This is a genomic window from Flectobacillus rivi (assembly GCF_030056655.1).
Taxonomy (GTDB): domain Bacteria; phylum Bacteroidota; class Bacteroidia; order Cytophagales; family Spirosomataceae; genus Flectobacillus; species Flectobacillus rivi.
The window spans coordinates 288,357-346,027 of the sequence record NZ_JASHIE010000009.1; the positions used below are offsets into that span (position 1 = coordinate 288,357).

Genomic DNA, 57,671 nt, shown 5'->3' on the forward strand with positions numbered 1-57,671 from the left:
TTTGGAAATAGAATCATGGGAAAATGTCTGATGGTATTGGTTTAACAATTATACTAAACCTAAATTTCGCTTGGTCATTTCGAATGCTGTAGGATATTCAGTAAGTGGAGCAGGTTCATGATTAAATTCTATAGCTTTTATTCTTGAGGTTATTTCCTTTCGTCTCCAATCTTTAACGTAGTTTATACCAAGAATATCAATCATGTCATTGATACTTTGTATATGTTCTTCTGTTAAATCTGTATTCTGTGTATTGGCAAAAAAGACATGTTTTTCGTGGTCATAGGAAAGTAAAGCAAAAGGGTCATATTCTGGTAAATCAGGCTTTAATATTGAATCTATTTTTCTCCTATTCTTGTTACGATTTATTTTTCCATCAACCATAAATAAATTATCCCAAAGCCAACCTTTATCTGATTTCAAACTTTCATCAAAGTGCTCTAACTCTCCAAAATGAGATGGTAAATCTGCTGAATAGCGTCCTTCTTGATTCCAACAATGATTTTCTAAGCCTGTTAGTACAAGGGTTCTTTCTGTGTATGCACATAATCCATTTTGACAATGATATAGATTCATGATTATGTCATGATAGAACATTCCTTTTGATGAATTATATGCAGGATGTGGACACTGATGAGCTTCCAGATTTTCTTCCCATTTTTTATAGGCAGTAGATAGTATGACTGATTTGTCTATTCTTTTCATCTTATTTCAATTCCCAATTTAATAGTGTAGCTAGTTTTTGATATTTCTCAAAGGTTTCCTTTTTCTTTTCAGGGGTCAATGAGTTATGCTTTAACTTACTTTCCAAGGTTGCTAACTCTATCAATTGTCTATCTCTCAGTGGATTACTTTCTTGTTCTAAGTCAAAAACCTTTTGTAAAATACCTGTCCACGTCAAATACTGAGGATTAATAGTGTAGTTATCGACATGTTTCTCTCCTTCATAATATTTCTCTTGATATACCTTACCTCTCTCGTTAAATTTTAATTCTACAATTTCCCAAGGCTCAAATGAGGAAGCGATAAGGGGTGAGTGTGTAGCAAAAAAGAATTGACTATCTTTTGCCATACTCGTATAAAAATCAACAATTTCTTTTTGAATATCAGGATATAACGATCTTTCAGGCTCATCAAAAAGAATAATCGCTTTTTCAGGTTTTAAGCCATAAAGAGGTAAAGCAGTAAGTATCACTTGTTTTGTACCTGTACTGAGGGCATCAAAAGGTATATCCTCGCCTTGTCGAGTTTGAATTTTGATAGTTTCTATATCTTCTTTTCTTTCAAAATCAAGCTCGGTTTTTACTTTTAGGTTAAAACGATTTAAGATTTTATCGAGAAAGTTTTCTGCCAGATCAACAATTGGATTTGGAGAGTTTTTACGCCAGTTTACATATTCTTGTCTTATTTTAAGAATGTCATCATTTGATAATTCTGAATTTTGCAGCGCTTTGGATGTTTCGAGACTATTTTTTATTTCTAGTTCACGGTCTTTTATAATGGCATCGTTGATTAGTGACCAATTCTCTTTAAAATCTACCTCTCCGAAATTAATGAAGTTAGCATCTTTGTTGAAAGAAGTTTTTTCATCAAGAACTTGTTTTTGTAATGGTACATAATCAGGAAAGTAATATATTTTGGATAAGTAAGATTTATTAGTGTTAATATTTGATAGAAGATTATTTGCTTTACTGAGATATAGCATGTATGTTTTCTCACCTATGAAGGAGATAAGTGGTTGCTGATGACCTAGTTTAATTGTTGCAACAATACCATTATCAAATTTAATCTGTAACTCTGTACTTATTTTAGTATAGGAAAATTCATTTCCCTTTTGAGATGTCGATATTATTGAGTCAAGGGTTTTTCCTATCAACTCTATCAAACTCGTCTTCCCAGTACCACTTTGACCAATAAAGCACACTTTATTCAAAGCTTGACCTGCTTTTGGGTGTCCTTCAGGATAGGTGAGATCTAATTTGAAATCTTCAAATTGATTATAGTTTTTGATATGTAGTTCTGTTAGCTTCATGGTAATGGATATTTTCCTCGCAAAATAACTAAAAAAAGGCCAGTCCCTTGAACTGATCTACTAAATTAATGCTATAATGTGCCTAAATGGCAAATGCCTAGTTCAAGACTTAGTCTTGGACTTATTTTTAAACAGTTTTGAAACTGGACTAATAGCTAGTAAAAGGAATTAGATATTTTAATCACTCAATCGCCAACCACTCAATCACTCAATATTACTTGCCACAATCTTTTCTACGTGTATCTGCTAGTGCGATGATTTTCCAACCTTCTGGGGTTTTGAAAAGCTGGAAGGCATCGACGCCACAATGACTGAATTTTCCATTGGCATAAAACTCATAAGGCGTCCAAGCAGTCGCCATCTGTCCATCGATTCTGATTTCATAGCTCAATAATCTTTCTTCAATTGCCAAACTGGCAGGGAGTGAGCCAATTTGTTTGACAAAATCGGTAATTCCGTTTTCGGTTGTAAGCTCTATTTGCTGGGTTTTACGACTCATTCCTATCGACTGCATTCGGATAGATGGGTGAAAAACCGCCTTAATCATAGTGGTATCATGCTTTTGCATACCTGCAAATAGCTGGTCGATTACTGCTTTCACAGCAGTTTCATCAGCAGACTGAGCAGATAGTGATGCCGTAATACCAAGGATGATGGAGAAGGTTAATATAATTTTTTTCATATCAAAAAAGAGTTTAAATGCGTATGTTGATTTTAAAGTGTATTTTCAAATAAAGATATTCATTTTCAATCATTTTATCATAACTGTAGATATACAATACCAATGTCAGAATTTTAAATAAATGATACAAATACGGAATAATAAAAAAGGTTGTGTCGACATTTTTACAAATATCAACACAACCTTTAAAATCGTTTATTTCTGTAGCATACAAGATATATCCTTCTGATTATCTTCTAATAACAGATATACGTATAACTAATTCCTAGAATTCAGCAGTTTTTGGCGTACGAGGGAAAGGAATTACGTCACGAATATTAGTCATACCTGTAACAAACATCACCAAACGTTCGAAACCAATACCGAAACCAGCGTGAGGAGCTGTACCAAACTGACGAGTCTCCAAATACCACCAAATAGATTCGATAGGGATACCTACTTCTTGACAACGTTGTGCCAATTTTTCATAGTTATCTTCACGTTGTGAACCACCAATGATTTCACCAATACCTGGGAATAATACGTCCATAGCACGTACAGTTTGTCCTGGAACATCATCCGAAACCTCATCTAGTTTCATATAGAAAGCCTTGATGTCTTTCGGATAGTTGGTTAAGATAACTGGTTTTTTGAAGTGTTTTTCTACCAAATAACGCTCATGCTCAGATTGCAAGTCGATACCCCACGCTACAGGATATTGGAATTTACCTTCTTTATGGCGTTTTGAGCTCAATAAAATTTGAATTGCTTCGGTATATGTCAACTTGACATATTCGTTGTCAATCACAAATTTCAATTTTTCGATAAGCGCTAATTCAGAACGTTCTTCTTGTTTCTTGTTTTTCTCTTCTTCTTTCAAGCGACCTTCCAAGAATACCAAGTCATCATAACAGTTTTCAAGAGCATATCTGATAACATATTTGGTGAAATCTTCTGCCAATGCCATGTTGTCTTCCAATTCATAGAATGCAACCTCTGGCTCAATCATCCAGAACTCCGCTAAGTGGCGAGCAGTATTTGAGTTTTCGGCACGGAAAGTAGGCCCAAAAGTATATATCTTTGACAAAGCCATCGCACCCAATTCACCTTCAAGCTGACCAGATACAGTAAGGTTTGTTTCACGACCAAAGAAGTCCTCTTTGTAATTCACAGAACCGTCTTCGTTCAATGGCGGATTCTTAGGGTCGAGCGTAGTAACACGAAACATTTCACCAGCACCTTCAGCATCCGAACCAGTAATGATTGGAGTATGAAGATAGAAGAAACCATTGTCGTTGAAGTATTTATGAATCGCATAAGCCAAAGTGTGACGAACACGAAGAATTGCTGAGAATGTATTTGTACGAGGACGCAAGTGACCAATTTCTCTCAAAAACTCCAATGAGTGTTTTTTAGGTTGTAATGGGTATTTCTCAGGGTCAGCAGTACCATATACAAGCGCAGATTTTACTTGTAATTCTACTTTTTGACCTGAACCTTGTGACTCGATTAAAGTTCCTGTAATGGCTACACATGCACCAGTTGTAATGAGTTTTTGAGTTTCCTCATTCAAAACACCTGCCTCAGCTACAGCTTGGATATTGTGAATAACCGAACCGTCATTTATATTAATGAAAGTTACGTTTTTTGATTCACGCTTGGTTCTTACCCAGCCTTTTACTGTAATTTCTGAGCCTACAGCTGCTTCTGCTAAGATTTGTTTGATTTGCATTGTCTAGTTTTACAAAATGTATTTGAATAAATCTTCTTTATACTTCAATACGTAAGTATTTTAGTAAATAGGATTGCCATTTTGGTTACCTACTATTCAAAATTACTTACAATTCTGTCAATTACCGAATGATGAATTGCTTTTCATAAGTTTTTTATAAGTAGAAAAATTTTAAAAAATGTAAGTATTTGTTTTATAGGTGTTTGTGTAAAATGATTATTTGTATTTGGGATTTATCAAACATCTTAATTATTTTTATCAGATAAATTGGCAAGATTGTTGATAGAGGGTGAAAAGAAAGACCGTCTTCAAACCTCATACCAAACTTGATGGATGTTTCTACAGTAATCCTTACATGTCATAAAATATGCAAAAACTATCCTTAAACCAGTCGCTTCAACAGCGACTATCACCGCAACAAATTCAGTTTATAAAGCTCTTGCAAATTCCAACGTTTGAGCTGGCGGCTAGAATTGAAGAGGAGCTTGAAATAAATCCTGCTTTGGAAGAAGGCATGGAGATGGACAATGACGTCCAAGAGCAAAAGGAGGAATTTGACGAAGAATTCGACGACTTTAATGAAGATGAATTCGCTGATTATGAGGACAGAGATTTAGATATAGACTCTTACCTCCATGATGATTATAGTGGCTACAAAATGCAGGGTGACGGAAATGGAGGGGAGGAAGAAGAAAAAGAAATGCCAATCATGATGGTGGAGAGTTTGACAGACCATCTCAACACTCAACTCGGTTTTCTTCGTTTAGACGAAACAAAAGAAACAATTGGAAAACAAATCATCGGTTCTATTGAAGCCGATGGCTATATTCGACGTCCTTTGCAGGCCATCGTAAACGACCTTGCTTTTACTCAAGGCGTTTATACCAGCATTGAAGAAGTCGAGGAGGTTCTGCGTGCCATTCAGACTTTTGACCCTGCGGGTATTGCTGCCAGAGACTTGAAAGAGTGTTTGCTACTGCAACTTGACCGTAAGCCCCAAAGCGAGCCGCGAATTCAAGATGCGATACGTATAGTAGATGAGTACTTCGAAGAGTTTTCGAAAAAACACTACGAAAAAATCCAGAAACGACTCAATATCAGTGATGAGGCAATGAAGGAAGCAATTTCCTTAATTACCAAACTGAATCCAAAACCTGGCGCTTCTGATGATGATTCAAGTGTGACACAATTTTTAATGCCCGATTTTATTCTGACGAATAATAATGGCAAATTGGAGATTTTCTTGAATTCCAAAAATGCACCAGAATTACGAGTGAGTACTTCATTCCATGAAATGCTCGAAACCTACGATAAAAGCGACAAAAATAATAAATCAATAAAAGAAACAGTTACGTTTATCAAGCAAAAGCTAGATTCGGCCAAATGGTTTATCGACGCAATTAAACAACGTCAACAAACGCTTCTGAAAACTATGCAAGCGATTGTGGATTATCAGAAAGAGTTTTTCCTGTCTGGGGATGAATCAAAACTCAAGCCAATGATTTTGAAAGATATTGCCAACGAAATTGAGATGGATATATCGACGGTTTCGAGGGTGGCAAGTAGCAAATCCGTACAAACAGAATTTGGCTTATATCTGCTCAAGTATTTCTTCTCAGAAGGTATATCGACCGAATCTGGCGAAGATGCTTCAAGTCGTGAAGTGAAAAATATCTTGAAAGAATTGATTGAAAATGAACCTAAGAAAAGTCCACTTTCGGATGATAAACTAGAAAAATACTTAAACGAAAAAGGGTATAATATTGCTAGAAGAACGGTAGCAAAATATCGCGAACAGTTAAATATCCCAGTAGCCCGCCTTCGTAAACAACTTTAATTGCGAGTCTATCATAAGTGAATGATGAATAGTTTTAAATTTGCTGTTGCAAGAAAATTATTCATCATTCACTTTTATTTTACTCGACTTTGAACGCTCGTCTCGCATATATTCTCTCTGTAGTACTACATCCCCTAGTTATGCCAACCTTGCTGTTTGGGATTATTTTTTACCAAGCGCCTGCTGCTATCGCCAACTTGGAGCTCTTTAACAGTGCAGCCAAAGTCGGAATGCTAAGTCTAAAGTTAGGACTGTTGATTTTGATATTTCTTCAGACTTTTCTTGTTCCTGCTCTTTCTATTTATTTCGTCTACCGTTTAGGCTATATCAAAACCCTTGATATGCAAACACTTCGCGACCGACGATTGCCTTATCTCCTCACTGTGATTATTTATACTATTATTACGGCATTTTATACAAAATCCATTCAACAATTTCCTGAAGTGGCCGTGCTTATGAGTAGCATTACATTTTCTATCGCAGTAGTATCTTTTGTTAGTTTGTACTGGAAAATATCTGCTCATGCTGTTGGTATATCAGGAACAATAGGTGCAATCTTGGGAATTGCGATTCATTTTCCTGAAGCACATTTGCTTGGAACTCTTGTTGCCTTGGTACTTTTAGCAGGTTTCTTACTTTCGGCTCGACTACAACTGGCGGCACATACACTTTCTCAAATTATTGCAGGAGTAGCGGTTGGCTTGGCGATTAGCTTATCTGCCACTTTACTATTACTGTAAATAGATATTGTGGCGAGGTTTATCCAAAACGAATATTAAAGCTAAAATTAAATAGTATGCTTGCATAACAAATTATTTTTTTAGAACTTCAAACATTGATTGTAAAACCTTTTTAACAGAAAATCTATGTTTGAATTACTAAAATATGAAGTGAAAAATGCCATTGCATTTATTACGCTCAATCGACCAGAGGTATATCATGCTTTAAATCCTGCATTGATTCAGGAGATAACCAAAGCCGTAAATATAGCTTCAGATGATACAGAGGTTCGTGTGATAGTGTTGACTTCAGAAGGGGAAAAGGCTTTTTGCTCTGGTGCAGACTTAAAAGAAGGGTTAGGTAATATAAAACTACCAAGCGAATCACTGCGTAAAAACTACAATCCAATGGTTTTAGCCATGCGAAATTCACCCAAACCTATCATTGGAGGGTTAAACGGAATTGCCGCAGGCGCAGGATGTTCACTTGCTTTGGCTTGTGATATTCTGATTGCATCGGAAAATGCAGCTATGTCTGAAATTTTTGTTAGTATTGGGTTGATTATCGATGCAGGGTCCTCCTATTTCTTACCAAGAATTGTGGGATCACAACGTGCCTTTGAATTGTGCTCCACAGGCAGACGCTTAAGCGCTCAAGAGTGTTTGGAGTTAGGACTAGTTTCGAAAGTAGTACCAGCCAATGAATTTAGGGCAACTTTAGCGCTTGTCGCACAACAATATGCCAAAGCACCAACCAAAGCAATTGGGTTAATCAAAAAAGTGCTAAATCAATCTTCACATTCTTCCTTAGAGCAGATGCTAGAACTGGAAGCAGTTCATCAAGACGAGGCAGCTCAAAGCCATGATTTTGTAGAAGGAGTCACAGCATTTTTACAGAAAAGACCTGCCAATTTTCAGGGTAAATAAATATAATTAGCAAAACGGTATAGATATAAATTAGAAAAGTCAAGAGTATCACTCTTGACTTTTTCTGTAACCCGAACCCATAAAAAAATAATCTAATAAAAGATTACTTAGTTAGTATTTTGAATGCTTTCGCAATAGAATATCGTATGTTAATTGTTGATTAAAATCTTGGTCAAGTGATGCCTTAAATGCTTATTGGACGCAACGAAGATGAGCCGAGCTTATAACTCAGGAACAAGTATGAAGAAATTAGTTTTAAATTAAGTAAGGTTATAATTTATACTAATTATATCATATCGTCATCACATCTAGCGGTATGTTTTGAGGACATCTATAACAATAGCAATTTGCATTAGAATTGTTAAAATAACAATATTTTTTTCAAATATTTTTCATAGAAAATCTGCATTTTTTAAAAAGTATATATTTTTATCGTTGAAAAATCATGATTTTTGAGAAAATAAAGTGATTTGTTTTTGTTTGATTCCGAATATTCATTCACTTTATGTGGGCCTCTAAAATTTATTTTATGGTATATTTAAGGTATAATTACCCTTGAAATAACCTGTTGAAAATAGATATTTTCAATCTATAGTTTCATGCTTCAAAATGCGCTGAAGATGACTCGAAAAGATACTTTTCAGATTTGCTATTTATAGATACCCCTCTTGTATGGCACATAAACGTTGTTAGGTAATAAATGAAGAAAGAGTTCGTTGCTCTCATGAACTTTTTTTGAAATATCTCTTTTATTCAATAAAGCTGTACTCTTTTACAAGGAATTAAAGAATATACCCCGATATTTTGACATTTATTGAGTAATTTGCGGAGTAAATAGCAATAACAACCAAGTTCTTTAATGTACGATTGATTTTGTGTAAAATAAAGGCTTGCATGGTGTTGGAAAACTCTCAAAATGACTAGATGAATGTGGTATCTCGGATTATTGTTCTGTAATCCTATTCCACATAGCTCATACACTGTAATGAATAGAAACCTTACTGATGGTCTGAATTTTATCTCAAAACTTACATGGAAGCGTTTCCTAAATGCTACTCAAGTATTGGCGAGCTACTATTTCTCTAAATTTACAGGTAAAGTTTATCATTGGGGGCTTCCTATTAGTATTTCATTTGAGCCAACTACTTCTTGCAACCTACGATGCTCCGAGTGCCCAAGTGGGCTTCGTTCTTTTACCAGACCAACAGGAATGCTTTCTGATGAAATGTTTCGTCAGACTATTGATGAGCTTTCGGATACGCTTTCGTATCTGATTTTTTATTTTCAAGGCGAACCTTATCTTCATCCACAATTCTTGGAATTGGTTCAGTACGCTGCTCGTAAGAAGATTTATACAGCTACTTCGACCAATGCTCACTACTTAAGCGATGTTCAAGCCAAAAAAACCGTAGAGTCAGGACTAGATAGACTGATTATTTCGATAGATGGAACAACGCAAGAGGTGTATGAACAGTACCGCGTGGGTGGTAAACTACATAAGGTAATTGAAGGCACAAAGCATATTGTCAAATGGAAAAAAGCGCTTAAGTCTTCCACACCACATATCGTATTTCAGTTTTTGGTGGTACGTCCTAATGAGCACCAAATCGAGGAAGTAAAGCAATTAGCGAAAGAGTTAGAGGTAGATGAAGTTGCTTTAAAAACAGCTCAAATTTATGATTATGAGCAAGGTTCGGACTTGATACCGACGATAGAAAAATATGCTCGCTATCAACAGCAAGCAGACGGTAGTTATCAAATCAAGAATCATTTGCTCAATCACTGTTGGAAAATGTGGCATTCGTGCGTGATTACTTGGGATGGACTGGTAGTGCCATGTTGTTTTGATAAAGATGCTGAGCACAGACTGGGTGATTTGACTCAAACATCATTTAAGACCCTTTGGAAAGCCGAATCTTATCAAAGATTTAGACAAGTTGTTTTGAAATCAAGAAGTGAGATTGAAATGTGTAAAAACTGTACTGAAGGTACCCAAGTTTGGGCATAAAGCCTTGATACAAACAAGCTTTTGAGACAAAAATGTTAATAGAAGAAATATTAAGAAAATATGATTTTGCTCCAGTTGTGCCTTTCGATTTGTCGAAAGACACACTACTGAAAATCGACCTTACCGCTGAAAATACTGACTTAGAAAAAATAGACCTAACTAATACTGCTGTTTTTACCGAATATGTATTTGCCAAAATCCAAGAAGCACACGCTGTTTGTGCGATAGGTGGATACTTTGAAAATAGGTATATTTATCGCAGAAGTGAGCATTTCCAACAGACAGAAGAGGCACGCTCTATTCATTTGGGAGTGGATATTTGGGCTGCGGCTGGTACGGCAGTATTTGCGCCATTGGCTGGTAAGGTACATAGTTTTGCCAATAACGATAACTTTGGCGATTATGGCCCAACCATCATTTTAGAACATGAACTTGAAGGACATATTTTCTATACTTTATATGGACATTTGAGTGTAGGTTCTTTAGATGGACTAGCAATTAATCAAGTAATCAATAAAGGACAGCGTATAGCAGAATTCGGCAATTTTCCTGAAAATGGTAACTGGCCTCCGCATTTACATTTTCAGGTGATGACGGATATGTTGGGTAAACGAGGAGATTTTCCTGGGGTATGTGAACCGTCCAAAATTGATATTTATCGAGCTATTTGTCCTAATGCTCATATCTTACTGAAAACCGACACTTTATATTAGTACTTTAATCGCAAAAACCTTAAAACTGTATGCACATTGGCTTTTTAAATATTGATTTTATAGATGTAGTTGACGTAATGCTGGTAGCTTTCTTGCTCTATCAGATATACCGACTCATTCAGGGTAGTATTGCGAATAAGATATTTTTTGGCTTTATCATCGTATATGTTGTCTATTTGTTGGCAACAGCCTTTGGAATGGAATTGCTTTCAGCCATTTTGGGACAATTTATGAATGTAGGGGTATTGGCGCTTTTGATTATTTTTCAACAAGAAATTCGCCGTTTTTTATTGATGTTAGGGCGTTCGACTTCTGTTCAGGAAAATGCTATTTTGAAAAGATTTTATACGCCTAAAATTTCCAAAGATAAGGTATCCAATCTTCAAGCTATCGTGGAAGCAACTCGTACGATGGCGGCTACACATACAGGTGCGCTGATTGTTATTGAAAAAGAAGATGATTTGAAAAAATTCATCGAATCAGGCGATGAAATAGACTCTCAGGTATCCAAAAGATTATTGTTGACCATTTTTCATAAAAACTCACCATTACACGATGGTGCCGTTATTATCAAAAATAGTCGTTTGGCTGCGGCTCGCTGTATGCTTCCTATCTCAGAAAGTGGTACGATTTCGCCAACGTTGGGTTTCAGACACCGTGCTGCATTTGGGATGAGCGAACAAACCGATGCGGCAGTGATTGTGGTTTCTGAGGAAAAAGGAGAGGTTTCATTTGTATCTCATGGTGGAATTTTTAGAAATATGTCTACCAAAGATTTAGAAGCAAAATTGAGTGAGTACTTATTGAATTAGCTAGTTACTAGTTAATCGTATATCCGTTATTTGAAGGCGCTCACAACTCATAATTCGGCATTAATAATGATACATAAAAACAAAAAGGCTGTTTCAAATTTGAAACAGCCTTTTTGTTTTTATGATGAGTAAAAAACCTTCATTGGTTAATAGTAGGAGAACATCTATTGTTGAAGTAGATAATCTTTGATAATAATTATACTAATAACCAATAACTTTTACTTACAAGATAAATCTAGTTGACAAGAAGTTAGATTCTTGATTTTCAACAATTTGGTTTACCAATGCTTTGTTCTCCGCAGTTTGTTTTGTTGCTACAACCGTACGAATCGAGAACGAACGAAGGGCTGCTGTTACAGACAAAGTACCTTCAGCAGAGTCTTTACGACCTGTGAATGGGAATGTATCTGGTCCACGTTGACATTGAGCATTGATATTCACACGAGAAACTTGGTTTACTGCTGCATCAATCAATTCAGAAATCTGGTTTACATCCGTTCCGAAAATAGATACTTGCTGACCGTGTGACGAATTGGTAATATATTCGATTGGTTCTTCAATATTGTTGAAAGGAACCACTGGAACTACAGGGCCAAATTGTTCTTCATGCCAGATTTTCATTTGGCTAGTTACTGGTGAAAGTAAAGCAGGGAATACGAATGATTTGAAGCTTTCGCCACCGTTTTCGTTAATCACTTTAGCACCATGCAATTTAGCATCTTCGATAAGTTCTTTCAAATAAGCTGGCTTATTTGGCTCAGGAAGTGGCGTAATGTTTACACCTTTTTCCCACATCAAACCTAATTTCAATTTGCCAATTTCTTCAGCCATACGTTGGTTAAATTTCTCAATCAATGTGTCGTGAACGAACATGATTTTGAGTGCAGTACAACGCTGACCATTGAATGACAATGAGCCTAGCATACATTCTTTAACGGCTAATTCGAGGTCTGAACTTTCTGTAACGATAGCTGCATTTTTAGCATCCAAACCTAAGATTGCTCTCAAACGGTTTACTTTAGGGTGCATTTTTTTCAACTTATCTGCTACTTTCGATGAACCAATTAACGTCAATACATCGATTTTACCTGACTCCATCAAGCTAGGAATAACCGAGTTTCCACGACCATAAACAGTGTTGATTACACCAGCAGGGAATGAATCACGGAATGCCTCTAACAATGGGTAGTGCAATAAAGTACCGTGTTTCGGAGGCTTAAATAACAACGTATTTCCCATAATCAAAGCAGGAATCAACGTTGTGAAAGTTTCATTCAATGGATAGTTGAATGGCCCCATACACAATACAACTCCTAGTGGCGAGCGACGTACCTGACCAATAATGCCTTCTTCAATCAAGAAAGTAGAAGAGTTACGGTCGATATCCTTAAGCGCATCAATTGTATCGTAGATATATTGAACGGTACGGTCAAATTCTTTTTGAGAATCACCTAAAGACTTACCGATTTCCCACATCAACAATTTAACAACCTCGTCACGTTTCTGGATCATTTTTTGAGTGAAACGCTCAACACATTCGATACGTTGTTTTACACTCATCGATGGCCATTCGCCACGACCGTTGTTGTAAGCTTTCACAGCTGCATACAACACTTCAATGGCATCTGGGGCATCAGTGATAGGGTAAGAACCAATACGTTTTTGTTCTAAACCTTTCTCAGTTTTTACATAAACAGGAGACCATACATCTTGGGTTTTACCAGTCCATTGACGCATCTCGCCATTTACCAAGTATTCACGTTGCTCAATCGGCTCAGTGATATTATATTCTGCTGGAATATCAACCTCCGCAGGAAACAAATTTTCGAGTTGGGATGTGTTCATAATACGCTAAAAAATAATTGGCTTGAGATTAATTTTTGTTTCAGTTAACAGTTTTACTATAGTGTTTGAATATGCTACGAATTGTACAATTTTCGCTGATTGATTTCTTGCCAAAGTTCAATAAAAAGCTAATTTCATCCGTCAAGCTTCGTTGATTTATTGAAATTTTACAATGTTGGATTAGTTTTATTCAAAAAAAATCTTTTCAGCTTTGATAAATGGCCTTATTATTATAAGCTATTTTATCTACTCTGAGTTCCTGTTTTGTTGACTTTGTATATTGTTTTTTGGTAGATATAAAGCAAAAAAAATACCTTCAACACTTACTATCACAAAGTCGTGTTGAAGGTATTTTTACTCTATTGAAAGATATATTCGTGTGACTAAATGCTCAAAATTAGTATGTCACTACTGGAGCTAAAGTTTTTGCGTGCTCGATAAATCCTTCTACTTGAGACAAGCTTGGAACGCGTCCACTTAAGCCTTTTGCTTCATTTGTTTCTAACATTTTAGCATGCAAGTTAGCTGCATTACGAGTTGCTAATTCTTTTACAGTATCTACACCAGCAGCCTCCAAAAGATCTGATGTTTCTTCTGCTACTCCTTTGATTCTGAACAAATCAGCCATGTTTACCCAACGAAGGATGCGTTTTTCATCGATTCCTGTTTCATTTGCTAATGAAGAGCGACCTTTTTTAGTAGCGCCAACTTCAAGAAGTTGTTCAACAGTTTTGATGTTTACGGCACCTAATTTTTCAGCATAAACTGGACCAATTCCTTCGATGTCTAAGATGTTATAAGCCATTTTTTTCTAAAAGTTAAATAATTGATTATTAGATTGTTGTTTAGATTTTACTCCAATCCTCAATCGATTAAAGAAAGAGAGTTATTGAGTAAAGATTATTTTAAATTTATGACAAAAACTTCGTGCAAGCATAAATGATGGCACAAATACAGGTCTTTTACACAAACTTAATAGACAAGAAAAGCTAGATAGGATTTTGATGCTAAGCTACAATCAAGCTATTGATTTTGAAAGTAAATTTTCGAGGAGTCAGAAATTCAACTATTCAAAGTTATAGCAAGATGATATAAATGAAAAAGGGGGCAAAAAAACAACTACCAAGGTTATATCTTGTTGTGAGTAAATTTAGAAATATATCTATAAAAAAAACAAGGATTATTAAGCTTTTTTCTATTTTGATAGCTTAAAATCCTTGTTTTGTGAAATATGAATCAAAATGACTCAATGATCTATTTGAGGAAAATCAATAAAATTATTTAAGTATTTAGAAAAACCATTACCCGAACAAATAACACTCTCATTTTTGAAGGCAAAATAGAAAATTATGTTACCATTACTTTCAGCCCCTACATGGCTATTTTCAAAATAATCGAGTAAATAGTCTTGTCTAATAACCAAAGGCTTCGACCAATTATGATTGTGCCTAACCAAAAAGATATAGTGAACTAATACATTTGAAATATTTCTTAAATTTTTAAGAGGAACACTAAACTGGGCACTGAATCCATCTTTACGAATTTTTGAGGTAGATGTTTTTACTTGTACTCTTCTTAATGTCCCACTATCATCCTGAACCACGAAAATATCATCGCCAATATCAACCTCTGGGATGGCGACATTCCACCCTAACATTAAAAACTCTGACATGATAAATAGGTGTCCGGCTTTGCCGAGATATTGATTAAATTTTTTCGTCACGAGGTGTTACTTTGTGTAAAACATTTCCTGTCTTGTTATCTACAAATTCAATTTCATCCAGCATTTTGAGGTCACTATTTTTATCAACTCCTAAAAGTGCAGGGTAAATGTAGTTTTCTAAGGTACCAAAATATATTTCAAAATCACTTTTGGTATCGTATCCTACAAAAATATTATTAGCAGGATGTGCATTGGGAAATAGCTTTTTGATAAAATCCCTTATCGAAGGGGCTATACTGAAAGAATACCCATCTATCTGTTTATTTACATTGATTCTAACAGTGTTCATAATGAGTCGGTTATAACTTATAGAATATTTTGAGAATGAAGTATAAACAGTACTTTATCTACACATTACGCAAACTGCTTCAGCATATACTTACGACGAAGTTGGTTTATTAAAAACTTCTTCTGCGCTGTAAAGCCATCAGGGTGCATTTCATTAAAAATCTTTTTCAATTCTGCGAAATGCTTTGGATTGTCCCATAAAAACATTTCGGCATTGATATTTTTTTCTTCGAGATATTGCTCAAATACCATGATTTTGTGATTTAAACTTTAAGCAGCAAGGTGCTTTTTCTGATTCTTACGTAATATTACTAAATACACCAAACTTACCAAAGACAATACCGCTGCAATGATGTACGAATAGGGGAGGTTTTCAACTTTACCTTGGTAAAGTTTTCCTGCCACGACTGCTCCTATACCAATGCCTGCTTCAAGAGCAATATACATGGTTGCCATCGCACGACCTCGGTATCGCTCGTCAGACAAGTCTACAGTCCAAGCTGTTAGGGTAGGAGTGTTAAAGCCCCATGAGAAACCAAACAGAATAGAAGCTAACATCAAGGCTGTAAAGTTATTGGCATATCCTAAAATCAGCATAGCTACAGCCAATAAGACACTTGAAATAATAAGTACAGGAATTCTTCCGTATTTATCTGAGCTTTTGGCAAAAAACATCCTAACCACTAAAGATGCAATCGTATAAACTGTAAAGAATATTCCTTTGTTGCTCATGCCAAGCATCTTGGTTTGATCGGGAATGAGTGTTAAGATAACGCCCGACGAAAACGAAACTAATAACATGACCAAAAAAGTAGGAATTACTCTCGGTTCGAAGACGTCGACCCAGCCTATTTTGAAAAGTTTTAGAGAAAAAGGCTGTTTTTGTTCTTTGGGAAGGGTTTCTTTCATATTTACCAAAATCAAAATCGATAATAAGGCAAATGAAGAAGAAGTATAAAACATGGTATTTATCGAGAATAACTCAGTGAGGTAGCCTCCAATGGTTGGTCCCATCGACATACCTGTGGCAGTAAAAATGCCTAACATTCCTTGTGCCTCGCCACGACGGTCTTCGGGAATAATATCGGCAACATAAGCCGAAGTTGCCGTAGGTTTGGTTCCTGTAGACATCCCATGAATAAATCTTAGGAAAAGGAATGTAGCTACGCCACTTACTAAAGGATAAATACCACCGCAAATAAAACATACCACAGAACCAAAAGCCATAATTGGTACTCGACCAATAGTATCAGTAAGCTTGCCTGAAAATGGTCGCGAAATACCAGCGGTAAGTGTGAATAAGGCAATGATATATCCAATATATTCTTTGCCACCCATAGATGCCAAATAATCTGGCAACTCTGGAATCATCATTTGAAAACTTGCTGAAAAAAGGAAATTACTTAAACATAAAAGCCAAAACTGAAGGGTGTAAATAGAATTTTTTTTTGTCATGTTACTAAATGGATTGTGTCAAAACTCATACGTCTGAGCAATACAACTTATGAGAATGTATTAGGAATGTATCGACTTTTCAAAGAGCCTTAATAGCTCAAGAGCAGCCTTGATGGGTAATTTTTGCCCTTCTGTTACCGCTGATTCTACACTCGAAAGCTCTTGTTGAATCTGTGGATTTTGGTAAAATCGTTCTTCTAGTGTTTGCTTGATAAAATCATGCATCCATGCTAGATTTTGTTGCTTGCGGTTATTAAAGAAATACCCATTTTGTTGTAAAAGTTCACGATGAGAAAGGATAGTTTTCCAAATATCATCTATTCCCGTTTGTGTCACTGCCGAGCACGTTAATACTTTTGGATACCAGCCGCTACCACTAGCAGGGAATAAATGCAAGGCATTTTCATAGGAAACTTTCGCCTGACGAGCTTGTAGTTCATTGCCCGAATCAGACTTGGTAATTGCTACCAAATCAGCCATTTCCATAATGCCTTTCTTGATGCCTTGAAGCTCGTCGCCAGCACCAGCTAACATTAGCAATAAGAAAAAATCTACCATACCATGAACAAACGTTTCTGATTGTCCAACTCCAACAGTTTCTATAATAATCACTTCAAAACCCGCTGCTTCGCAAAGCAACATCGTTTCTCTTGTTTTATGTGTTACGCCTCCCAATGAGATACCCGCTGGCGAAGGTCGTATATATGCCAAAAGGTCTCTCGAAAGTTCTTCCATACGTGTCTTATCACCAAGAATACTACCTTTTGAAATTTGACTACTTGGGTCGATCGCCAACACTGCAATTTTTTTTCCTTGATTGGTCAAGTGTTTTCCAAAGGTCTCAATAAAAGTACTTTTGCCAACGCCAGGGACGCCTGTAATGCCTAAACGGACTGAGTTTCCTGTATGTGGCAAGAGTGTTTCGAGTACTTCTCTGGCTAGTGCCTTATCTGTATCGAGCTGACTTTCGATTAAGGTAATTGCTCTGCTCAGTATCATTCGGTTGCCTTCTAATACTCCAGCAACGTATTCTTCCTTGCTAAGTCGTTTTCTCATTTGGTTTTTATATGGGGTTTTGTTTTGTTTTTTGTTAGTGAACAGGGGCAGAGGCACAGAGGCACAAAGTGTTGGGGATATGAGGGTATAGTTTTTTCGAAAAAAGTGGGAAAAAGTAGGTTAGAAGTAAGTAGATGGCATGTAGGATTTTATTTACCCTAATCCCTAATCCCTAATCCCTAATCCCTAATCCCTAATCCCTAATCCCTAATCCCTAATCCCTAATCCCTAATCCCTAATCCCTAATCCCTAATCCCTAATCCCTAATCCCTAATCCCTGTATTTCTCTAAAAGCATATTTGCAAATAATAAGTCTTCTGGAGTTGTAATTTTGATATTTTCATAAGAACCATCAATCAAATGAATCGGAAAGCCTGCTGCTTCTACTACGCTGGCATCGTCGGTAAATGTGCTTAATTCTTCTGTTTCAAAAGCTTTTTTCAAAATACTTACTTGAAATGTCTGTGGTGTCTGAATCAAACGTACTGTGGCACGGTCCACGGCGACTCCGTTGACTCTTACCGAATCTTTGGATGGAACGCTTACCACGGCACTACCCAAGGTCTGTGCTGTTTGGTAACTATTTTGAATAACTGTTGCCTCTACAAACGGACGAACACCGTCATGAATGCTGACCAACCCATCGCCTTCGATGCGAGCAAGACCGTTTTGAGAAGATTGAAAACGAGTTTGACCGCCATCTACCAACCAATGAGGAACTTGCTGGGCTACAGCTGCATGTTTTTCGCAAAGAGATTGCCAGTATGCCTGATGAGCTTTGGGTAATACCAAAATCAATTGGATACTTTCGTCTGCTTTTTTGAAGCGTAAAAGGGTATGGAAAAGTATTGGTAAACCATCTAGCTCAATGAATTGCTTGGGAAGCTGACTTTGCATACGACTACCACTACCGCCTGCAACAACGATGGCATATTTGTTTGAAGACATAATGATGATATAAATTAGGAAACAGCCTTTAAACAAGAAGTCGTAAGAAATTTGTGTTGAAACAAACTCTTACGACTTCTCAAAGTATTGCTAATTCTTACGCTGGAAAGAAATGGATTAGATAATCAACATTGCATCGCCGTAGCTGAAGAATTTGTATTTTTCTTTAATCGCAATTTCGTATGCTTCTTTGATTAATTCATAACCACCAAATGCGCTTGTCATCATGATAAGGATAGACTCCGGCAAGTGGAAATTAGTTAAAAGAGCATTTGGAATACGGAAATCGTAAGGAGGGAAGATAAATTTATCTGTCCAACCTTCAATTGGCTTTAAGTGACCGTCTGCCGATACGGAAGATTCCAACGCTTTCAAGGCAGTTGTACCAATCGCACAAATACGCTTGTTGGTATCAATACCGTCGTTGACCAACTTACAAGTATCTTCAGGAATAAAGAAGTTTTCTGAATCTGTTTTGTGCTTGGTAAGGTCTTCTACATCTACCTGACGGAAAGTACCTAAACCTACGTGCAAAGTCAACGGTGTAAATGCTACGCCTTTCAACTCCATACGTTTCATGATGATTTTGTTGAAGTGCAAACCTGCTGTTGGAGCCGCTACAGCACCTACGTGTTCAGCATAGATGGTTTGATAACGTTCTTCATCACTTGTTTCTACTTTACGTTTAAAACGAATTTCGTCTGGAAGTGGTGTTTCTCCTAATTCATGAATGGCTTTCATCAAGGCATCATGATCGCCATCGTACAAGAAACGAATCGTACGACCACGTGAAGTAGTATTGTCGATTACCTCAGCTACTAAATCACTGTCACCAAAATATAATTTGTTACCTACGCGAATTTTACGAGCTGGATCTACCAACACGTCCCACAAGCGGTGCTCACGGTTCAATTCACGAAGTAAGAAAACTTCAATTTTAGCACCTGTTTTTTCTTTTTGTCCAAACAAACGTGCAGGAAATACTTTTGTATTGTTAGTTACCATTACATCACCATCTTCAAAGTAGTTGATGATGTCGGAAAACATCTTGTGTTCAATTTGTTTTGTCTTGCGATTTACAACCATCAAGCGAGACTCTCCACGGTTTTCTGATGGATAAAGTGCGATCAAGCTCTGTGGCAGGTCAAATCTAAATTCCGAAAGTTTCATTATGCTATTTATTGCTGTTTATGTTCTGTCAAAAGACAACAAATGCCCTACGATATTACTATGTTCACACGGGCTAAGTTATCTATTTGAAAGCGATTCTTGCAAATATACAATTTTACTATAGGCCTTGTCAATACATTTTCTATTGTAATATGGTAATTTTTGTTAGTTTATTCGATTTTTCTAACGCTTGTGTCCAAGTTATTTACTCCAAAAAGTACAAAAAAGTGCATTTAAAGCTTTGAGATGACATGTTCTGAAATTTCTATTGAGTCGATGAGTGGATAAAGAAAAAAAGTTTCATAGAAATAAAATCTTCATTGCGTTAAAAATAAATGGCAAATTTCTTTTTGGAGATACTCTGATAAAACACGGAAGAATTACTTAAAATGCTTTGAAATCCTGTAGTTGAGGTACTTGTGAAAGAAAGAAATAGACAGGTGGCGCATGGATAAGGCTTTGATTCATAGTTGAAGGTTTTTAAATTATATCTTGAGAAAATTACATTTTTTTTAGACTATTCCCCAAATTTTATGGAGGTAATCTTCAAACAATTTTAGCAAGTGGTGAGTTTACTTAGGATAATCAAATTTTACTATGTCAAAATATACCCTTTTTTGGTTTAGAAGAGACCTCCGTCTACATGACAATGCTGGCTTATACAGAGCGTTGCGTAACCACTCGAATGTATTGCCAATCTTTATTTTTGATAGAAATATTTTAGATAAACTCGAGGACAAGAAAGACCGAAGAGTAGAATTTATTCATCAGGTAATCACCGATTTGGATATCCAGCTCAAAGCGTTAGGAAGCAGTTTGCTGGTAAAGTATGGTACGCCTGAAACGGTGTTTCCTGAGCTTGTGTCAACCTACGATATTGAGGCGGTTTACACCAATCATGATTTTGAAAGTTATGCCATCGGACGTGACAATATGGTACACGAATACTTGCAATCGGAAGGAATTGAGTTTCGTACCTTTAAAGATCATGTGATTTTTGAAAAAAATGAAGTCCTTTCAGGTAGCAAAACACCTTATACGGTATTTACACCTTATAGTCGAAAGTGGAAAGAAACACTTAATGACTTTTATGTAAAGTCTTATCCTACGGAAAAATATTTTTCTAACTTCTCCAAAATAAATTTACCCGATTCTCCCAGTCTTGAGTCTATGGGTTTTTTGCCTGTAGGTATGAGTTTTCCTGTCAAAGAAGTGAAGGACTTACTCGTCAAAAATTATGCAGAAAAAAGAGACTTCCCTGCGATTTTAGGTACCTCTCGATTATCTGTGCATTTGCGTTTTGGTACAGTAAGTATTCGAGAATTAGTGAAAAAAGCACAAAATTTATCAGAAACTTGGTTGAATGAGTTAATTTGGCGTGATTTTTATTTTAATATTGTATATCATTTTCCTCACATTTGTCAGGGAGAGTCTTTCCGTCGTGAATATGACCAAATACAATGGAGAAACAATGAGCAAGAGTTTGAAGCTTGGTGTAAAGGACAAACGGGCTATCCAATTGTAGATGCAGGAATGCGTGAGTTGAATACCACAGGCTTTATGCACAACCGTGTGAGGATGATTGTGGCAAGCTTTTTGACGAAGCATTTGTTGATTGATTGGCGCTGGGGCGAGGCATATTTTGCCAAAAAATTATTAGATTTTGATTTTGCTGCCAACAATGGAGGCTGGCAGTGGGCTTCGGGTAGCGGTTGCGATGCAGCACCTTACTTTAGAGTATTTAACCCGACTCTCCAAACGCAAAAGTTCGATAAGCAATTAGAATACACCAAAAGATGGGTGCCCGAATTAAATTCATTATCCTATCCACAACCGATTGTGAATCATGAAATGGCTCGTAAAAGAGTCTTGGAGGTTTATCAAAAAGCGTTAAAAAAATAAGTTTTTGATAAAATTGATTTACAAACCGTGACTTTTAACCTAAAAAAGGGTCATAAAATCAGTTGTATTGAAAAAGGGTAACCATTCATAAATGGTGGTTAAGATTATATAATGTTGTGTAGATTTCGAGAAAGGTGAGAGGCTGTTGCTCTCACCTTCTTTGTTTTATGACAATCTAGTTATTATCAAATTTCAAATCTTGTTTTAAGCCACTGTAGCTTCGTAAGTCGAGTGCCAAGGCTCCAATTTTTAATCCAATCTCTACACGAATCGGGATTTTGTTTGCATCATTCGATACCCAAATAATTACAGATTCCTCGTCTACAAAGAAATTGTTTTTAGGTAGCATTGGGATAATTTTATAGGTTTCTATTTTCCCAAATTTGGTCTTGATAGTTTCTTTTCCTTTAAACTTTAATCTCATATTATAGATTTTGTTATCAAAGAAAAAAGAAAGTGGGTAGCTCTCACCAGGCTTCGTTTTATTAAAATCCATCGCTCGAACATAATAATAACTACTCACCACATCTTGAATTCCGTCAGGAATACTTAAGGTTTTCTTTTCTTTGTCATCAATCAACTCAAAGGTTTTAGCTACATTTTGTTGATGGTCAAATATGACTTTTTCTTCAGCTTTGTAATTGCCTTCTTGCTTTTTCATGTAAAACTGGTGAGGCATAATTTTTTCACTGTCGATATGCGATGCCCATGTATCACGTACTCTTGTAACCCAGTCTGTTACACCAGTAGTACGACCATTTACCACTACTTTATAACAAGGACGACCATTGGCCATTTGAAATTTGTCGTCCACATCTACCACAGCTTCGGCGGCGTTTACAAAGCCATAATGCACTCTATATTCGATATGTTCGCCTTTGACCAAGCTCGTGGAGTCAACGATTTTATTGTTTTCCTGAAAAAAGCTAAAAGCAGTCAAGGATAGCAAGATTGTTCCTCCAATAAGAATCTTTTTCATGTTACTTGAGAAGTTTGTGGTTGTTGGCTGATTGTGGTTTCGCTCTTGTTGATTTTTAAAGGTTGATTCTTTGTCTTCTCAACCTAACCCGTCAATCCAGAGCGCTATTTATTCAAATCGCTTTTTTAAATACTCTAAAAATTTACGAAAGTCACCACGAAATTGTTTTTCAAAAATCTGCTCAAATTCATTTTGTTTTGAATGATAGGTTTTAAAGCTCACAAAATACGCATTGTTGGGTAAATCTTCATTTTTTAACTTATTGGAAAGTAATGGTTTATGTGACAACTGAGCATAAATACTATCTTCCTTTGCTACTATTTTTCTGATAAACGTATATTTTAAAGAATCCTTGTATTTATTAGAGTATTCGGGTTTGAAAGTTTTGTATAAACTATCCAACGTTAGGGTAGATTTGTTAAGATGTGTCACCAAAACTTTGCGCCATGTTTTGCCACGAACAAACTTTTGGTATTCGTCAGACTCATTGCCATATTTAGCTTTGAGGTATCTTTTAGCACCATATTCTCCGATGAAATTGGCTAAGTTTTCACTAGTTTCATGTTCGTTTTTGACAAAAATAGTTCCGTGAGTCATTTCATGAATGATAAGGCTCGCGAGTTTGCCTTCCGAATAAAATAGCATACTCGACAAGATAGGCTCAGGGAGCCACCCCAATGTTGAATAGGCAATTCCTTGTCCCAAATCGGTATCATAGCCTTTTTGCTGCCAAATTTTTAGTTCTTGAGCAGCCATGGTAGAATCAAAAAAACCTTTGTAAGTAAAATTACCAATAATAGGAAAATGAAACTCTACGGCTTCCATTTTGTAGGGCTCCGCTGCCGTTACGAGATAAACCAGTGGTTTGCCCTGCTGGTCGAATAGCGTTTGGTAAACGTCGGGATTATCTTTAAGTCCTAGCGAATCGGTGGCATAGCGCTTTATTTCGCCAATCAAACGGATGCGGGCTTTGAGTGAATCGGAGACATTAGGGTCTTTCAATACTTCGCTGAGGGGGCGAGTGTTAAAGGCAACATTCAATCCTCCTTTGGCTTGTGCGTATAAATAGATGGTCCAATTCCATTGCCACAATACGATACCTGAAAGTAAACCAAGGAAGGTGAGTACCCAATATCTTTTTTTCTTAAATAAGTTTTTCATTTTATCGAATATCAAAGTTTAAAGGTACGAATTTTCTGAAAACAGATACTTTAGACTTAACCGCCAAGTTTTTTTAATATTACTCTTTTGTGAATATATTTTTTATTTTTGTATAAAAATAATAGCCGTTTTGAGGAAAAATATTTTCAATAAGATTACCTTTTTTACACAAAAACTTGTAAATTCACATTCCGAAATCATAAAGCTCTTATGTTTTGATGAATAGTGATAGCGATAACGGTCAATCAGAAAAAATGCCACGATGTTGTAACGCATTGAAGTTTTTTGTGTAAATTTTGCCTCGAATCTCTAGGTAAACAAAATAGAGAAGTCTATTTGATTAACCTAAGTTATAAAAATTACAAAATGTGTTACCTACGTTAATTTTTACGTAATAACCCTAGAATTGTTCTTGAAAAGTACCGAGGTTTGGATTTTCTATAGACAATTCATTCAAATAAAGTCATTCTTTTTATCTTATATTTATACAACATGGCAAAGCAACAAGCTGAAGCAAGTAATCCTGCAGCAGAGAAACTCAAAGCCCTACAAACTACGCTTGAGCGTTTGGATAAAACTTATGGTAAAGGTACCGTAATGCGTTTGTCTGACAGTAAAGTTATAGACGTTCCAGTGATTTCTACAGGCTCATTGGGCTTAGATTTGGCACTAGGTATTGGTGGTGTACCTCGTGGAAGAATTGTAGAAGTTTACGGACCAGAATCTTCTGGTAAAACAACCTTAGCAATGCACTGTATTGCAGAGGCTCAAAAAGGAGGAGGTTTGGCTGCATTTGTTGATGCCGAACACGCCTTTGACCGTGCGTATGCCGAAAAACTTGGTATTGACACTAGCCAACTGTTGATTTCTCAACCTGATAATGGTGAGCAAGCTCTCGAAATCGCAGAACAATTGATTAGTTCAGGAGCTATTGACATTTGTGTGATTGACTCTGTAGCTGCCCTAGTACCAAAAGCTGAACTTGAAGGTGATATGGGTGATTCAAAAATGGGTCTACAGGCTCGTTTGATGTCTCAAGCTCTTCGTAAGTTAACAGGGGTAATTAACAAAACAGGTTGTTGCTGTATCTTTATCAACCAGCTTCGTGATAAAATCGGGGTGATGTTTGGTAACCCAGAAACAACAACAGGTGGTAATGCCTTGAAATTCTACGCTTCGGTACGTTTGGATATTCGTCGTATTGGACAAATCAAAGAAGGTGCTGATAATATCATTGGTAACCGTACAAAAGTGAAGGTGGTAAAAAACAAGTTGGCACCTCCATTTAAAGTAATCGAGTTTGATATTATGTATGGCGAAGGTATCTCAAAATCTGGTGAGGTGCTCGACTTAGCTGTAGAACTCGATATCGTAAAAAAATCTGGTTCTTGGTTTAGTTATGATGGAAACCGTTTAGGACAAGGTCGTGACGCCGTAAAAGAGATGATTCGCGATAATCCTGAATTGTTGGATGAGCTAGAACGCAAAATCAAAGATAAAGTAAAAGGCGATGACGGTGCGTTGTTAGACCCAGAAGGTGGTGTAGCAGATGACAGCAAGTTGGATGAAAGCTTATAATCCTGTCTTTTATAAATGTAAAAAGGAGAATGCCGAAAGGTGTTCTCCTTTTTTTATGGAAAATAGCTAAAATTCAAAAGCTTGCTTATTCTGCATCTAAAAGCATTGATCGTCTATGCAATATTTGAAAAAATGAGTATTTTGAGAAAATTTTATTAAACTACCTAAACCGTTTGGAGTTTCATTCACTTTTCCTGTTGATTTCCCCTCAACGGTGCGTCACAAACCTTAAACTTATTTAAAATGTCGATACACAAAAATCGTCGTAAAGTAGAAGTCTGTCACAACTGTCATAACATGCTGAAACCAGAAGATAATTTCTGCTCAAATTGTGGTCAAGAAAACCATGATTTGAAAGTAGGAATCGGACAGCTCTTGTATGATGTTTTTGAAGGCATTACCAATTTTGATACAAAGTTCTACAATACTGCAAAATCAATTTTTTCACAACCAGGTAAGATTACTAAAGATTTTTTGGAGGGAAGAAGGGCTCGCTATGTGCCTCCAATTCGCCTTTATTTTATTGTATCATTTGTGTTTTTTATTGCTTTCGATGAACTAGTAGAGATGGGCTTAAATTCTACGAATGATGTAGCAAGAGGTGTCATCGATGGATTGAAAGGTGATTCGAAACGAGCTGATAAAGATGAAGACGATGAACAAGAAAGTAATAAAAAGGAGGACAAATCTATACAAAGCCAAGCCCTGAAAGCTGTAAGACAAAAGAGAGAGGATAAGAGTAAGGAAATCGCAAATCTGAATATGGAACTTGATTCGGCTATTGCTAGGGAAGATACAAGTTTACAACATACCTTAGAAAAGAAGATTGCTAGAGATGAAAAACAGCTAAAAACACTTGATAAACAAACAAAACTAGCATCTCAAGCAAAAGGATTTATTGACTATGTATCGAATTTTGATATTTCGACTGATGAGATTTTAGACGAAATGAATGTAGAAAGAGAGGATACCCTAAGAGCTATTATTGATTCCTTACCTGAGTATAAGCAACGTCCCATATTAATAGAAATCCAAAAACAACTAGCTTTGGATTCGATACACACAGAAGCAATCACCGAACCTGCGGAGGATTTGAAGGCATACTTTACTGAAAGGCTGGGGAAAAAAGGCAAAATTGAGTACACCCTTATTCTACATTCATTGAAGAACAATGTAAAAGTACCCGTATGGATTGAAGGGGTAAAGGTATTCACCAAAAGTAGCGATGGAAGTCTTCAAAATAGAACTTATAAAAAACGTTTACTTAGTATGAGTAATGAAGATTTAGACAGTTTGATTGTAAAGGAGGAGGGAAGTAAAAGTACTTTTGCGTTTTTGAAAAGAGGTTTACGTCGTAACGTCACATATTATGAATTGGCATTTGACGAGGACGCCGAAAAGGCAATTGGCGAAATGGTTCACTTTGGTGTAAATGTAATTTCTTTCATGATGTTTATCCTAATGCCATTGGTAGCACTGATGCTTAAAATTAGCTACAGTAAGCGTGTTCATAGTTTACTATGGTACCCTTTCAAATGGATATCTTACAGTTTTAAATTGTTGAAATACACCTTGACGGGGGGCTTTATGCGCCAGAAGCCTTTCCCTGCTCTTCCAAAGCTTTTTGATGGACAAACTAGATTCTATTACGAACACTTGATTTTTTCAATACATATTCATTCAATTTTCATGCTCATGCTCATGATATTTGTTGGCATAGGCTTGCTGGTGGGGCATTGGAATATCGCATTGAGCGTTGCGATGATTGTATTTATGATTTACTTCGCTATGTCGCTTAAAGTAGTATATCGACAGTCTTGGCTAAAAACTATCTGGAAGTCTATGGTCTTGTTTTGTATGTACTGTTTTACGTTTACGATGGTACTTGGGATTACAGGCGCTATCAAATTTGCCTTACAATAGAAGTTTGAGTGAATTATGATTAAGTGGATGAGTGATTATTCATGAGTTGTGAGATACTTTCTTAGAAATATCCTGACAGTCAATTAAAAAGGCGTTCGAAAAACTCATTTCGAACGCCCTTTTTGATACTATATTTCAAGAGGATACATCTTTAGACGTTAATAATCACAAATCATTAAATGTGTTTATTAATTGTCTTTTTTGATGTAAGACTTGTTACCATTTGAGTTGATGTAGTAACGACCACCTTTTGGACCTTCGTAGATAGAGCGACCTTTGTCATCTTTTCCTACGATTTTGTCGTCGCCAGCAGCAGCTTTTTCCGTTTTCTTATCAACTTTTTTCGGCTCAGGTTTTACTGTTGAGTTTTTGTCATCAGTTTTCTTTACCTCTTTTTCTTTTTTCTTAGCGTCTTTGTCTGCTTTTTTATCTTCTTTAGCAGCCTTATCTTCCTTTACTTTCTTGTCTTCTTTCGGAGCTTTATCCTCTTTAGCTTTCTTGTCCTTTTTGTCGGTTTTGTCAGCTTTTTCTTCTTTATCCTTTTTGTCTTTCTTTTCTTTTTTCTCTTTTTTAGCGTCTTTGGTTTCGTCTTTAGGTTTTTGAGCATTAGCATCCCAAACTAATACATTAGCCAATAAAAGGGCAAGGGCAAGTAACTTCTTCATTTTTTTACGATTGTTGAAATGGTTAAAACTGGTTTTGACAAGTACGTCTATGATGTCTAGATCGTAATTCTGCTAAATATAGCAAAATTTTCTATTCCGACTATATATACGAATTAAGTCACTTTTTATTGAGGGGGAAATCCCAAAATATTTTTGCTGCAAGAAGGTCATGTGATTATTTAGGAGTATAGAAATTTTCTTATAAAAACAGCGTATAACTAAACCACAATTCTATTGTACAAAACCTTGAATTTATAAACTATGACTAAAATATCATTGAACTCCTACACTATTAAAACTACCTTTGCACTCATTTTTGAGGATAATTAATGGCATTAGAGTATAACCATAGAGCATTATTTCTGTTCATCATTCTGGGTATTAGGATGTTGTCTTCTCCCTTGGTATATCTCGATTACAGCCTGAGAAAAGATTATATTGCCAAAAATCTTTGTCAAAATCGTAATCGCCCAAGTATGCATTGTAATGGAAAGTGCTATCTTTCTAAGCAATTAGCCAAAGCTGCCGAACAAAAAGAAGCTCAACAGAAAAATGCAAGCACTAACTCAATCATAGATTTATATTGCGAAATCTGTATCATTACAAATACTCCAAAACTGATTTTACCGATTTACGAAATACCTAATCATTTCTTCCTACCTATATTTTATTTACAAAGCTTCTTTTCAAAAATCTTCAAACCTCCCATTTGTTAAGTTACCACTTTGTTGTACAACAGTTTGAGCTATGGTGTATTATGTCATAATATGCATGTAGCACTATGTCTCTGTACCCACAATTATCACAATTTGTTGAGGAAAACAGTACAGTTTTCTGTTTCTGACAGAGATTGAACGACTGTTTTCTCTTGTAAATACTAGGTTTATCCTATCTAATATCCCAAATTATATTCTCATGAAAAAAGTACTTTTTTCCATTTTATTTATAGGTAATTATATTGCTTCACAAGCACAAGACAAAGATTCTACTATTTTAAAAAATACAGATTTACACGAAGTAATTATTCGTGGAGTAAATAACTCAGCAGATGTGTCGAGTGAATACACTTCAAGAATACCGTTGAAAAATTTAGAAAACCCTCAGGTTACACATTCAGTAAATAGCAAGTTGATTTTGAACCGCAACTATTTTGTGCAATACAACATGCTGTCGAATGCCACTGGTGTATCGCCAAGTTGGGCAGGTGTTTCGCCATATTACACCGTAAGAGGATTTCGCACGCGTTCTAACTTCAGAAATGGTATATTAGGATATGTCGCCTCAGATATTGATCCTGTCAATATCGCTCAGTTGGATGTAGTAAAGGGACCAAGCGGAACCTTGTTTGGAAGTTCAATGACAGTATTTGGAGGTGTAATCAACCGTGTGACGGTCAAACCACAAGATGATACTTTTACAAGTATTACTTTGGCAGGAGGTAATAACAATTTTCAACGTGCGACTTTTGATGTCAATGCAAAGTTAGATGCTCAATCCAAAAGCTTGATGCGTGTAACGGGTGCTTACACCAACAAAGAAAGTTTTCAAGACCAAGGTGTTTACCAAAACTTATTTTTAGCACCGAGCTTTACATATAAAGCATCAGACAAATTGAGAATTGATGCGGAAGCAGAAATTTTGAGAAGAGTTTCGACCAATAATTTGTTATTGACACCCATGAACCCTCTCAAAAATGGTGTGTTGACTTATGCCGAAAGTCCAAGTGGATTGAATTTAGATTATTACAAATCTTACACAGATAATAGTGTTTTGTATAAAACTACCGCTATAAACTTGTACGGAAAAATTAGCTATATGCTGTCAAATCAATGGAAATCGGAAACAAATCTGATGACTTCAAATAGCGAGTCTTATGGCAACTATCAAACGATGGTTATGACCAATAATAATGCCTCGATTGTGCGTAGAATTGTCAACTATGCACCAGAGACTATTATCAATCAGCAAGTTCAACAAAACTTCATTGGAGATTTGAAAACTGGTTCAGTGCGCCACAGAGTATTATTAGGAGCTGATTATTATCGATATGTTTACGGAACAACTGCCAATGGGTTGGATGGTTCAAAGGCTAATGCTGCTAATGGTGTGGCACGACCAACTTTTGATACCGTGGCGGTGGCAGGGAAAAGTGTCAACGCTGGCTTACTCAATGAGTCAGAAATCAATAGCAGATTGCTAGGTAGAGTGCCTGCCATCACTAAAACTACGTTTACGACTTACTCGATATATGCTTCAGATGTGATTAACCCTACCAAAAACTTGACTTTGATGTTGAGTGCTAGAGTAGATTTCTTGCAAAATTCAGGTACTTATAATAAGACAACAGATGTTTGGACTGGAGCTTACGACCAAACTGCATTTTCCCCTAAAGTTGGTTTAACATATCAGCTATTACCTGAACAATTAGCTTTTTTCGCCAGTTACATGAATGGTTTTCAGAATGTAGCGCCTGTCAGTCAGGTAGATGGAACGGTAGCAAATTTCAAACCTCAATATGGTAACCAGTTCGAAACAGGTTTGAAATATGCTCATGAAAAACATTTATTAGATGCAAGCTTGAGTTTGTATGATATTCGAATTAGCAATACGGTGCGTGCCAATCCTGAGAATGTTTCTATGTTTATTCAAAATGGAAAACAATATAGTCGTGGAGTGGAAATAGATTTGCAGAGTCGCCCAGTAGAAGGGTTGTATTTGCACGGAGGTGTAGCGTATAATGATAGTAAGTTAACGTCGTCAGATGCCAACACCGAAGGTTTACGACCTGTAAATTCAGGACCTGCTTGGATGAGCAACTGGTATGCAAACTATACTTTTATGAAAGGAGATTTAAAAGGATTGGCAATTGGTTTTGGAGGAAATTATTATGGAAAAGATAACATTATTAATACCAAATCAGCTGGGACATTTGCGACAGATGCTTATACTTTGTTTAATGCAGTAGTTAGCTATTCTCAAAAAGCATATACCTTATCATTGAGTGGAGATAATATTTTTGATACAAAATATTACTATGGTGGTCGTGGATTTATTACGCCTGGGAATTTGCGTCAAGTAATTCTTTCATTGAAATTAAATTTGTAGAAGATTGTAATAACTGATTACTTCAGACAATAAGAGCAGAGTTTTGAGGAAATGTTTCTTTTATAAGTTTGCCCTTATTGTCTGAGTTTTTACAACAATAATAAACTTCAGTATTTGTGAAAGAAACTACAAATGCTGCTTTATCTTTGTGACATGGTAACAAAATACATATCACTTCTGCTAATTGTCTTGCTCAATGTACCAACATTTAGTAAGTGGAGTGTTGTTATTTATTACCAAGTCAACAAAAGCTCCATTGCTAAAGAGCTTTGCATAAATCGCAATAGACCACAATTACACTGTGATGGGAAGTGTTTTTTGGCAAAAAAATTAAAAGCTGCTGACGAGAGAGAGCAAAAATCTACTTCAGATAAGCTTGAAAAAATGCAAGAAATAACCTTGTTTTTCCAGAAAATAGAAGCTGGAATAACAGGTGAAAGTCGAGTTTTCCGAACCCTTATTTCTATCAACTATTTCTATATCGAACCTTTCTTAAGTGCTCGCGCTTTGAGCATCTTTCATCCTCCCCAATTTTAACTCAAATATTTTTGTAACGTTACATCGACCATCTAAAGTGGTTATTGTCCAGCTATGGACATAGGTAATGCTATTGTCTATTTGGTATGTTTTCTTAGTGGCTATTTACTTAGTAGCCACGGTAGAAGATATATCCAGATGGTTACTTTTATTAATACTCAATTCATTAACAACTTATGAAAGTTTCTCGAAAAAAAGCCCTACAGTCTCTTGTGACTGGATTTGTTGCTGTGCCAAGTCTTTCACAGGCTAATACCAATGCTGAATTATCAAGATTTAAGGAAGAATTTTCCGAAGCATGGAAAAGCTCAAAAAAATACACGTTGACGATTTACAATCAAATGCCAGAAGAGAAGATGGAGTTCAAATATACACCAGAATCCTTCTCATGGCGTACACAGTTTGTGCATTGTATCGTGTTTACGACAGCTCAATTGTGTGGACGTTTGAATATTCTTAATCCTAACGAATCTAAAGAAAAAAAGCAAGGCTACTGGAAGACTTTAACAAAGACAGAACTCGAACAGGAATTGATAGGCTTTTATGACTGGGTAGAAAAAGTAGTTACTGAGACTCATACTGAAAAACTTTTGCAGATGGAGAATTATGCAGGCGGACAAATACCGATTTGGCGTTTGTTCTGCACTCTCGAAAATCACATTATTCATCATCGAGGACAAGCCATTTGTTATTTGAGACTCAATGGCGTAACACCAGAAGGTTATATTGGTTGGTAAATATTACATCATTAATTATAAAACGATATTCAAATGAAAAAACTATTTTTTTTATTACTGACATTATTAGGAGCGAGTAATTTGTTTGCTCAAAAAACAACTTCGTTGAATATTAAATTTGACAACTTCGTGGGCAACGATCCCGTTGTGCTAAATGCCAAATCCTACAAAAATCAAGCGGGTGAAGATTTCAACATTAGTCTTCTTCAATATTATGTAAGTAACATACAGCTTGTCAAAAAGGATGGTTCTGTATATACTGTTCCTCAGGATGATTCGTATTTTTTGGTTCGTCAGAATCGTCCTGAAACCCAAACTATTACCTTGAAAGATATTCCCCAAGATAAATATGTAGGAATCAACTTTGTAATTGGCATTGATAGTGCAAGAAGCGCCGCCGAAATTGGTTACAGAAAAGGTTGTTTGGACGTTGCTGGTGATGCTCAAGATATGTACTGGGCATGGAACTCGGGATATATTTTTGTCAAAATGGAAGGTTCATCGCCTCAGTCAACCTTGAAGGAAAACATCTTTATGTACCACATCGGTTTATTTGGCGGTATCGGTGACAAAAAAACATTGAACAACATTCGTAATGTAAGTTTAGCTTTCAACAACGAAACCATCAAATTAAAGGCTGGGAAAGTCGCACCTATCATTCGTATCAAAATGGATGCCTCTAAAATACTCAATGGCGAAACCACAGTAAGTATCGCCAAAAATCCTTCGGTTATGGGTGGTCCATACTCAGCTAAAATTGCTGAAAATTACAAATCCATGTTCTCTTATAATGGCATTGGAATGCCTGCACCAACCGAAAAAATCAGTTTAGGATTGAAATAATATTGTATCATGAAAAACAAGATTTATCCAACACTATTACTGCTGTTTGGGCTTATGGTGTTGTTCTCGTTTAAAAGAGTGAGAGGAAATGACGATGAAAACTTATTTGCAATTCCTTCTAATTTTCCAAAACCAACTTACCATTTTAAAAGTAATCCACTAACTGCTGAGGGAGTAGAGTTGGGTAAAGCCTTGTTTTATGATGCCATTATTTCCTCAGATAACACAGTAAGTTGCGGCAGCTGTCATCAGCAATCGGCTGGATTTACACAACATGGACATGCGTTTAGTCATGGAGTTAATGACTTACTGACTAAACGTAATTCTATGCCTTTGTATAATTTGGCATGGTCGACCAGCTTTGGTTGGGATGGGGGCGTTCATGATTTAGACTTATTTGCTATTTCGCCAATTACTAATCCTGTTGAGATGAATGAAAGTATGGCTAATGTGCTAGATAAACTCCGAAAGTCTCAAAATTATCCATCTCTTTTCAAAAATGCTTTTGGTTCAGAAGAAATCAATACCGAACGGTTTTTAAAAGCGCTTTCTCAATTTATGCTTACAATGGTTTCAGCCAATTCAAAGTACGACCAGTATATGCGTATGGAGGGAGTAGAACTAGATGAAAAAGAGCAGGAGGGCTTGGAAATTTTTAAACAAAAATGCGCTTCATGTCATGCAGGTGAACTTTTTACCGATTATTCTTTTCGCAATAATGGACTTGGTGTTGCCAAAGTAGAAGACCTAGGACGTTTTGAGGTAAATCAACAAGAATCAGATAAACACAAATTTAAAGTGCCGAGTCTAAGAAATCTGGGATATACAGCTCCTTACATGCACGATGGTCGTTTCGAAACGCTTGAGCAAGTGCTAGACCATTACGCTGGGAAAGTGGTAAAATCTGAGTATTTAGATCCTATTCTACAACAAAATGGGAAATTAGGAATTAGCTTAAACTCAGATGAAAAGATGAAAATTATCGCATTTCTGAAAACCTTGGATGACGACTATTTTATCAAAAAAGAGTCTTTTTCTGAAAGTTCTTTAAAAACAGTTATTCCTAAAAAAGATATTTTAGACGATGTCAAAAAACTGTCTTTTGGCAACGAGAAACATCAACTCATCATGAATGAGAGTTTGGTACTATATCTAAAGTTGAAAGATGCTATTCTTAGAAAAGAGACAAATAAGGCAGCCGTTATGGCTAATAAACTTGCCTTATCGTTGGATAGAATTGAGAGAAAGAATCTGGATATTGCTTCAAGAGTTTATTTCGATAAAGTGTTTCAAGGAATTACCTTCGATGCCGATCACATTATTGAAGGAAAAGCCCTTGCTGAACACCAATTTGATCATTTTGGCGAATTATCCGCAAATATGTTTAGGTTAATGGCTTCTTTTAAACCATCAGACAAGCCTTTGTTTTATTATGAAAGTTCTGAGAAAAAATTCTCATGGCTCAGTAATTTATCCAATGAAGAAAGCACCTCAATCATTAAGCCATATCAATTCAAGGATTTGAAAAAAAGAGCCCTCTAGCCTTAGATTGAAATCCAACTTATACAAACTCTCAAGATTTGAAACAGATAGTAACCTTTTTATTGGCGGTACTCATTTTCTTGCAAGCACTTTGCAAGGTTGGTATCTACCTATCTTTCAAAATCAATCAAGACTACATTGCAAAAAATCTTTGTGAGAATCGTAATAAACCGAAAATGCATTGTAATGGAAATTGTCAGTTGATGAAAAAACTGAAAAATTCCGATAAAGAAGAACAAAAACACATACCACAATCGCTTAAAGATAAATTTGAAGTGTTGTATTGCCATGACTTCCAATGCCTCTCATTATGTACTCTGACTTACTTTTTCGTACAAAGAAAAGACTTGTATGGAGATAAGTCTTATGACCTTACTTCTTTTCATCCTGATATTTTTCAGCCTCCAAAACGTATTTTGATTTAATATTTTCTAGGAAAAATTCAAATAAAATCAATGCAATTGTCCGCTAAGGTTTGCATTGATGATATGCTATGTGCATATCTCTTAACGAGGAAGTTCCATATTCAATCAAATTATAAAATGAGTTTCAAAAATATTATCGCCATTATTCTATGCCTTTGGGCAACTAGCAGTTTTGCTCAAAAAATACAAGGAACAATTAAGTCTGAATCAGGAGAGGTTGTTGGCTTTGCAAATGTAGCAGTGTTAAATAGTTCTTTAGGAACAGTTGCTGATAAGTCAGGGAATTTTGCTATTCCTTTGAAGAAAGGTAAATATGAACTTCAAATTAGTGCTGTTGGTTTTGCATCGAAAATTGAACAAGTGGAAATAATAGATAAATCCCTAATATTAAACATCACTCTATCTGACAACACTCAAACATTGGGTGAGGTAGTCATTACCGCTGACAAGATTGAGGCTAGTTTACAAAAAACGCCTTTGGCAGTAACCTCATTAAATGCCAAACAATTAGAGGAATACAGAGTCTGGACAATCAATGACCTGACTGCATTAGCACCAAGTACCTTCACAGTAGAGCATGGCAATAGTACAGGTTCTAGTTTTTTGAACATCAGGGGCTCAATGGGCTTTTCAAATGACCAAGCGGTGGCTACTTATGTCGATGGCGTTTATCAATTTGACTACTTCTCTGCGCCACTTAACTTCAGTAATATTGAGCGAGTTGAAATTTTGAGAGGACCACAAGGCACGCTCTACGGAAGAAATGCCTTTGGAGGGGTACTCAATGTAATTACCAAAAGACCAACTAATAAGACTAGTGGTTTTGCCGAAATTGACCTAGGAAATTACGGACAACAGCGTTACAGCGTCGGTTTTAATACGCCTCTAATAAAAGATAAACTTTTTGTCAATGCTGGATTCCAATCAAACGGTCGTGGGGCAATCTATGATAATCCTACACAGAATACAAAGGAGTTTGATCAACATAATGCTTATATCGGTAATATTAACCTAAAATACCTTGTATCAGACAAATGGACGATCGACTTGAACACAAGATATGAAAGTGATAAAGACAAAGGCGCCTATCCTTGGTCGGCAACAGATAGTATAGCCAGAGCAAATCCTTATACTGTTTACGGAAATTGGGATAATACCGAACGAAGAACCAATTTCAACTCCTCTGCTGCTGTAAAATATTTTGGTAATAACTTCAATTTTACCTCAATTACCTCTTTTGTAGATTATCACATTTGGCTCCCAGGACGATTTGATTTTGACTTTAGCCCTGCTGAACTGATTAGCTTCACGACTTGGACAAAGCAAAATCAATGGACACAAGAATTACGCTTTTCTTCTCCTGCAAATACAAACAGATTGAAATGGACAGTAGGCTCTTTCTTATTTGGAGAAAAAAGCACGAATAGTAGTACTACTTATTTTGATAATGATTACGCATTACTCGACCCTAGTGCCCCTTATTCGTCAATTGCTAATGGCAAAAGAAATGCCTTTGGTGTAGCTTTCTTTGGTCAGGCTACGTATGCTATCACTCCCACATTTGATATTACTGTCGGAACGAGATATGATATAGAGCACCGTGAACTTACCCAAAATTCGGCGTTTGAAAAAGGTGGCGTTGTTATACCTATGACTACAGACAGCACTGCTAAGAAAACATTTAATGCCTTTACGCCAAAGGTAATTTTGAGTCAAAAGTTGACAGAAAATTCGATGATTTATGGTTCGTATGCCAAAGGGTTCAGAGTGGGAGGTTTCAATTTTGGAAACGTAACAAATCCTACCTACAATCCTGAAAAATCAGATAATTATGAGATAGGCGTTAAAAATACATTCCTGAACAACAGACTTAAAATCAACCTTACTGCTTTCTATTTTCAACAAAAAGACCAGCAAGTTTCTACCTCACAAGACGGTATAAACTATGCTACGCTCAATGTGGGTGACATGGATAATTATGGTTTGGAATTGGAGGTTGCAGCACTTCCTATTAAAAATTTACAGATTGATTGGACTGCCTGCACATCACATAGTGAGTATAAAAAATTAGAGCTTTTTGATGCAATTTCTAATTCAGTAATAAATTACAAAGGCAACAAAGCCATTAATAACCCTGCTTTGCAATCTATGTTGGCGGTTCAATACGGCCTGCCTTTATCAAAATCTGTTCAAAACCTCAAAGCCTTTGTTAGAGGAGAGTTGAGATACATTGGTCAGTATCAATTAGATTTTGTAAATGCCTTTCACCAGAATGCTTACAGCATGGTGAATGCAAGGGCGGGTGTTACTAGCAACCATTTTGACGTGGCTATTTGGGCACGTAACCTCAATGATGTACGATATATGGCTTTCGGTTATGGGTCTTATATGATGGGTATGCCCAGAATGTGGGGTATAACTGTAACAGGAAAGTTTTAATGCTTCATTACAGTAGGGTTGGATTTAACTAGTCCTACTGTAGTTGTTGTATTTAGTGATGGTGTTCTCTTGAGCACAGATATGCTAGAGACTTGGCCCTTACGGATAGGAAAGAAACATTTATCATTGGTAAAGAATCATATTCAGCTGATTTTTACAAGAAGATTTCTTAAATTGAAGTATTTATATCGTTAAACCAATTCCGAATAAAACATGGAAGAACAACATTTGGAGAGTTCTGATTTTTTGAAAGATATAGTTATTGGTATGTCCGACGGTTTGACGGTACCCTTTGCATTGGCTGCGGGTTTGTCAGGAGCGGTAGCTGATACTTCGATTGTCACAACGGCAGGTATTGCCGAAATTGTAGCAGGTGCTATAGCTATGGGCTTAGGAGGTTATTTGGCTGGACAAACCGAAGTAGAACATTACGAAGCCGAATTGAAACGTGAATACGAAGAAGTCGAAAAAGTGCCCGAACGAGAAAAAGAAGAAGTCCGAGAAGTGTTTGCTGATTATGGTCTCGATGCCGATATGCAGGAAGTAATTGTGGAGGCATTAGCAAAAGACAAAGACAAATGGGTTCATTTTATGATGAAATTTGAGCTAGGTCTCGAGAAACCAGACATCAATCGTGCAAGAAACTCCGCTGCCACTATCGGTATTTCCTATGTAATAGGGGGGATTATTCCATTGAGTCCATATTTTCTGGTCGATGATGCTATTTTAGGACTCAAATTCTCTGTGGCGATTACTTTGTTGGCATTGTTCGTCTTTGGTTTTTTCAAAAGTAGAATCACAGGTCAACATCCATGGATAGGTGCATTCAAGGTAACATCTATCGGTGCTGCTGCGGCGGCTGCCGCCTTTGGCGTTGCAAAGCTATTTGGATAATTCTCTTCAGGTTATAGGTTAATAGTGTAACTGGTATTAGAAAAGTATTCAGGCTTTTTTTGATTGTAAAAAAGAAGATTTGAACATGAGTAAAGTTTAGTGCTCATTTTCAAATCTTCCAATTCTCCAATTTAAACTAGTATCCTATCGCTGTGTCGTCTGCTCTAACATCGGCGCCACCTTCATATTTACCATTGGGCAAAAGTAGGATACAATCCATACGACCAATCGTGTTCTTTTGTGATTCTATTTTGTAACCACGACCTAACAATTTTTGTAAGGTTTGTGGAGTAAAGGCTCCTTCTTCAAATGTTGTTCTATTGGGTAGCCATTGATGATGAAAGCGTAGCGCATCTACCGCCTGTTGCATATTCATCCCATGCTCTACTACGTTTAAGAATACTTGGAAAACAGAAGTAATAATAGTTGAGCCTCCAGGTGTACCAAGAATCATAAATAATTTACCATCTTTCTCCACAATGGTAGGAGTCATTGACGATAACATACGTTTATTAGGAGCAATAGCATTGGCTTCGTTGCCTACCAAACCATACGAATTGGGGTGTCCCGGTTTGATAGAAAAATCGTCCATTTCATCATTAAGTAAAAAACCTCCACCAGCAACTACGACTTTGCTACCATAAGAGTTATTCAAAGTGGTAGTAATAGACACCGCATTACCTTCTTTATCGGCAAAAGAAGAGTGGGTTGTTTCCATACTTTCATAGCCAGCAATAGCACCACCTGAAACTTTTTTACTATCTGTGGCTGCATCGAAGCTAAAGTCATTCCAGCGTTGTTTTAAAAACTCTTGACTTAACAATTCTTTTTGAGGAACTTTTACAAAGTCAGGGTCGCCTAGCCACTTAGCACGATCAGCAAATACACGACGTTCAGCTTCAATCATTACTTGAGTCGTAGAGTCGGTGTGCCATCCCCATTTTTTCAAGGGATAATTTTCTACATATTTTAAAAGTTGCATTAATGCAATACCTCCTGAAGATGGAGGAGGCATGGTAATTACTTTTAAATCTTTGTACGTTTCAACAATGGCGTCACGCCAAACCGCATGGTAGTTATCCAAATCTTTTTGAGTGATAATTCCGCCGCCTTTATTCATTTCAGCCAATAAAAGCTTGGCTGTTTCGCCTTCATAAAAGCCCTTACGACCTTCTGATTGGATACGACGTAGGGTTTTGGCTAAATCTTTTTGAATTAATAGCTCGCCTTCTTTCCACTCAGACCCATCAGGTTTTAGAAAATACGTTTTACCCGGATTGTATTTCAATAAGTCGTCTTTAATTCTGTTTAATCCACGAGCTTCACGGGCAGTAAGCGCCACACCATTTTCGGCTAAGTCAATAGCAGGTTGAAGGACTTGTTTCCAAGACAGCTTCCCAAAACGTTTGTGTGCTTGTTCGAGACCATCAACAGCCCCTGGTGTTCCACTTGCCAAGTGACCATACCAGCTTGGCTGACCTGCTTTTACATCGCCTTTTTCGTCGAGATACATATCTCTGCTGGCTTTTTCGGGGGCTTTTTCACGGTAGTCTAACGTATAAGTATTCCCTTTTTTGTCACGAAATACCAAAAATCCTCCACCGCCAATATTGCCTGCAGCTGGGTGAACCACCGCAAGGGCAAACTGCGTTGCAATAGCTGCATCAATGGCGTTTCCTCCTTTTTTCATGATTTCAACTCCCACTTTTGAAGCTTCTGGGTGAGTAGCTGCTACCATACCATTTTGTGCATAAACAGGTTCTTTTTTAGCGACAAAAGGAGAAGCATTAGGATCATCATTTAAAAATTGATAAAAACCCTGATTTTCTTTGGCTTTGCTGATAGGAGAGGGCGTATTGTTAACTTGTACAGCAGGGGTTTTACAACTCCATATAAGCCCTAAAGTTGTCGAAGAGAGTAAGACAATGTGTTTAAATTTCATCATGATGAAGATTGGTTTTTAATTAACAAGCAGAAAGTACAAGAAGTTATTCGTTATCATTAGTAGGAAGTAAATTCCATCGATTCTGATAATTCATAGACTTTCTTTTTAGTTAAGGTAACAAGAAACACTCTTTTAGAAGATTCCTATATATCCTTCAAATATACAAAAAGCCCAAACTCTTTGAAGAAGTTTGGGCTTTAATTTCAAGACAAAAGTATTGAGACGTCTGTTACAAAATTTTATAAATATCAACAGAGTCGATTTTGTCTTTTAACTCTTTGATATTAATACTCGATTTGATAGCAGCATCTTTCTTTTTCTTCTTTGATGTCAAATCTTTTATTAAATCATCATACACCATTTGGGCATTTTTTTCGCCCACAGCCTCGATAATGTTATTGCCTTTGGCTACATTGATGGCTTGTTTTACTTGGTCAAAATAACGAGTTTCGAGGTCAAAATAGTTATCATGAATTCCTACGAAACGATTACAAAGTGATTGTAAATAATCTAAGTTGTTGTTGACATGACGTACATCTAATTCAGATTGTAACAATTCTCCAAGATTTACTTTGCCATCTTTTCCTACATATTTCTTTTCAATTTCTGTAGTTTTTTTACGCATCAATTCTGGCGTAAATTCTCCCATTACATAATTGAAATAGTCATCAATGGTTTCATCTCCACGAATCTCTCTTGGATTGAAGCCTATCTTCTGACCGTCTTTCTTAAATTTTTCTAACACATCAAGTTGTAACGTTTCCAAAAGAGTGACCGTTTGTGAACTCGAAGTAGCGTTGGTTAAATTGGCTTTGTCCAAAGCATTATAAAAACCAGTATAACGTTGAAGTTCTTTTTCAAACTCTTTGATTTTGTCAAAGTTTACCTTTTTGTCTTGTACACCTGCCGCGTACGCCACATTTACAGCCGCAGTCGAAAGATTCACCGCTTGTGAAGCATACGGAATCAAACCTACGATAGGGCTATCTTTTAAGCTTTTGAGAACAGATACAAAACGCTCATTTTTCTCTTTTTTATCGAAAATTGCCTTGTTTTGAGCTGTTTTAAGAATAACCTCCTCAAAAGAAAAACCTAAGGGTCCTTTTTCGACACTACTGAGTTTTTTGATATAACCTTGATAATCTTGGTTGATCACCTGTGATTTTAGGTCAATAATATCATCGCTCAGAATTTTATATACCTCTGCACTTTTGACCAAATTTGTACGGATTTTCTCCCACTTTGTACGGTCAGTGAGCGATTGATTTTTAGAAATATCGTTCAAAGAAACGCTTTGTAGTTCGATACGTCCTTTGAGATTTTCATTTTCGTTTTGTAGCTTAACCAGATTATTCTGAATGTTGACAATCAAGGAATCAGAATAAATTTGAGCGTTAATAGTTGTTGTTAAGCCAAAGAGGATCAAAAAAAGGAATGAGAATGTTTTCATCGTGCTTTACCAGAAATAGTTTTGGAATTTTCCCATCAAGAACGGAATGCCTATTAATTAATTGTCAAAGGTCTAAATTCCTTAGCATTTTTTATCTTGCTTTATCAAGTATTCTTATATTGATTATAAGATAAACTGGAAAAGTTATATTTATGCTATTGTATTTATACTCAATAAATGGTAATCGTTTGAAAGACCTGTTAGTTAAAACAAAGCCTTAATTTGACAATTCCTGATTTCTAATGGGAGAGAAATAGCTCTACATTATTAACGATTAGATAAACGTTTTTTGTTCATTCAATAGAAATGTTTGAGTAAAAGGATTTTCGAAAAAGAACAACCAAATCTCTAACAGCGTTAGTTTTATTGCTTATGGCTATAAGTAAGTATCTGTTATTTAACTATTTCCTCAAAATGAAAGGGTTGGTGGATAATACAAGAAAAGTAGAATGTTTAAGAAAAACTAACGATATATTTGGATAAAATCGATATTCTTAAAATAAAATTTGCTAAAGTATAGAAAGATGTCATTCTTTAAAAGAAAAGAATTGAGATAAGCTCGATAGGCTATAAAAAATGCCATATCTTCTAGAAAATGATTCTAAATAAAATACAATTATATTTGTTAATGCAAAAAACTTGGGATACCTTTGTACCCGTTATACAAAAACATCCGCACGTCTCTGTGTTCGCTTCTTGGCATGAAGCAATTTCCAATCTCGAACTGTTATCAGTTTAAATCGGTTTCTCCAGAGCTTTAACGGATGTTTCGGGCATCATTAAAGCAAATTTTAACAATCACAATTTTGTCGTTTTTGACCAAGCCATAGATAGGGATTTTCACCATTCTGTTCAGGACGAATGAATGGCAGACATCTCTGATGCCTTGTAACTAAGGTTACGTCAATTACCGACATTTCGAAAAACAATGAGTCAATTATTAAGATTCGACGAACTTTCATTATCACAAGAAGTTCAACAAGCGGTAGCAGATATGGGTTTTGAGACAGCATCTCCAATCCAATCTGAGGCAATTCCATTCATTCTTGAAGGTCGCGATGTTATCGGGCAGGCGCAAACAGGTACTGGTAAAACAGCTGCTTTTGGTATTCCAATTGTAGAAAAAGTAATTCCTTTCGAAAAGGTAGTTCAAGGTTTGGTTCTTTGTCCTACTCGCGAGTTGGCGGTTCAAGTAACAGAAGAATTAAAGAAAATTGCAAAACATAAAAAAGGTGTTTGGGTAACTACAGTATATGGTGGTGACTCTATCGAACGTCAAATCAAATCTTTGAAGGCAGGTGCAAACATTGTTGTGGGTACTCCTGGTCGTGTAATTGACTTGATTGAGCGTCGTGCCTTAAAATTAGAAAATGTAAGTAAAGTAGTTCTTGACGAAGCTGATGAAATGTTAGACATGGGCTTTAGAGAGGATATCGAAAGCATTTTACAAGAAACTCCAGAAGAGCGTCAAACTATTTTCTTCTCAGCAACGATGTCGAAGCCTATCATGGCATTGACTTCTCGTTACCAAAACGATCCTAAATTGGTGAAAGTTGTGAAGAACGAAATCACTAACTCCAATATCGAACAACTTTACTATGATGTAAAAGGTAAAGCGAAAATGGAGGTAATGACTCGTTTGATGGATTTCTATTCAGTAAAATTATCATTGGTATTCTGTAATCAGAAGAAAAGAGTTGACGAAGTAGTAGAAGAATTACAATTGCGTGGTTATGCTGCTGAAGGTCTTCATGGTGACTTGCGTCAAGCTCAACGTACTAATGTAATGTCTAAATTCCGTTCGGGTGTTGTAAACGTATTAGTTGCAACAGACGTAGCGGCTCGAGGTTTGGACGTAGACGACGTAGATGCAGTATTCAACTATGATGTGCCTTTAGACGAAGAATATTATGTACACCGTATTGGTCGTACAGGTCGTGCTGGTAAATCTGGTAAGGCATTTACGATGATTGTTGGTGCTGAGCGTAACCGTCTTCGTGAAATCATGAATTACACTAAAGTGAAAATTGACAAAGGTGTAATTCCTTCATTCTCTGACGTAGTAGGTGTGAAAAAAGGAATGTTTATCGACCGTGTACGTGGAGCTATCGAAGAAGGTGATTTAGAATTGTTCGAAGATGTATTACAAGCACTACAACATGCAGGTTATTCTACAGAACAAGTAGTTTCTGCTTTGGTGAAAATGAACATGGGTATCACGAAAAATGAATTCGCTGACGAGAACTTAAGCGGAGAATTTGATCGTCGTGACCGTTTCAACAACAGAGATAGAGACAATAGCGGTCGTCGTGGTGAAAGTCGTTTTGAAAGAGGTGGTCGTGATGATCGCCGTGGTGGACGTTCTGAGCGTGGTGATAGCAGAGATAGAGGTGGTCGTTCGGAAGATAGAGGTCCTCGTTCTGACAAACAAGGTCGTCCGTACCGTCGCGATGCAAACATGGTAAGAATGTTTGTTAATATCGGTTTCAACGAAAAAATCTCTCCAGCGAATATCGTAGGTGCATTTGCAGGTGAATCTGGAATTCCAGGTAACGTCTTAGGTCAAATTGATATCTTTGACAAATACTCGTTTGTAGACGTTCCGAAAGAATTTGCAAATACTGTATTGAACCGTATGGAAGGTGCTTCTATCAAAGGTAAAAAAGTAAATGTAGAGATTGCAAAGCCTAATAACTAAGCAATTAATTCATATAGATTGGAGGCCGCTGTGAAAACAGCGGCCTTTTTTATTTTCTATCATTTTAGCTATATTTTTACTAGTAAAAAAATAAAGTAAAATGTGGTTATTTTGTTTAAATTTATAACTTTTTTTATTAAATAGTTCTTCTTTATTATTTAAAAGCATATTGATGGCTCAATAAATTAAAGTAAATTAAGGCATATTAAATGCTCAAGTTATTATTTGGTAAAAATAGATACTTGTAGAATATAGCATTGGTTTTGTTGGTTTGAGTAGAATTATATTTTGAGATAAGTATAAATACTCAGCTTCTGAGGATTGCTTTTAAAGACCTCAAATGTCGACAAAGGAGTAGTAATTATCGATTTGTTTCTATTATTTGTATATCCGACTACTAAAAATAGAGCCAAAAATGTGATTAAACTTATTTTTCGTTGTATTTTTAAAACAATTTTAAATAAGTGGCATATAAATAATTGTTAAACTAATTGTTAATGTATAATTTCACCTCAGTTTAGAAAATCAAACACATACAAAATCAAACTAAAGTCAGTTTTAATCATCAACAAATTATATTCCGTAAACTGCATGAAAGATAGAATTCTATAACATGCTTCAATAAAATCTTTGAGCCACAATCAGTGCTACAAAGTAAGCTTAAATGTATCGCCTTAACTGTTACACAAGCTTCCCGATTGTTTTGATACTATATTCCAGATAAGTTCGGTCTTTGTTGAAACTATCAAAGATACCTTAACCTGTTCTTATCATTCCTTAGTATCAATTCCCCAAGTCATAAAAATTGGCAACGCTACTTCTTTCGCTGTAGCATTGATTACTCGTTGATTTCAACGTGGTGATTGTTTGGCCTCTCTTTACATTTTGGATTTAGTTTTAATAAATATAAATCAACAATTGTCAGGTAAAAACGTCAACAAGTAAAACCCTTTTATTGCATGAAAAAGAGACTTCTACTTACCATGCTGTTAGTGTTTTCTGCGAGCATAATCTTTGCTCAAAGCAAAATAACAGGTAAAGTCACAATGGCCGAAAATGGCTCAGATCTTCCAGGAGTTAGTGTATCTGTGAAAGGTACTACTCGTGGTACAACTTCAGCTGGAAATGGTAATTACACCATCAATGCTTCTCCAAACGAGACCTTGGTATTTACTTTTGTAGGTTTCAAGCCACTTTCAATCAAAGTTGGTAACCGTTCTGTTATCGATGTTCAGTTAGAATCAGATGTTTCTGAGTTGAGCGAGGTTGTAGTAATGGGTTACGGTTCACAAAGTAAAAAAGTAATTACTGGTGCTGTAACATCTGTTTCTGGTAAAGAAATTGCAACTCAGCCAGTTCAATCATTTGACCAAGGTTTACAAGGTCGTGTTTCTGGTGTGAATATCACAACTCCAAACGGTGTATTGAACAACGCTCCAGTTATTCGTGTACGTGGTACATCTTCAATCAACCAAAGTTCGTCACCTTTGATTGTAATTGATGGTATGCCAATCAACTCTGGTGATGTTTCTGCGGGTGGTTACACTGTAAACAACCCTTTAGGTGATATTAACCCATCTGATATTGAATCAGTTGAGATTTTGAAAGATGCCTCAGCTACTGCTATCTACGGTTCAAGAGCTGCCGCAGGTGTAATGTTGATTACTACGAAAAAAGGTAAAGAAGGTAAAGCGAAATTGTCTTATGACACTTGGGTAGGTGCAACTCAAACATTCAGAAGATTCAAAATGTTAGATGCTCAACAATTTATGGACATCAAGAATGAAGCTTCTAGAAACGCTGGCTTGGCTGATCAATTCTTCCCTTCTTATAATGCAGATGGTAGTTTAGTAAATACAAATTGGTATGACTATATCTACCAAACTGGATACTCTCAAAGCCATAACTTGAGCTTGAATGGTGGTAACAAAGATACTAAGTACTCGTTCTCAGTAGGTTACACAGATCAAAACGGTATGTTGAAGAAAAACACATTTAGCCGTATGACTGGTCGTATGAACGTGTCTCACCGTTTGACAGACTTTATCACAATTGGTTCGAACATTACATACGCTAATTCATTCAACCAAGCACCTAACACTGGTACTACTGGTGCTTTCTCAACAGGTGGTTTAGGTCGTTTGCCATTGGTATTGGCTCCAAACGTGTCACCATATAACGCTGATGGTTCTTATAATATCAACAGATCTGCTAACAACTTAGGTTTAGGTAAAAACCTTGTTGGTCCTGGTGGTTACTATAACCCACTTCCAGATTTGGAATTGAGTAAGTTTACTTCAGAAAATGCTCACTTGATTGCTAACATTTTTGCTGACTTTAAATTGTACAAAGGTTTGGTATTCAGAACGTCTTACGGTATGGATAACACTCAAATTGAAGATATTCAATTCTCAAACCCAATCCATGGTGAAGCTGGTACTACAAACGGTTCTGCTTATAACACTTACACTAATATCAAGCAGTGGAACTGGCAAAACTATTTGACTTATGATTTCAACGTTGATAAAAACAGCTTTACTGTTGTAGTTGGTACTGAAGCACAAAAATTCACTATCAACCGTTGGGGTGCTGGTCGTACAGGAGTATCTGATCCATTCTTTACTTCATTCCAAGGTAGCTTTGTAAACAACGTAGTAGGTAGCAACTACCAATCACAAAACGGTTTATTGTCTTACTTCGGTCGTTTGAACTATGACTTCGACAAGAAATACTTAGCTTCATTTACATTACGTAGCGATGGTTACTCTGCTTATGCAGTAGGTAACAAATGGGGTAGCTTCCCTGGTGCATCATTAGGATGGCGTTTATCAGAAGAAGCTTTCTGGAAAGGTTCTTCAATCAGCAATACAATCAATGAATTGAAATTGCGTGGTAGCTGGGGTCGTGTAGGTAATACAGGTGTAAGTGATTTCGCTTCTTTGAGTTTATTTGGTTCTGGTTTATATGGTTCTACTCCAACATGGGCATTTGCACAAGCAGGTAACCCTAACTTGAGATGGGAACAAAGTACTAAAGTTGACGTAGGTATTAGCTATGGTTTGTTCAAAGATCGTATCACTGGTGAATTGAACTACTACCAAAACAATATCACAGACCTAGTATTGGCTGAGCCACAAGCTCCTTCACGTGGTGTGCCAAACAACTCAATCAACACAAACGTTGGTTCGATGGTAAACAAAGGTGTCGAATTTACTTTGAACGCTTTGGTGTTAGAGAAGAAAAACTTCACTTGGAATGCTAACCTTAATATCTCAACTAACTCAAACGAGGTTTTGGCGTTGGCTAATAATAACGCTGACATTATTGCATCAACTGGTGGTTTGGAAAGCTCAAACATCGTTCGTGTAGGTTATCCTGTAGGTAGTATTTTCGTAATTGAAACAAGAGGTGTTAACCCTGCAAACGGTCAACGTATTTTTGTTAACGCAAAAGGTGAAGAAGTACAATATTCTCACCCAGGTAAATGGACTTATGTGAAAGATGGCTCTACTGCTCCAGCTATCACAGGTTCTGACCGTAAAGTATGGGGTACTGGTATGCCAACTTTCTTCGGTGGTTTCGATAACACATTCAAGTATAAGCAATTTGATTTAGGTATTTTCATGCAATTCTCAGGTGGTAACTACATTTACAATGGTACTAAAGCTGGTTTGCGTGATCAACGTGCATGGAACAACCATGATGAAATCTTGAACCGTTGGCAAAAAGCTGGTGATGTGACTAACATCCCACGTTTGGTATTCGGTGATAACGTATCTAACGGTTCTGCAAACCCTATTTCTGAAAACGTAGAAAAAGGAGACTTTATTCGTATGCGTAATATCTCTTTGGGTTACACATTCAAGAAAGGTTTGTTAGAAAAAGCTAAAATCTCTAGTGCAAGATTGTATGCTCAAGTACAAAATGCATTCTTGATTACTGGCTACACAGGTGCTGACCCTGAGATCTCAACTAACCGTGGTTCAAACATTGCTCCTGGTGTTGACCGTAACTCTACGCCACAGGCGCGTACTTACACAGTAGGTCTTTCGCTTAATTTCTAATTTTAAATTGATTATACGATGAAAAAATATATAAACGTAGCTTTTAAAAATGCAGGGAAGACACTAAAAGTATCTGTGGCTGCTCTCATGATGTTGACGGTAACGGTTTCTTGTACTGAAAAAGAGTTACTTGAACCAACTCCTATTACATCATTGTCTGATTTACAGGCATTTGCAACACCTGACCGTATTTTGGCTCAAGTATATGGCTTGTATGGTAGTGCTAAGTCTGGTCAGTTGTTTGGAGGTCGTTATTTAATTTATAACGAAATCCGTGGCGAAAACTGGTTGAACGTTACATCAAATGGTGTGACTGGTTTGCAAACTTGGAACCATACCAACAACTCGTCTTCAAACGAGCCGACTAACATGTGGAATGCAGCCTATCTTGCTGTAAATCGTGCAAACTTGTTTATCGAAGGTTTGGATAAAAATCCAAATGTGGTAGATGCAACAACGACTTCTCAATACAAAGCAGAAGCACGTTTCTTGAGAGCGTTGATTTATTTTTCTTTAGTAAATACTTATGCTCAACCTTTCAATAAAGATGCAGGTGCTAGTCTTGGTGTACCTTTGCGTTTGAAAGGTGAAGTTGGTAGCGGAAACAACAATTTGAAAAGAAGTACAGTAGCTGAGGTATATGCTCAAATCTTAGATGATTTGAACTTTGCAGAGCAAAACTTGCCAGCTTCGTATTCATCTGCATTGTTGAACACAACTCGTGCTCACAAAAACTCTGCTATTGCTTTGAAGACTCGTATCTACTTACAAATGAGCAGATGGAGTGATGTAGTAACTGAAGCTAATAAAATCGTTTCAACAACTTCTCCATTCAAAGCATCAACAGGTGTAGCAAATGCGCTTCAAGCAAATATCGCTTCGGTTTTTGCAGCTCCTTATACAACAGTTGAGTCTATATTCTCATTCCCAATGGGTGATAATGACCTTCCAGGTACTCAAAATGGTTTGCATAGTTACTATGTTCCAGTAACTGGTATTGGTGACTACTCATTGAATCCAGCTGGTGTTGTAGGAAATCCTGCGTTTACTGCAACTGATGCTCGTAGAATCAATTTTATCAAAAATGATATCGCTGGTGATGGTGGTCGTATTCGTTTGCTTAAATTCCCTACAGGACCTGTTCACAAAGATTTCGTTCCAGTAATTCGTTACTCAGAAGTGTTGTTGAACTTGGCAGAAGCGAAAGCTCGTTTGGCTGGTACTGCTGTTGATGCGTCTGCATTATCATTGTTAAATGCCGTACGTAGCCGTTCTACTACAGCTTATGCTGCTGCTGATATTGCAACAGGTACAGCTTTAGTAAGTGCAATCTTGACAGAAAGAAACATCGAGTTCTTAGGTGAAGGATTCCGTTCGATTGATTTACAACGTAATTTGTTAGCTCTTCCTGCTAAACCAACTGTTGCTGCGATTCCAACAACTTCGCCAGCATATATTTGGCCAATTCCTCAGACAGAGATTAACGTAAATAAAGATTGTTTACCAAACCCATAATTTGGTGAGTAATAATTTAAAAGAGGTTATCCGAAAGGGTAGCCTCTTTTGTTTTGTAGCTAAATGAACAGATTTTGGCTCAATCTTGAAGCCAATCATCATAAATTCATTTTTTCCTTCCAATATTTGTAAGAAATTCACCCTTTAAAATAAAAACTAAATTTATGAAACAACTTCATCGATTACTGAGTGCTCTTGCACTCCTATGTTTACTTTTTCCCGCCACGGCTCAGCAGTCTATTAATTGGAACAAAGGTGGAAGCGATTATACTACTTTGGAAGCGAATCAGATCGTTCGTATTAATCCCATTACTGGTCAAAAAGATGTGGTAATTGCCAAAAATTTACTTACTCCTAAAGGTGCCAATGACGAACTCAAAGTTCGTAGTTATAGCTTTTCGGAAGACAACCAAAAGGTTCTTATTTATACTAACACCAAAAGAGTATGGCGTTATGATACAAAAGGAGACTACTGGATTCTGGACCTCAAAACCAACCAGCTTTCACAACTAGGAAAAGGATTTGATGCGTCTTCTTTGATGTTTGCCAAAATTTCACCAGATAGTAAATCTGTAGCTTATGTTTATAAAAACAATATTTATGCAGAAAATATCGCAACGCATAAAATCACTTCTTTGACTAAAGATGGTACAAAAAAACTCATCAATGGTACATTTGATTGGGCTTATGAAGAAGAATTTTCATGTAGAGATGGCTTCCGTTGGAGTCCTGATAGTAAGTCGATTGCTTATTGGCAAATAGATGCTAATACAATTAGAGATTTTTACATGATTAATAATACTGATTCAGTTTATTCAAAAATTGTCCCAGTTGAATATCCGAAGGCTGGTCAAACACCGTCTTCGTGTCGTATAGGCGTAGTGTTATTGGCAACATCGCAAACCAAATGGATGAAACTTCCTGGGGCTACTAATAATAACTACATTCCAAAAATGGAGTGGGTACCTAATACCAATAAGCTGATTATTCAACAATTGAATCGTAAGCAAAATGTATCTACTTTGTTTATAGCTGAAGCACAAACTGCTGCTACCACAGCTATTTATAAAGAAACAGATGAAGCTTGGGTCGAATTTAACAATCGTTCAGGCGAAAGCGTAGGTTGGGATTGGTTAGACAATGGAAAATCGTTTTTGTGGATATCTGAAAAAGATGGTTGGAATCATGCCTATAAAATTACTTTGGATGGAAAAGAACAACTGTTGACGCCTGGAGATTTTGATGTGATTGACATTTTGAGTTATAGCGAGCAAAATAATAAAATGTATTACACTGCTTCACCTGATAATCCTCGTCAACGTTATTTGTTTAGTACAACTTTGGACGGACAAGGCAAAAGTGTTCGTATTACACCAATGACACAAAGTGGTACACACTCGTATGAAATTTCACCAGACCAAAAAATGGCTTTTCACTCATTCAATTCAAGCCAAATTAGCCGTATGAGTGAGGTGGTTAATCTTCCTGACCACAGTGTGGCGGGTGGCAAAGAAGGAATTGAAGCTAAACTTTCAAAGGTACGCTTGGCTCAACGTCCAATCGATTTTTTCGATATTCCGATAGAAGGAGGCGTGAAATTGAGCGCTTGGATGGTAAAACCCGTCAACTTCGATTCTACCAAAAAATACCCTGTAGTGTTTTATGTGTACACCGAGCCAGCAGGAGCTACAACCAAAGACGAATATTATACAGGTCGTAACAATTTGTATCAAGGTGATATGGGTAAAGATGGCTACATCTATGTATCTATCGACGGACGTGGAACACCACTACCCAAAGGACGTGCATGGCGTAAGGCTATTTATCGTAAGATTGGTCAAATCAATATTGCAGACCAAGCAGCAGGGGCGAGTTATTTGTTGAAAAGACCTTATATGGATAGCTCTCGTGTAGCAGTATGGGGATGGAGTGGTGGAGGTTCTACTACGCTAAACCTATTGTTCCAATATCCTCAAATATACAAAACAGGTATTGCGGTAGCTGCGGTAGGCAACCAGTTGACTTACGATAATATTTATCAGGAGCGATATATGGGATTACCACAAGAAAATAAAGAAGATTTTGTGAATGGATCACCAATTACTCATGCTAAAAACTTGCAAGGACACTTATTGTACATCCATGGTACAGGTGATGATAACGTACATTATCAAAATGCAGAAATGCTATTGAATGAATTGATTAAGTACAATAAACAATTCGAGTTTATGGCTTATCCAAACCGTTCACATGGTATTAGTGAAGGAGAAGGAACGAGCAAACACCTTTCAACACTTTACACTAATTATCTGAGAAAATATTGTCCTCCGGGTGGAAAATAAGTGCTAAGTGCACGAAGATATTCACAATAAATATGTTCTACACCTATGATACAGTTAGTTTTTCACCAAAAAAAGCCCAAAAACTACAGTTTATCGAAATTATTGGTTGAATCCACCTAGATTAAGTAAGTTTGTTCAATCAAGGGTCACAAACAACGACGACACTTTCTTAGCAATAGCATTAGATTACAATAGATATAGATAAGCAACCTAACCACTTTATAAACATTCTTCGGTCTTACCGAAACTACCTAACCACTCTTAAAATTTTAGTAATAAAACAAAACCACAGAAACTTTTCCTCAATGACATAAATTGGCATTTAAGTTGTGGGTATTTTAAGAAGTAACAGTAGTATGTATAGAATTAATTGTACAAAGTTGTGAGTAAAGCTTATTTAGATTCGACCATTATTTTACCAACACTAATACCACCAGTAAAAGCAAAGTGTAGTAATGCTCCTCGCCAACTCATTAAACTGCATTATCTAATCTCTCTAACACAATGAAAATTTGTCAAAGTACCTATCGCTCAGACGCTTGGGAGAGTATAAGAATCGATGAAGGTTTCTCTTCAGAAAAAGCACAATTAGTCATCGTATTTGGAGAACGTAAGTTATTCGAACAAATGCAAGTTTATTCGAAAGTACGTGAGGATTTTCCACATGCTGAAATAGTGATTAACTCTACTGCAGGAGAGATTTTTAATACAGGGGTCGAAACACAAACGATTGTGGTTACTGCTCTGCAATTTGAGAATACTCAAATCAAAACAACACAAATCAGCATTAGTGATACCAGCGAGAGTTATCAAGCCGCTTGTCAGTTGGTAGAGGCTTTACAAGCCGATGATTTGGTGCATATCATGGTTATATCTGATGGTGGTGTGGTAAATGGCAGTGCGTTAGTGCGTGCACTCAACGAACATACATCTCCACATGTTACTGTTACAGGTGGATTGGCTGGCGATGATGATAGATTTGAGAAGACTTTAGTGGGGCTAAATGCCGAACCTTCCGAAGGAAAAATCATTGGAATTGGCTTTTATGGAAGCCACCTACGTATAGGACACGGAACGATGGGAGGTTGGGATGTTTTTGGCCCTGAGCGTGAGATTACCCAATCACAATATAATGTACTGTACTCAATTGGAGGAAAACCTGCGCTTGAGCTTTACAAAGAATATTTAGGCAAATACGCAAAAGACTTGCCTGGAGCAGCATTGTTGTTCCCATTGTCGATGCGAGTAGATGCCGACTCAGCACCAGTAGTGCGTACTATCCTTTCTATTGACGAAAAACAACAGAGTATGACCTTTGCAGGAGAAATTCCTAAAGGTGCTTTGATTCGCTTTATGAAGGCTAATTTCGATAATCTACTTGATGCCTCCTCTGAAGCAGCTGAAAATGCGCTTCAATCGCTTTCATTTAAGCCTGAATTAGCGATTTTGATTAGTTGTGTTGGTCGCCGATTAGTTTTGGGATACCGAACCGAAGAAGAACTAGAAGCAGCTCGTGAGGTGTTTGGTCCTGATACCTGTATTACAGGATTTTACTCGTATGGGGAAATATCGCCGTTGATGGCCGAAGCCAAGTGTGACCTTCACAATCAAACCATGACTATTACGACATTTACAGAGATTTGATTTATATGCAAAACGATCAATTACATAAACTACTTTCAAAACAGGTAAATCGCTTTCTTGATACAGAATCGCAAGGAAGAGAGGATGTGGTGAAATTTTTGAAAGTAGTTAGTGACTCCTACGTAAACTTTGATAGAGATAAGGAGCTTTTTGAGCACTCTTCGTCTCTTAATGAAAAAGAATACGCCGAAATAAACATTCGCCTCAAAGATGAAATAGGTCAACGCAGACGCTCGATTGAGAAGTTGATTGAGGCAATTCATTCACTTGAAACAGACAACTCTTTACCTTCATTCGACGCCGATAATTTGTTGCTTTTGGTTGACTATTTGCAGAAGCAAATTGACAATCGTAAAAAAATGGAAACTGAGCTTCGTCAAGCAAAGGATGCTGCCGAAAAAGCTACGCAAGCGAAGTCTGAGTTTTTGTCAATGATGAGCCACGAAATCAGAACGCCACTCAACGCCATTGTAGGGATGACCTATCTTATGCAACAAGAGGAATGTTCCCCTACGATGGCTGACAACTTAAAGACCCTTCAGTTTTCTACGGATAATCTACATGTACTTATCAATGATATTCTTGACTTTAGTAAAATTGAAGCAGGAAAAGTTGATTTGGAAGCCACTCCATTTGATTTCAAGCAATTAGTATCTAATATTAAAAGAGCCAATCAGGTAAAGGCTGAGGAAAAAGGTAATAGAATTCGTCTGATGGTGGATGATGATATTCCTGATTCATTAATTGGAGACCCTCTTCGTTTGGGACAAATTTTATCCAATTTGGTTTCGAATGCGGTTAAGTTTACAATCAATGGTAGTATTTCCTTAGAAATTTCTTTGGTGAGCAAAACTGACGAAGAAGCCCAGATTTATGTATCGGTAAAAGATTCAGGTATTGGTATTCCTCCAGATAAGCAAGAATTGATTTTTGAACAATTCACACAGGCCAATTCCGAAACAACTCGTAAGTTTGGAGGTACAGGATTGGGTCTTGTCATTACCAAAAAGTTGCTTGAACTTCATGGTAGTAAAATTCAACTAGAAAGTGAAGAAGGAAAAGGTGCGAAGTTTTATTTTACCTTAAAACTAAAAATTGGTAATGGTATCAAAACTATTCAAGCTCCTGTTGCCGAAAGCATCAACGAGGTAAGTTTGAAAGGAGTAAAAGTACTATTGGTGGAGGATTATCCAGTCAATGTTAAGGTTGCGTCGAAGTTTTTAACACGTTGGGAAATTGATTTTGATGTAGCTGAAAATGGTCTGGTGGCTGTTGAAAAATATAAAAATGGCAACTATGATGTAATTTTGATGGACTTGTTGATGCCAGAAATGGATGGCTATACCGCAACTTTACGTATTCGTGAACTTAATCCAACCATTCCAATAATTGCATTAACAGCTTCAGCAACGCTCAATAATCAAGATAGAGCTTTTGAAGTTGGAATGAATGATTATGTAACAAAACCATTTAATCCAAAAGAGTTATTCCAAAAAATTGGAAAATATAGTCATCGTGGTTCTTGATGTTAAGTATTAATGCAAAATAAAATCATATTGCTTTAGGCTGTAAGCTTTAGGCATTAGGCAAAAAAGCTTAAATTATTTCAAGAGAAATTCTTTTCAACTTTTAGCTTCAGCATAAAACCAAGAGCTTAATGCGGGTAAAATTATTTTAATTTTGTCACTAACTGTAGGTCTGTATAAAAGAAAAGTGGTAAGTTTTCAGATGAAAACTTACCACTTTTTATATTTTTTAAGGAGGAGTATTAAATCTTGAGGGCGTTATATTTTTAAAGCATATTGAGTCTATTCATCAATTCTGATTTGTTGGCTCTACTAATAGGAATAACTTTATTGGCAATCACTAAATTGTTTTCTTCAATGTCTACAATTTTATCGAGATGAACAATGAATGACCTATGGACTCGTAAAAACTGCTTTCCTAACTTTTCTTCCAAAGATTTCATCGTAGTATGAATCACGTACGATTGCTTGCTGGTGTAGATTTTTACATAGTCTCCAATATTCTCTACAAACTGAATATCTGAATAGGGGAGCCTAATATACCTACCTTCATGCTTGATATAAATCTCGTTATGCTGCTGTAATGGACTATCTTTTTTCTGTCGTAAGTCCAATACTTTTTCTACAGCAAGATTAAATCTAGGACCTGTAATGGGTTTTTTCAGATAATCTGTCACTTGGTATTGAAACGCATCGTAAGCATATTCAATTTTTGATGTTGTCAAAATCACCTGTGTGGTAGTCGTGGTGATTTTTTCTAATAAATCAAATCCTGTCATTTCAGGCATTTCAACATCAAGCCATATCAAATCAATCTCGTTTTGTTCTAGTACTTTAAGGGCTTGTTGGACGTTTTCACAAATGGCCACCAACTCTAAAGCACTATGTTGTTCACATAGCTTTTGAAGGGATTTCCTGGCCATGATTTCATCGTCAACAATGATACATCGTAACTTCATTTTATTGGAGGTTTTGTAAGCGTTGCAACTCTTTTTCTAAAATTGGATGAATTTGGTTCAACGCCTTCAGCAATTGATCTACCTTAGCTTTAAGGTCGTAATACTCTGGTTTGTCTAAGGCTCTACGCTCAATTTCGACAAGTTGTTTTTCGAGCTGAGTTAAACCTACCATCCCTAAGGTTGGCTTGAGCTTATGAGCCAATTTTTTCAATTCTGGAAAATTTTGTTGCTCCACAAATGGCGCCAAATCTTTGAATTCGGGATAAACATCAGATAAAAAGGTATCAAACATATCGGCTTGATATTCGACATCTCCCTCATACATCTCATCTAGTCGCTCGTAGTCAATAGGGTTTTCCACGGTAGTTGTTTGCTGTGTTGGGGGTTCGATAATATGAACTGTTCTGATTTCTTCAAAATCATCTTCAGTTTCCTCATTAGAGAGTTTTCTATATTTTTGTAGCATTTCAAATAATTGATTCGGTGCAAACGGCTTTGGTAAAAAATCACTCATACCTACTGCCATAGCCTTCACTTTTTGGTCGAGCATAGCCGATGCCGTAAGGGCAATGATAGGTACATGTTGATTAGGTGTTTGGGTACTTCTAATAGCAATAGTAGCTTCGTAGCCATCCATGTGTGGCATCTGAAGGTCCATGAAAATAATATCAAACTTGTGTTTATGAATTTGTTCTACAGCTTGTCGCCCATCTGAAACCACCGTAAAGTGGCGATTCCATTTGTTTAAAAGACTTGAAATATACTTTTGATTCATCAAATTGTCTTCAACAACCAAGATATGTCCATTTTCAAAATCCTTAGTTTCTGAAAGTTTACTACTTGGAGCTGGCGCTGTAATAATAATATTGTCG

Annotated in this window: 45 protein-coding genes (2 of these 45 cut by a window edge); 24 read left to right on the forward strand and 21 right to left on the reverse strand. The window is 36.6% G+C overall.

Features of this window, described 5'->3' with window-relative positions; translation table 11 throughout:
• The 5 genes from QM481_RS13975 to asnS form a co-directional block, all read right to left on the reverse strand.
• Positions 1–17, reverse strand: the beginning of a protein-coding gene (locus QM481_RS13975; RefSeq protein WP_283382191.1) for a diacylglycerol kinase family protein. It extends 358 nt beyond the left edge of the window; the window shows 17 of its 375 coding nt (coding positions 1–17); its start codon is at positions 15–17; its stop codon lies off the left edge, out of view.
• Between the two features lie 31 nt (positions 18–48).
• On the reverse strand, positions 49–705 hold the full coding sequence (locus QM481_RS13980) for a hypothetical protein (RefSeq protein ID WP_283382192.1): 657 nt from the start codon (positions 703–705) through the stop codon (positions 49–51).
• 1 nt (position 706) lies between these two features.
• Positions 707–2,032, reverse strand: a complete 1,326-nt coding sequence (locus QM481_RS13985) for an AAA family ATPase (protein WP_283382193.1) — start codon at positions 2,030–2,032, stop codon at positions 707–709.
• A 214-nt stretch (positions 2,033–2,246) separates the two neighbouring features.
• A complete protein-coding gene (locus tag QM481_RS13990; RefSeq protein ID WP_283382194.1) occupies positions 2,247–2,714 on the reverse strand; it encodes a nuclear transport factor 2 family protein in 468 nt (155 codons plus the stop codon).
• A 265-nt stretch (positions 2,715–2,979) separates the two neighbouring features.
• Positions 2,980–4,425, reverse strand: coding sequence for an asparagine--tRNA ligase (gene asnS / locus QM481_RS13995; RefSeq protein WP_283382195.1), 1,446 nt, complete (start codon positions 4,423–4,425; stop codon positions 2,980–2,982).
• Between the two features lie 367 nt (positions 4,426–4,792).
• On the opposite strand from asnS, the gene rpoN reads away from it, so the two are divergent.
• The 6 genes from rpoN to cdaA all read left to right on the forward strand — a co-directional run bounded on the left by rpoN (position 4,793) and on the right by cdaA (position 11,441).
• A complete protein-coding gene (gene rpoN / locus QM481_RS14000) occupies positions 4,793–6,262 on the forward strand; it encodes an RNA polymerase factor sigma-54 (protein ID WP_283382196.1) in 1,470 nt (489 codons plus the stop codon).
• Between the two features lie 140 nt (positions 6,263–6,402).
• A complete protein-coding gene (locus QM481_RS14005) occupies positions 6,403–7,002 on the forward strand; it encodes a hypothetical protein (RefSeq protein ID WP_166553004.1) in 600 nt (199 codons plus the stop codon).
• A 126-nt stretch (positions 7,003–7,128) separates the two neighbouring features.
• Positions 7,129–7,908 carry an enoyl-CoA hydratase/isomerase family protein gene (locus tag QM481_RS14010; protein ID WP_283382197.1) on the forward strand — a complete coding sequence of 260 codons (780 nt, stop codon included), beginning with the start codon at positions 7,129–7,131 and terminating at the stop codon, positions 7,906–7,908.
• A gap of 985 nt (positions 7,909–8,893) precedes the next feature.
• On the forward strand, positions 8,894–9,916 hold the full coding sequence (locus QM481_RS14015) for an SPASM domain-containing protein (RefSeq protein ID WP_283382244.1): 1,023 nt from the start codon (positions 8,894–8,896) through the stop codon (positions 9,914–9,916).
• Positions 9,917–9,948: 32 nt separating this feature from the next.
• Entirely contained in the window at positions 9,949–10,629 is a 681-nt protein-coding gene (locus tag QM481_RS14020) for a peptidoglycan DD-metalloendopeptidase family protein (RefSeq protein ID WP_283382198.1), read from the forward strand.
• 29 nt (positions 10,630–10,658) lie between these two features.
• A complete protein-coding gene (cdaA, locus tag QM481_RS14025; protein WP_166553000.1) occupies positions 10,659–11,441 on the forward strand; it encodes a diadenylate cyclase CdaA in 783 nt (260 codons plus the stop codon).
• A 222-nt stretch (positions 11,442–11,663) separates the two neighbouring features.
• Here the strand turns inward: cdaA and QM481_RS14030 are convergent, their stop codons facing one another.
• The 9 genes from QM481_RS14030 to queA form a co-directional block, all read right to left on the reverse strand.
• A complete protein-coding gene (locus tag QM481_RS14030; RefSeq protein WP_283328367.1) occupies positions 11,664–13,286 on the reverse strand; it encodes an NADP-dependent glyceraldehyde-3-phosphate dehydrogenase in 1,623 nt (540 codons plus the stop codon).
• A gap of 397 nt (positions 13,287–13,683) precedes the next feature.
• Positions 13,684–14,091 (reverse strand): DUF4332 domain-containing protein, encoded by a 408-nt coding sequence (locus QM481_RS14035; protein WP_166552998.1) that lies wholly within the window; start codon positions 14,089–14,091, stop codon positions 13,684–13,686.
• Between the two features lie 441 nt (positions 14,092–14,532).
• Entirely contained in the window at positions 14,533–14,958 is a 426-nt protein-coding gene (locus QM481_RS14040) for a hypothetical protein (protein ID WP_283382199.1), read from the reverse strand.
• Between the two features lie 34 nt (positions 14,959–14,992).
• Positions 14,993–15,298, reverse strand: a complete 306-nt coding sequence (locus QM481_RS14045) for a hypothetical protein (RefSeq protein ID WP_166552996.1) — start codon at positions 15,296–15,298, stop codon at positions 14,993–14,995.
• A gap of 65 nt (positions 15,299–15,363) precedes the next feature.
• Entirely contained in the window at positions 15,364–15,549 is a 186-nt protein-coding gene (locus QM481_RS14050; protein WP_166552995.1) for a hypothetical protein, read from the reverse strand.
• Positions 15,550–15,567: 18 nt separating this feature from the next.
• Positions 15,568–16,752, reverse strand: coding sequence for an MFS transporter (locus QM481_RS14055; protein ID WP_283382200.1), 1,185 nt, complete (start codon positions 16,750–16,752; stop codon positions 15,568–15,570).
• 60 nt (positions 16,753–16,812) lie between these two features.
• Complete coding sequence (gene meaB / locus QM481_RS14060) at positions 16,813–17,808, reverse strand: methylmalonyl Co-A mutase-associated GTPase MeaB (protein WP_283382201.1); 996 nt, start codon at positions 17,806–17,808, stop codon at positions 16,813–16,815.
• A 270-nt stretch (positions 17,809–18,078) separates the two neighbouring features.
• Positions 18,079–18,756 (reverse strand): 2-C-methyl-D-erythritol 4-phosphate cytidylyltransferase, encoded by a 678-nt coding sequence (locus QM481_RS14065; RefSeq protein ID WP_166552185.1) that lies wholly within the window; start codon positions 18,754–18,756, stop codon positions 18,079–18,081.
• 117 nt (positions 18,757–18,873) lie between these two features.
• Positions 18,874–19,926, reverse strand: a complete 1,053-nt coding sequence (gene queA / locus QM481_RS14070) for a tRNA preQ1(34) S-adenosylmethionine ribosyltransferase-isomerase QueA (RefSeq protein WP_095166584.1) — start codon at positions 19,924–19,926, stop codon at positions 18,874–18,876.
• Between the two features lie 597 nt (positions 19,927–20,523).
• Here queA and QM481_RS14075 point away from each other — a divergent pair.
• Positions 20,524–21,828 carry a cryptochrome/photolyase family protein gene (locus tag QM481_RS14075; protein WP_283382202.1) on the forward strand — a complete coding sequence of 435 codons (1,305 nt, stop codon included), beginning with the start codon at positions 20,524–20,526 and terminating at the stop codon, positions 21,826–21,828.
• A 175-nt stretch (positions 21,829–22,003) separates the two neighbouring features.
• Here the strand turns inward: QM481_RS14075 and QM481_RS14080 are convergent, their stop codons facing one another.
• Both QM481_RS14080 and QM481_RS14085 read right to left on the reverse strand, forming a co-directional pair.
• On the reverse strand, positions 22,004–22,807 hold the full coding sequence (locus tag QM481_RS14080) for a DUF3108 domain-containing protein (protein ID WP_166552182.1): 804 nt from the start codon (positions 22,805–22,807) through the stop codon (positions 22,004–22,006).
• A 108-nt stretch (positions 22,808–22,915) separates the two neighbouring features.
• Entirely contained in the window at positions 22,916–23,968 is a 1,053-nt protein-coding gene (locus QM481_RS14085; protein WP_283382203.1) for an aminopeptidase, read from the reverse strand.
• A 492-nt stretch (positions 23,969–24,460) separates the two neighbouring features.
• On the opposite strand from QM481_RS14085, the gene recA reads away from it, so the two are divergent.
• Both recA and QM481_RS14095 read left to right on the forward strand, forming a co-directional pair.
• Positions 24,461–25,546 (forward strand): recombinase RecA, encoded by a 1,086-nt coding sequence (gene recA, locus QM481_RS14090; protein WP_283382204.1) that lies wholly within the window; start codon positions 24,461–24,463, stop codon positions 25,544–25,546.
• A gap of 243 nt (positions 25,547–25,789) precedes the next feature.
• Positions 25,790–27,469 (forward strand): DUF3667 domain-containing protein, encoded by a 1,680-nt coding sequence (locus QM481_RS14095; RefSeq protein ID WP_283382205.1) that lies wholly within the window; start codon positions 25,790–25,792, stop codon positions 27,467–27,469.
• Positions 27,470–27,657: 188 nt separating this feature from the next.
• On the opposite strand, the gene QM481_RS14100 is transcribed toward QM481_RS14095, so the two are convergent.
• The gene (locus tag QM481_RS14100) at positions 27,658–28,134 is read right to left on the reverse strand and encodes a hypothetical protein (RefSeq protein WP_283382206.1); all 477 of its coding nucleotides are present in this window, start codon (positions 28,132–28,134) and stop codon (positions 27,658–27,660) included.
• Between the two features lie 329 nt (positions 28,135–28,463).
• Here QM481_RS14100 and QM481_RS14105 point away from each other — a divergent pair, with 329 nt between their 5' ends.
• From QM481_RS14105 to QM481_RS14145, 9 genes are all read left to right on the forward strand, one after another.
• Entirely contained in the window at positions 28,464–28,850 is a 387-nt protein-coding gene (locus tag QM481_RS14105) for a hypothetical protein (RefSeq protein ID WP_283382207.1), read from the forward strand.
• Positions 28,851–29,049: 199 nt separating this feature from the next.
• Positions 29,050–31,239 (forward strand): TonB-dependent siderophore receptor, encoded by a 2,190-nt coding sequence (locus tag QM481_RS14110; RefSeq protein WP_283382208.1) that lies wholly within the window; start codon positions 29,050–29,052, stop codon positions 31,237–31,239.
• Between the two features lie 153 nt (positions 31,240–31,392).
• Positions 31,393–31,776: a hypothetical protein gene (locus QM481_RS14115; protein ID WP_283382209.1), complete on the forward strand. Its 384-nt coding sequence runs from the start codon at positions 31,393–31,395 to the stop codon at positions 31,774–31,776.
• Positions 31,777–31,952: 176 nt separating this feature from the next.
• Positions 31,953–32,513, forward strand: a complete 561-nt coding sequence (locus QM481_RS14120) for a DinB family protein (protein ID WP_283382210.1) — start codon at positions 31,953–31,955, stop codon at positions 32,511–32,513.
• A 33-nt stretch (positions 32,514–32,546) separates the two neighbouring features.
• Positions 32,547–33,356: an MbnP family protein gene (locus QM481_RS14125; protein WP_283382211.1), complete on the forward strand. Its 810-nt coding sequence runs from the start codon at positions 32,547–32,549 to the stop codon at positions 33,354–33,356.
• A gap of 9 nt (positions 33,357–33,365) precedes the next feature.
• Positions 33,366–34,898, forward strand: coding sequence for a cytochrome c peroxidase (locus QM481_RS14130; protein ID WP_283382212.1), 1,533 nt, complete (start codon positions 33,366–33,368; stop codon positions 34,896–34,898).
• Positions 34,899–34,936: 38 nt separating this feature from the next.
• A complete protein-coding gene (locus tag QM481_RS14135) occupies positions 34,937–35,323 on the forward strand; it encodes a hypothetical protein (protein ID WP_283382213.1) in 387 nt (128 codons plus the stop codon).
• 117 nt (positions 35,324–35,440) lie between these two features.
• On the forward strand, positions 35,441–37,762 hold the full coding sequence (locus QM481_RS14140) for a TonB-dependent receptor (RefSeq protein WP_283382214.1): 2,322 nt from the start codon (positions 35,441–35,443) through the stop codon (positions 37,760–37,762).
• A gap of 213 nt (positions 37,763–37,975) precedes the next feature.
• Positions 37,976–38,656 (forward strand): VIT1/CCC1 transporter family protein, encoded by a 681-nt coding sequence (locus tag QM481_RS14145; RefSeq protein WP_283382215.1) that lies wholly within the window; start codon positions 37,976–37,978, stop codon positions 38,654–38,656.
• Between the two features lie 136 nt (positions 38,657–38,792).
• Here QM481_RS14145 and ggt read toward each other — a convergent pair whose 3' ends face one another.
• Positions 38,793–40,598 carry a gamma-glutamyltransferase gene (gene ggt, locus QM481_RS14150; protein WP_283382245.1) on the reverse strand — a complete coding sequence of 602 codons (1,806 nt, stop codon included), beginning with the start codon at positions 40,596–40,598 and terminating at the stop codon, positions 38,793–38,795.
• 232 nt (positions 40,599–40,830) lie between these two features.
• Positions 40,831–42,051, reverse strand: a complete 1,221-nt coding sequence (locus QM481_RS14155) for a hypothetical protein (protein ID WP_283382216.1) — start codon at positions 42,049–42,051, stop codon at positions 40,831–40,833.
• Positions 42,052–42,979: 928 nt separating this feature from the next.
• Here QM481_RS14155 and QM481_RS14160 point away from each other — a divergent pair.
• From QM481_RS14160 to QM481_RS14185, 6 genes are all read left to right on the forward strand, one after another.
• Positions 42,980–44,749, forward strand: coding sequence for a DEAD/DEAH box helicase (locus QM481_RS14160; RefSeq protein ID WP_283382217.1), 1,770 nt, complete (start codon positions 42,980–42,982; stop codon positions 44,747–44,749).
• A 959-nt stretch (positions 44,750–45,708) separates the two neighbouring features.
• Entirely contained in the window at positions 45,709–48,813 is a 3,105-nt protein-coding gene (locus QM481_RS14165; RefSeq protein ID WP_283382218.1) for a SusC/RagA family TonB-linked outer membrane protein, read from the forward strand.
• An 18-nt stretch (positions 48,814–48,831) separates the two neighbouring features.
• Positions 48,832–50,328 carry a RagB/SusD family nutrient uptake outer membrane protein gene (locus tag QM481_RS14170; protein ID WP_283382219.1) on the forward strand — a complete coding sequence of 499 codons (1,497 nt, stop codon included), beginning with the start codon at positions 48,832–48,834 and terminating at the stop codon, positions 50,326–50,328.
• A 164-nt stretch (positions 50,329–50,492) separates the two neighbouring features.
• Complete coding sequence (locus QM481_RS14175; RefSeq protein WP_283382220.1) at positions 50,493–52,670, forward strand: S9 family peptidase; 2,178 nt, start codon at positions 50,493–50,495, stop codon at positions 52,668–52,670.
• 504 nt (positions 52,671–53,174) lie between these two features.
• Positions 53,175–54,314, forward strand: a complete 1,140-nt coding sequence (locus QM481_RS14180) for an FIST signal transduction protein (RefSeq protein ID WP_283382221.1) — start codon at positions 53,175–53,177, stop codon at positions 54,312–54,314.
• A 5-nt stretch (positions 54,315–54,319) separates the two neighbouring features.
• Positions 54,320–55,840 (forward strand): ATP-binding protein, encoded by a 1,521-nt coding sequence (locus tag QM481_RS14185; RefSeq protein ID WP_283382222.1) that lies wholly within the window; start codon positions 54,320–54,322, stop codon positions 55,838–55,840.
• Positions 55,841–56,106: 266 nt separating this feature from the next.
• Here QM481_RS14185 and QM481_RS14190 read toward each other — a convergent pair whose 3' ends face one another.
• Together QM481_RS14190 and QM481_RS14195 are read right to left on the reverse strand one after the other, a co-directional pair.
• The gene (locus QM481_RS14190) at positions 56,107–56,799 is read right to left on the reverse strand and encodes a LytR/AlgR family response regulator transcription factor (protein WP_166552161.1); all 693 of its coding nucleotides are present in this window, start codon (positions 56,797–56,799) and stop codon (positions 56,107–56,109) included.
• Between the two features lies 1 nt (position 56,800).
• A protein-coding gene (locus QM481_RS14195) for a PAS domain S-box protein (RefSeq protein ID WP_283382223.1) crosses the window boundary here: on the reverse strand, positions 56,801–57,671 show its final stretch. The gene runs 2,045 nt beyond the window's last position; only the last 871 of its 2,916 coding nucleotides appear in the window; its start codon lies beyond the right edge, outside the window — the gene reads right to left on this strand; the stop codon is at positions 56,801–56,803.

Coding starts and splice junctions, on each gene's coding strand:
- QM481_RS13985 (WP_283382193.1), bottom strand. CDS start 2,032: ATGAAGCTAACAGAACTACATATCAAAAACTATAATCAATTTGAAGAT.
- queA (WP_095166584.1), bottom strand. CDS start 19,926: ATGAAACTTTCGGAATTTAGATTTGACCTGCCACAGAGCTTGATCGCA.
- QM481_RS14190 (WP_166552161.1), bottom strand. CDS start 56,799: ATGAAGTTACGATGTATCATTGTTGACGATGAAATCATGGCCAGGAAA.
- QM481_RS13990 (WP_283382194.1), bottom strand. CDS start 2,714: ATGAAAAAAATTATATTAACCTTCTCCATCATCCTTGGTATTACGGCA.
- cdaA (WP_166553000.1), top strand. CDS start 10,659: ATGCACATTGGCTTTTTAAATATTGATTTTATAGATGTAGTTGACGTA.
- QM481_RS14030 (WP_283328367.1), bottom strand. CDS start 13,286: ATGAACACATCCCAACTCGAAAATTTGTTTCCTGCGGAGGTTGATATT.
- QM481_RS14170 (WP_283382219.1), top strand. CDS start 48,832: ATGAAAAAATATATAAACGTAGCTTTTAAAAATGCAGGGAAGACACTA.
- QM481_RS14015 (WP_283382244.1), top strand. CDS start 8,894: ATGAATAGAAACCTTACTGATGGTCTGAATTTTATCTCAAAACTTACA.
- QM481_RS14125 (WP_283382211.1), top strand. CDS start 32,547: ATGAAAAAACTATTTTTTTTATTACTGACATTATTAGGAGCGAGTAAT.
- QM481_RS13980 (WP_283382192.1), bottom strand. CDS start 705: ATGAAAAGAATAGACAAATCAGTCATACTATCTACTGCCTATAAAAAA.
- QM481_RS14130 (WP_283382212.1), top strand. CDS start 33,366: ATGAAAAACAAGATTTATCCAACACTATTACTGCTGTTTGGGCTTATG.
- QM481_RS14105 (WP_283382207.1), top strand. CDS start 28,464: ATGGCATTAGAGTATAACCATAGAGCATTATTTCTGTTCATCATTCTG.
- QM481_RS14120 (WP_283382210.1), top strand. CDS start 31,953: ATGAAAGTTTCTCGAAAAAAAGCCCTACAGTCTCTTGTGACTGGATTT.
- QM481_RS14075 (WP_283382202.1), top strand. CDS start 20,524: ATGTCAAAATATACCCTTTTTTGGTTTAGAAGAGACCTCCGTCTACAT.
- QM481_RS14110 (WP_283382208.1), top strand. CDS start 29,050: ATGAAAAAAGTACTTTTTTCCATTTTATTTATAGGTAATTATATTGCT.
- QM481_RS14140 (WP_283382214.1), top strand. CDS start 35,441: ATGAGTTTCAAAAATATTATCGCCATTATTCTATGCCTTTGGGCAACT.
- QM481_RS14165 (WP_283382218.1), top strand. CDS start 45,709: ATGAAAAAGAGACTTCTACTTACCATGCTGTTAGTGTTTTCTGCGAGC.
- QM481_RS14100 (WP_283382206.1), bottom strand. CDS start 28,134: ATGAAGAAGTTACTTGCCCTTGCCCTTTTATTGGCTAATGTATTAGTT.
- QM481_RS14055 (WP_283382200.1), bottom strand. CDS start 16,752: ATGACAAAAAAAAATTCTATTTACACCCTTCAGTTTTGGCTTTTATGT.
- QM481_RS14145 (WP_283382215.1), top strand. CDS start 37,976: ATGGAAGAACAACATTTGGAGAGTTCTGATTTTTTGAAAGATATAGTT.
- QM481_RS14160 (WP_283382217.1), top strand. CDS start 42,980: ATGAGTCAATTATTAAGATTCGACGAACTTTCATTATCACAAGAAGTT.
- QM481_RS14085 (WP_283382203.1), bottom strand. CDS start 23,968: ATGAAAAACTTATTTAAGAAAAAAAGATATTGGGTACTCACCTTCCTT.
- QM481_RS14080 (WP_166552182.1), bottom strand. CDS start 22,807: ATGAAAAAGATTCTTATTGGAGGAACAATCTTGCTATCCTTGACTGCT.
- QM481_RS14005 (WP_166553004.1), top strand. CDS start 6,403: ATGCCAACCTTGCTGTTTGGGATTATTTTTTACCAAGCGCCTGCTGCT.
- QM481_RS14180 (WP_283382221.1), top strand. CDS start 53,175: ATGAAAATTTGTCAAAGTACCTATCGCTCAGACGCTTGGGAGAGTATA.
- QM481_RS14175 (WP_283382220.1), top strand. CDS start 50,493: ATGAAACAACTTCATCGATTACTGAGTGCTCTTGCACTCCTATGTTTA.
- QM481_RS14185 (WP_283382222.1), top strand. CDS start 54,320: ATGCAAAACGATCAATTACATAAACTACTTTCAAAACAGGTAAATCGC.
- recA (WP_283382204.1), top strand. CDS start 24,461: ATGGCAAAGCAACAAGCTGAAGCAAGTAATCCTGCAGCAGAGAAACTC.
- meaB (WP_283382201.1), bottom strand. CDS start 17,808: ATGAGAAAACGACTTAGCAAGGAAGAATACGTTGCTGGAGTATTAGAA.
- QM481_RS14010 (WP_283382197.1), top strand. CDS start 7,129: ATGTTTGAATTACTAAAATATGAAGTGAAAAATGCCATTGCATTTATT.
- ggt (WP_283382245.1), bottom strand. CDS start 40,598: ATGAAATTTAAACACATTGTCTTACTCTCTTCGACAACTTTAGGGCTT.
- QM481_RS14155 (WP_283382216.1), bottom strand. CDS start 42,051: ATGAAAACATTCTCATTCCTTTTTTTGATCCTCTTTGGCTTAACAACA.
- QM481_RS14035 (WP_166552998.1), bottom strand. CDS start 14,091: ATGGCTTATAACATCTTAGACATCGAAGGAATTGGTCCAGTTTATGCT.
- QM481_RS14050 (WP_166552995.1), bottom strand. CDS start 15,549: ATGGTATTTGAGCAATATCTCGAAGAAAAAAATATCAATGCCGAAATG.
- QM481_RS14040 (WP_283382199.1), bottom strand. CDS start 14,958: ATGTCAGAGTTTTTAATGTTAGGGTGGAATGTCGCCATCCCAGAGGTT.
- QM481_RS14065 (WP_166552185.1), bottom strand. CDS start 18,756: ATGTCTTCAAACAAATATGCCATCGTTGTTGCAGGCGGTAGTGGTAGT.
- QM481_RS14115 (WP_283382209.1), top strand. CDS start 31,393: ATGGTAACAAAATACATATCACTTCTGCTAATTGTCTTGCTCAATGTA.
- asnS (WP_283382195.1), bottom strand. CDS start 4,425: ATGCAAATCAAACAAATCTTAGCAGAAGCAGCTGTAGGCTCAGAAATT.
- rpoN (WP_283382196.1), top strand. CDS start 4,793: ATGCAAAAACTATCCTTAAACCAGTCGCTTCAACAGCGACTATCACCG.
- QM481_RS14045 (WP_166552996.1), bottom strand. CDS start 15,298: ATGAACACTGTTAGAATCAATGTAAATAAACAGATAGATGGGTATTCT.
- QM481_RS14095 (WP_283382205.1), top strand. CDS start 25,790: ATGTCGATACACAAAAATCGTCGTAAAGTAGAAGTCTGTCACAACTGT.
- QM481_RS14020 (WP_283382198.1), top strand. CDS start 9,949: ATGTTAATAGAAGAAATATTAAGAAAATATGATTTTGCTCCAGTTGTG.